The sequence below is a fragment of the Exiguobacterium sp. UBA1053 genome (assembly GCF_002316465.1).
Classification (GTDB): Bacteria; Bacillota; Bacilli; order Exiguobacteriales; family Exiguobacteriaceae; genus Exiguobacterium_A; species Exiguobacterium_A abrahamii.
Genome location: NZ_DCDO01000005.1, coordinates 115,343 through 172,574 on the forward strand (window position 1 = coordinate 115,343; position 57,232 = coordinate 172,574).

Consider the following 57,232-nt stretch of genomic DNA (forward strand, 5'->3'; position numbering starts at 1 on the left):
CTCTAGATTGATGCCTTTAATAATGGGAATTAGATTATCACCTTGACGATATACCTTGTTTATATCCTTTAAATTAATCATGATAGTTTAATTCCACACTTTCAGAAAAACCTTTCAATGGTTTGTCAATTATTTTTTGTCCCATAGTAACTCCATTCAGTATTTCAACCCATTTTCCTTCAGAACTCCCTATGTCGACTTTTTTTCTTTTCGCCTTATTGTCGCTTTCAAGAATATACACAAATGCTTGATTATTTTCTTTCAATATAGAGGATTCAGGGATTGTAATGATTTTCCGTTCATCAACGGTGACAATCAAAGAGACGTGATAACCAGGAGATAATCCCTTTTGTTCTTTCAATTTCGCTCTGAATACATAATGAGACATATTAGGAGAAACGTCTGGAATGGTTTCTATTGACGACTCGTCCGCATCAACTGGATACTCCTCTACTTCAATTATTTCCCCTGTCCATTTTCCTTTTGAATTAGCCTTAGCTGTAACGGTAAAATCTTGTCCTGCTTGAATCTGAGGTTTTTGAAGTTCTGTCAAACTTCCTTCTATTTCATAAGGCTCGTCCGAAATAATCTGAAGGAACGGTTTAGGTGAGACATCATTTAAAGTATTTTCTTCTAAACCTCTTGAGTTTTTCGTATCAATGCTTTTTATTTTTCCTGAAATGTCACTATAGACTATCATCTTTTGTTTTTTATTAAGTGCCGTTTCTAATTGCATCTCTGTTTTTTTTTGTTCAAGAACAAGTGACTCTTGTGAAATCGCTTGTTCTTCAATTTGTTCCGAAATTGTATTAAGTGCTTTTTTATTCATTTTTTCTCTTTTAGCATTTTCGAACTCTTTATATAAAAAATTTGTTTTCCGCTGGTTTTGTGTGCTTTTTAAACTAATCATTTTTAAATCTAAGTTCAATTGTTGGATTTCATTATCGACTTCTTTACTATCATATGAAAAAAGTTGAGTTCCTTTATTTACTTCTTGATCTTTTTTCACAAAAAACTCCATAATTTCCCCTTTTTCATTGCTAGGATAATAGTTTACTAAATTTTTAGAAACCACTTTCCCAGGAATAAGGACTGTGTCTTTAGTTTTCATTTTCACAACATCTACTATGTCACTCTTATTAATTTCTACTTCATTTTTTTTATCATGATTTTTCAACAAAAATAAGTTAAATACAATAAAACTAATGAGCATTATCACACATGTGTATATTATCCATTTATTTAAAATAATTTTTTTTATTTTTAAATTCAACATATTTCCTCCTCGAATCGAAGTTGAGTTATTTATAAAAGTGCAAAAAATTAGACGGATTTAAATTAAATCCGCCTAATTCAAATTCTTTTTCAAGACTTATTTTTAGCAGTAGATAATACACCATCCGCAGTAAACTTTATAAATGCACCAATACAAATAGCTAACAGTACTGCGCCTACTTTTGTCTCATATACATTTGTAAAGAATAATACAACCGATAAAACGATAGCTACAATAGCAGCCACATAATACTTATTCAAAACCATCTTCTCCCTTCAATGTACCTTCAATGTACCTTCAATGTACCTTCACTAGATTTTGATCTTTGATTTCATAGATATGGTCACTTAACTGCACTCGAAATTCTTCGATATGAGTTACAAATATTATACTATTTTTTTCCGTTAAAAAATTAGTTAATATGTCGTAGGCCTTTTGCTGAGAAGATTTATCAAGAGCAGTAAAAGGTTCATCTAGTAAGAGTAAATTTATTTCCCTACTAATCATCGCAATTAAAAATAATTTATACTTCATTCCTAAAGAATAAGTCTGTACCTGATTCTTCAGGACCGCTGTACTTAATTCAAAAAGTTTGCAGTAAGTGTTCACTTGAGTGATATATTGTTTCTTATTTTTGATTCCCCATAGTGAAGCAATGTAATTGATATTCTCCCAACCAGTTAGCAAATCAAACAACGGTGGATTGTTCGGGATGAATGCAGCTTTTTTTTTGAATTCCTTCTGACTGATTACTTCATCAGCTAAACTCACCTCCGTATTTTGATCAGTAAGTATATAGTTCAACAATGTAGTTTTTCCCGATCCGTTCGCTCCGACTATACAATAAGCTTTTCCTTTTTGAATAGATATTCTAGTCGGTTTCAATAATTCGATATCATCAAATCTTATATTGGGAATTTGGATTTCATACATTAGAGCTCGATCCCCTTAACAAGTTGAAAAACATTCGCAGCTAATGCGATAATAAAAGTCATTGTCAAAAGAATTTTAGAGAATTTGGAACTAAGACCTACGGTTTTAGTAAATCCAAAATGCATAATTAAACAAACTAATGCCACACCAATTAAAGAGAACATCGTGAAAAAAGCGTTCGGTATCACATCTCTAAAGTTAAGAATCAATAAGAAATTCAATATTTGAAAGATAAAGAGAATCAATGTACTCGATAGAACAACAGAATACATCTTTTTGATTGACAAATCCGATTTATTAAACAAACTAATTAATGACCAGAACATCGTAAATATAAAAGATACTATTAGCATGAATGGCGTTAAGACTACACAAAATAAAGCAAACATCATAAACCACTCTTTTAGTTCTGCTGAATCCTGTAGATTAAAAATAATCGTGGACACTAGTGCATTGAATAAAATCATTATGGCAATGTTAAACAAAATTAATTTTTTCTTTGAATTAAATAGAAAGATATTATCAGAGTTTTTTACAGTTTCGTTCATTATACTCTCTCCTTAAAATGTGCTAAAATTTCCTTCGATTATCGAAGCTAGACTACATAGTAAAAATGCAGTAATTAGTATCGTAGTTACCTCTAAAAATGACTTACCGAATCGTATTGGATTTTTCTTTTGTCTAACTAAGACTAATAGTGGATAACAAGTAATCGCGGAAACTAAGAGAATCGATAACGTCTCGAATACAGCATGTGGTAAAAAGCCTGAAATGATTGGTTTAATACCTACACTATTGTATACAGTAAATAACGTTTCTCCAACAATCATCCCATTGAAAAAAACAACGAAAAGAGAGTATACAGATCCAGTCAAGGTTCCAACGACCAACATACTGAACAACACAAAAATGTTATTTTTAAATACCTGAAGTGTTTGTAATTCTTTAGGATTAAACTCTGTTACTTGATCTCCTGCAGATATAACCCCGCTTAAGAAGCCCATCATAAACAACATCAATTGTATTCCTATCAATAAAATCCAAAAACGTATTGTATGAGAACTTTTCATAATTACATCCTTATATTTTTAGAATCAAATTTCTTAATGTTTTCTTTTGCATGCTTCGCGAAAAACAGTAAATATGAAGTTGTTCCCAAGAGATAGAAAGCTAAATAAAAATAAAATAGAAATCCTAATATGTCTTCCGGAATACGAATAAAAAGCATTCCATATAACAAATACAAAAGTGGTAAAACTAGTATTCTTCGCGGTATCGCCTGTATTTTTTCAATTATCTCCTCTTCTTCTGTATTTCCAATGTCTACATAAGAGGCATAATCAGTTTTGATCAAAAATGAACTAGCCCACATTTGAACAATCGGTACCATAACAAACGTAATAGCTAAAAGAAAAAGTCCAAAGATGTACACTACGTTATACGATATTAGAATAATGTTAATCAAAAGTAATAAAAAAGCTGGTATTATTAGTAAACAGTACATTAATAGAATTTTACTCTTATATATCGCATAAGTTCCTATTCCTGAGTATCTAAATAGTAAAACTTTCTCTTTATTGGCACCTAATAAAAATAATTGAGGATTCTCCGTCCTTAGTTCAAAACAGTGGTTAAACAAAATCAATAACAACAATGCTGTGAACAGTAAATAACTCAGATTTCCACTTGTAGATGTAATAAAAATATTAAAAAATAAGCCCATAAAAAATATTGATTCATACGTAAAAATTGTTAATTGAAAAAAATTAGGTGAAACTAAAAATCTTTCTCTTTCTAGTAATTTTATCTCAAAGCTTAGTAGTTCGTTTTTAAAAAATTTCCTATTGATATACTCATAAAACAATGAAGCATAGTGCAGAAAATCATATTTGGTCTCTATAGAGAACGACAATCTATTAACACTCGTTGTTCCCTTAACTATCAATGCGCATAAATTAACAGCTAGTAACAAAAATGTTAAGTATAAAGATGATAACGAAAATATACCGAGTTGATCAATTAGCGAGAAAAATTTATTGATGGCACCAAATAATGGATTAATAAATGAATCTAACAAATCCATAGTCACCTTTTTAGCGTAAACATCATCTATAAATGTTTTCGTAGTGGCAATTTGGCTTCTGATTATGTAAAAAGGGTGTTTTAATATATCCACCAATTTATATCCGATAGTAAAATAAACAATTGAAAACGTGATATAAAACATTAAACGAACTATTCCGATTGGTTTATTAATTTTGTTTACGAAATACAATGTCGTTACTTTATTAACAGCCATGAAAATTGCTGTTAAAAGTAAGATCAGATTGAAAGAAACTAACACTCCAAAAAACGCTCCAAAAATGTTGAAACTAGTGATAATAAACATAGATAAAATGCTAATGTTTCCAAACAATGACCAAATCATCATAGAAATCATATTTATATTGTATACGTTCCTCGTCGACAACGGACTGTATACATATATGCTTGATTTGAGTACAGCTGCCTCTTTATAAGATGATATTGCTTTTAGTAAAGTAGAAACCATTAAGAAAATAGCAAGTGAATATAAAAACTTGTGTGAATGATTATTCACAGCAAAGCCTATCGAGAAATAAAAGACTACTCCGGTCAATACTTTAATTAAGATATTGATTAAAATCCAGCATACATTCGAAATATTCTTAGTGACTGAAAATCTATTTAGTATAGACGAATATTGAGTAATATACCTTAATTTAAACTCTATGAAAAACAAACTTAAAATATTCAAAATATACTCCTTTTTCTATAGAAAATATAAAAAGAGACTGAAAAATAAACAGTCTCTTCTTATATTTTACAAAAAAATAAATTTAGTATGCGATTGCAGCTTTCTTACCTTTTTCTTTAACCAAATCAGTTAAGTACTTTTTAACACCAGCTGAACCAGCTGCTGCAATAAGAGAAGCACCACCAGTTCCAATAGAACCGATCAAGGCTACTAAAGTAACTCCCCAAGAGATAACATCAAGCCATCTTAAAACTTGAGTAGCTACTACTACTGATAAATTGAACTCTTTAACAAGGTTCATTTCAGGAAGCATACCAAGTAAGAAAGCGTAAGAAGCTAATAAAATCATTCCTGCTGTGAGAAGTACCCCGAAGCTAACTGCTCGTTTATTTACTGAATATGTCATATTTTTCACCTCCTTCTGGAAATAATAATATTATAAAAAAAAACCATTTTCAACATAAAATAACAAATTTAATTTTATTTTTCTTTTTTTACATAAAAAAAATAAAATTATATTTCACTTTTTTATTATAAATAAATTGTTAAAAATTTAAATAATTATTCATATTATTCTTTAATTATAAAAAATGCATTGAAAATGCCTTTGTATATATTTAAAATTAATTTTTTATAGTAATTTCTTTTAATACCATTATATCTCTTAAACAGTAAATTTATATTTTTAGAGATTATTTACACTGAGGAGAAAAAAATCGACTTATAAAATCTTAATTGCTATCTATCATCGCTAAAACATATGATGTAGCGCATTTTATACACGCAAAAAATAAATACTAGTATAAAATTCATCTTATTTACAAAAAGAACCCTTGAATTTAGACTGACCTAGCAATATAAGACACATATAAAACACCTTGATTAGGCTGCCAGTACACCGTATTTTTTCGGTATCAGGTAGCCTAATTTTTTGGAGATTCATTCTTCGTTATAATAGTTTAAGTAATTAATAACGCGTTCAGAGACCTCATGGTCTCTTAGCTAGTTAAATTTGACGTACTGGACTCTTCGGATTTTAAATTAGAGTGGAATGATTCGATAACTGTGTTGTCCCAAGAGTTTCCTCTACGAGACATGCTACTTGTTATGTGATTTCTCTTAACGAATTCTTGAAAGGCATATAACGTATAGATACTGCCTTGATCCGAATGAAGGATGATCCCTTCGGGATAGTTTCGATTCTTAAGCGCTATATTCAACGTCTCGATCACAAGAGGCGTTTGTTGATGCTCGTATAACTTGTAGGCAATGATTTAGTTATTGAATAAGTCCATGATAATTGAAAGATATTTCGTCGTATTGCCATATTGGATATCCGTCACCAACTTCTGACTCGGTTTACTTGCTGTGAAGTCACGTTTGATAAGATCCGGTGCCATTATAATGCGCTCACCTTGAGACTTCCACCTTCGTTTCGGCTTGATCCGACATTGGAGATGGTGTTTCTGTATGATTTTCTGTACGGTATTCCGATTGGCTTTCAATTGATAGATTTGTTGTAATAATGCTTTTATTTTTAGATGCATATTTTGATACTTCATCTGTTTACTTAGTCCAATGATGGCTTTTTCGAGCACCGAGGGTGCTTTCGCAGATTTTTTAATCAACGGTAATAGTTTGCTCTTTGTACACTCCAAGCGCTAAGAATGGCGGTGATTGTATACTTCCCCTGAAGAAACTTTACAATTTTTATGACTACTTCTTTCTCAACTCTATTTCGATCTCCATGTACTTTTTTAAGATCTCGTTTTCCATCTCCTGATGAGACATTTGTCGTTCTTTCTTGTCATCTTCATTCGCAGAATCTGAACCATGTCCATAGGTATATTGTTTTCCAATCGGCTGATCAAATCGATAATGTTTGTCAGAGCGATACCATCTCATCCATGTTTTGATTTGAGATTCATTAAGGTGTTTTATATTGTCTCAAAAATTTAGGTTAGCCCAATTAAAAAATTAAACCTACGTGACTTCATATACAATATTACCTTTTAATATTATCTCAGTTAATAAAAAAGTAATATATAAATCAAAATTAAAAGAAATATTGATTATAACAAAGTGATTCCGACATTGTGTCGGAATCACTTTGTATACCTAAATAAATATAAAAGTATACTTAAACTATTCATCATGTAAATTTTATTTAATTAATTCTAAATTTTCCCTCTAATTATAAAGTCAGTCTATATTGTATAGTTTATATTACCCAGTTTCCGTCACGCATGACTGATTCACGCGTTCCGTCTGCAAGTTCTCCTTCAATCGATAGATCCGCTGATCCAATCATGAAGTCGACATGCGTCATCGAGTCGTTCGCGCCTTGTGCTTCTAGTTCTTCTGCTGAAAGGCTTGGACCATTTTCGAGACACGTCGAGTATGCACGACCAATCGCTAAGTGGCATGAAGCATTTTCATCGAACAATGTATTATAGAATAGAATACCCGAGTCAGAAATCGGCGAGCGGTGTGGTACGAGCGCAACTTCTCCGAGATAACGTGCACCTTCATCAAGTGAAATCAAGTCATCTAATGCTTCTTGACCCTGTTTTGCTTCCGCTTTAACGATTTTTCCGTTCTCGAACCAGAGTGTGAACTCATCAATCAAGTTCCCACTATAGCTAAGTGGTTTTGTGCTTGAGACGTGTCCGTTGACTCCTGTCTTTTTCGGCAATGTGAACACTTCTTCTGTCGGCAGATTCGCGATGAAATCAACACCATCTGCATTCGGACCACCGCCACCTAACCAAACATGACGTTCTGGTAATTCGATTGATAATTCTGTTCCTGGAGCTGTGTAGTGCAATGTTTTGTATTTCTTCTCTGTCAGGAATTTTGCTTTTGAACGCAGATTATGATCGTGATCCGCCCATGCAGCGACCGGATCCGCTTGATCGGCACGTGTTGCTTTCAAAATAGCTGACCAGAGCTCTTCAACGGCATTCTCTGAATCAGGGAATACTTTCTTCGCCCAGCTTTCAGAAGGTGCTGCTACGACACACCAGCTGACATTGTCACTCATGACGAACTTCCGCCAATTAGCAAGAGCGACACCGGCTGCTTTATTCGCACGTGCGATTCGGCTCGAGTCCACGCCATTCAATAAATCTGGATCTTCACTGACGACCGATAAGAACGCTGTCTTTTCTTCTGCCAGTTGGTCGTAACGTGCTTTTAACCAATCCGGGAACGTATCAAACGACTCTTCCGGTGCATCGAAATAACGGATTTTCGTCATCTCATCATCTGACCATTGTACATACACTTGCGTAGCTCCTACTTCGTAGGCGACACGCGTGATTTCACGAACGAGCGGCAAATTTTCGATTCCTGCACGCACCTCGAGTTGTTGTCCTGGTTGTAGATTAATTCCCGTACGCACGGCTAAAGACGCGTATTGTTGTAATTCTGCTTGTGTCGGCATTATGTAATCCCCTTTCTTGTATCTTTATTTTCACGAAATAGTTGCAATTTTGCAAGAAATAAGGCGAAACTAGAAAGAGAAGAGAAGGAGGCATCACCATGGAATTCACACCCGGCGATTTTAAATCGGCTTATACGTATTTTCACCGACAGGCACTCGACCTCGTTGGTGATGAAAAAGCACAGCAAGAATTGTTAGTTCGAGCAGAAATCGGACTTGCGCACTTGACGCAAGATATCGCGTCTACAGAAAGCTCGGACATCGAACGCGAGGCAGAACTCGTCCTTTATTTTCAATTAAAACAACTGCTTGAAATGCTTCGTGCTCTCTATCAGAAAAAATTCGAAATGCATGCGGAGCAGGAACAATTGTTATTGACGGCCGTTCTGTACTTCACGTCTCCTGTTGACGCCTTACCGGACGATAACGTCCTCGGGCTCTTCGATGACGCACAGATCGTCGAAACGATTTATGAAGAACTGGCTGCAGACGTCGATCGCTTTCAACATATGGAATAAAAATAGGCAGCTGTCGCAACAGCTGCCCTTTTTTATGCGTTTTGCTTCGAAGCGATATGAACAGGTGTCGTGGATTGACGTGATTCATCTACCTCTAGTTTTTCTTTATTCAACCACGTATAGATCATTCCCATGAAGACAGCTCCACCAATGATGTTTCCAGCTAGAGCGGGTAACAGGTTATGCATCGCTCCTGCAAATGTGATCGTATCCGGGTGTGGCACGACTAACGCAATGGAGAACAATGCCATATTGGCGATGACGTGATCAAATCCAGATGCGAAGAATACTGCGACGAGTACCATCATCATCATGATTTGCGCTAATTCATTCTTCATATTTTTCGGAATGAAAATCGCTAAACAGACCATCCAGTTACAGAAGATAGCTCGTGTGAAGATTTCCCACGTCGTATGGTGGATCTTCGTCTCTGAGACAGAAAATAACCAGTTGTTCATACCAAGCTCTTGTATGATTCCTGTTTGGGAAAAGAGTAGCGCAAACGCTAATCCTCCAAGTCCATTTCCGATTAGACAGATCAACCAGACCTTCATCGTATCCATCTTCGTCGTATAGCCACGCATCGTCGCCGTCGTGAAATACATCGTATTTCCTGTGAACAGCTCTGCCCCACCGTAAACGATCAGGACAAGCGCCACTCCGAAAGTCAGTCCACCGACAAGTGTCGCAACAGGTGACTCCGCCATATATAGACCGTTAATTGCTTTTAAGGTAAAAATAATTGCAAATCCAATGAAAATCCCTGCTAGCATGGCACGAACTAAGTACTCGAGAGGACGCATTTGTAGCATGCGCGTCGACTTGATTGCTTTATTCCGTAATCCTTCTAATGCTTCTACCTCGTTCATCGTAGAAACCTCTCTTTCTTTTGTTCAACACTTCACAATGTTTGTTCATTTATTATCATACTTCCATCTTAAAAGATGTTCAAGTATTGAATAGACCTGTTTTATCGTTTTTATAAAAGAACGAGATGTAAACGATATCATTGTGTCGAGATTGTGAAAAATGCCTTTTCTTGCTTTATACAACTAATTAGTTTGGATTTGCAGTCGTGATGCGAAGCGTTCAAAGAAAGTATTTCGTCTTGATGCATTGAGTACATAACCATCAATGACAACACGATTAAAGCGTCTAGAAGATGAAGTAGCTCGTTCGATATCGGTCGGAGTGTAGGCGTCGAATGTTTTCCGGTCCATCGTAAAATCTGCACCTGAATACGGATCCGTGTAGTGAATTTCAAGGTCGGTTAAATCAGGAATCGTTGAAAATAAAACAAGCGTATGATGCATCAGAACTTTAGATAACCGAGCCTTTAAAAAATCCTGATTCACTTGTAGTGTTCCGGTGTCGGTACCAATCCAAGCTTGTCGCTCTTTTCCTGTCACTTCATAGGCAAGACGTAACGATTCTCCTTCGACATCTACCTGTTTTAATTCTGATGAGAACGGAAGTTGTTCGGCTAATTGACGAACCGCTACCGTATTCATCATCGAGGCACCCACTTGTCTCGCTACAAGATCACCATCATGCCAAATGGATGATTGATTTTTTTCATTGGGTTGTTCAAAAAGACGAATTCCGACCAGTACTCCTAAACAGATACAACCAAGAATCCATAGCATTTTCTTCATTTTCATCACCTTCCTAAAAAAACGTACCCTTTTTCATCTTTTTTCATAAGAAGGGTTGAAATTTTATGCATATGAGCGTACTCTTGCAGGCAGATACTCACAGAAGGAGGAGCATGAGGTCACTCATCATATTGCCATGACTACAACACACCCACAGAAAAAGAGAGTTGAAAAAATCAGTTTCTTAATCATTGGTACGTTGCTGTATTCCCTTTACATCAGCCTACTACTATCCCCAAATGATATCGGATCAGGCGGTATCATGGGAATCACGCTCATTATTCAAGAGCTCTTCCACACGCCAATCGGATTAACGCAATTGCTCTTAAACATTCCCCTCTTCCTTTTAGGTTTCCGTTTCCTACGCAAACGATTCATGTTCTTATCTGGAATTATTGTCATTGTTTCTTCCTTTTTAATTGACTGGATCCCGACTCAAATCGTTCCGGAATCTCTAAACGATCCGCTCGTCGCTTCCATCTTTGCTGGTCTAGTCTCTGGTCTTGCAATGGCATTGATCTTCTTCGGTGGTGCTTCAACTGGAGGGCTTGATATTCTTGGAAAGTTTTTCTTTGCTCGTTTTCATAACTGGCCACTTCCTCGTATATTTCTGATGCAAGATCTTGTCATTTACATCCTTGTATGGTGGGTATTCGATCTTAAACACGTTATGTATGCTCTCATCATGAGCTTTGTTCGCGCCAAAGCCCTTCAGACGGTTTACAGTTTCTATTCTGCTTCTAAGCAATGTATCATCATTTGTGAGAAAGCAGATGAAATCAATGAAGTCATTACAAAAGAACTCGGTCGTGGTGTCACGATTCTCGATGCACGTGGAGGATACTCCAACCGAACGAAAAAAATGGTCTATGTCGTCGTTCAAAATAACGAAATCGTCCGTTTGCAAGAAATCGTCTCTTCTGTCGAGCCGAATGCATTCGTTACATTTTCGGAAATCCATACTGTTTTCGGCAATTACAAGGAACATTCGTATTCGTTTTAACACCAAGCGCAGCTTAGCTGTGCTTTTTTCATCTTCTTAGAACAGCTTCTCGTATTGCATCATCTTTCCTGCTTTTTTATTAGTATTATTCAGTTTTTCAGTCATTATCCCTATTCAAAAAATAGACAGGCTTCACTTTTTTTACGATAGTAGTTAAGCTTATGACATGTCTTTTATTTAAAGGAATGATTGCATGCACTCTCTTTGGCGTCAGCGTATTCTGCTGATTTTCTTGATCAGCTTATTCGCCTCTATCCCGATCATCTATGCTTTATCCGGTTATCGGACGATTGCAACGATGACCGAGCAAATGAAGGATCATGATATACCGTTAATCAATCAGGTAGATCAGTTGGTCGAACACAATCGAGATCGTGCCAATGCGGTTCGTGGTCTCTTATTGTATGAAGATAATCGTTATATCGAACAATATTACTTTTCAACGTCTAAAATCCATGATTTGCGCAATAGTCTGAACCAATCGTCGACTACTCCAGGGACGATTAAGGATCTCCTTCGCCGCAACAATGTCTGGGAGTCCGAGATTGAACGCGTGTTTGTCGTCTATGAACGTCAAAGTCCAACAGCCGCAAAACGTCTTGCTAGACAATCGACTCAGACGACTCAAACGATTCTCGAAGACTTATCCCGTGTGAAAGATGATTTGTATAAAACGCTTCAAGCCAAATTACAACAATCAGATACTTTAATCGCTACATATAAATGGATGTGTCTCGCTCTCTCCATCCTGTCCTTTTTATTGATTAGTGCCACGGTCTTTTTCTTCCACCACTTCGCTCCAAAAGGATTAGAACAATCGTCTTTAGAATAAACGAAAAGCGCAGCTAAAGCTGCGCTTTTCGTTTATTCTAAAGACTCATTCAGGCATCGCTTTTCCCTCTTGTACATGTTCCATCGCCATATGTACAAGCGATGACACATGATGGTCATCCAAGGAATAATAGACGACTTTACCGTCTTTTCGAAACTTGACGAGTCCTTGTTTCAACAAAGATCGAAGATGATGCGACGCTGTCGCGATCGAACAGTCGACAGAAGCCGAGACATCACAAACGCATAGTTCTTCTTCGATCGTCAGCGCATAAACGATTCGCAGTCGTGTCGCATCCGAAAGAATCTTAAATAGCTTTCCGATTTCAAGCGTCGGAATCGTATCAACGATATGTCCGATTTCAGACGCACGTTGTTCATCAATCGCAATCGTTTCACAACGGGGAATGTCCATGTCCGTCACCTCGTTTCTATCTATATTGCACCATGAGAAACGGGACATTGCAAGTTCAGCGCATTCGTCTGCGAATGAGCCAAAACACGAACCATCCTCCTACGTAATCTCCAATATCCCAGACAATTCGATTTTGATCGACAGCGCGTACGCCGATGTCAATGATTTTCGTGCTTTCTAATCGGTTCGTATAACGTTGACGAAGCCGAGTCGGAATCGGTAGACGAAGAAGTGCCCGGTAATAAATATCTAAATGAGTATGTCCCCAAATTTCCGTCGCAATCGAGCTCGTTTTAATATACAACGGACGTTTGTAGCGTCTTTCATACTTTTCTTTCAATAAAAGGGCCATCTCATAAGATATACGATTAGGATGTGGAAATAAGACTTTTCCTAGATGGTAGATCCCCTGATTATCGACTCGAATGATTTGTGGTTCTAACCGATATCGAATCCAATAGCCGCGAAAACGGATCGTCTGCCATTTCAATACAATCACCTCTGAACGGATTATACCCTGTTCTGAAGTGATTGATGCCATTCACGCACAGCATCTGTCATTTGCTGCGCAGCGAGTTGCCGATCTTCTTTAGCAAAAATTTCTGAGATGACGGCATACCCTTCTAGCGGGATGGGCAGAGAGGAGACATTCGTTGCTGTGATTCCACCAATACCGATTAAAGGTAATCGTACGGCTTCCCGAATCGCCTGAAGCATCGTGTGCGACATAGAATCAGCATCCGCTTTGGATGACGTCGCAAATAGAGAACCCACGCCTAAATAAGATGCTCCGTCTCGTTCTGCTTCAATCGCTTGTGCAACAGTGGCTACCGACACACCAATCACAGCATCTGGTAAAAGGCGACGTGCTGCGGTTAAAGGAATGTCTTCTTGTCCGATATGCAAACCAGCTCCGACGAGTAATGCGATATCGATCCGGTCATTGATGATCAAAGGAATGTCGTAGCGATCCGTGAGTGCTTTCAACCGAACTGCCTGATCGTAGAATTCCTTTCCTTGTGCGGTTTTTTCCCGTAGTTGCACGATCGTCGCACCACCTAAAACAGCTTCCTCAACGACCATCTCGATCGCGACGCCAGGATGGTACCGACGATCCGTCACTGCATAGATGGAGTAATCAATTGACACGTTCTGTCACCTCCACCAGGTCTTGCTCCGTCATGAGGCTGATTGCATTGAACAACTCTCGTTTAAAATCACCAAGACCTTGCGCGGAGGCTGCTTGTTCTCCTGCTTTTCCCATGACGAATGTTCCGTGAACAGCCGCCTCAAATGCCGTATATCCTGCACCGAGGAAGCTCGCAATCAATGAAGCCGTCATACAGCCCGTACCTGTGATGTCCCCTAGACGAGATGTTCCTACATGTAATTCCATTTCGCGCGTTCCATCCGTGATATAGTCGATCGGACCTGTCACGACGAGGACAGCTTGGTGTTTGCGAGCGAATGCACGAATGCTTTCTCGGTCCATAATGGCATCTCCCGCAGCATCGACTCCCTTAGTTCGCCCATCCTCCCCAAGTAACGTCTTGATTTCAGAAGCATTTCCTTTAATGACCGTACACCCGAGATCAATAAGTTCTTTAGAAAAGGCAGTACGTAATGTCGTTGCTCCTGCTCCAACTGGATCAAGAACGATCGGGACATTCAAACGTCCCGCTTCACGGGCTGCAAGTCGTTGAGCTGCTTGCATGTCTGCATCGATCGTACCAATGTTTAAGACGAGGGCTTGCGCGAGTCTAACCATCTCTTCTACTTCGCGAATATCTTCCGCCATGACGGGTGATGCTCCAACAGCGAGTGTGACGTTCGCACAGTCGTTGATCGTCACCGTGTTCGTCAGATGGTGAATGAGTGGTTTGTGTTCAAGAATGGTCGTAAACATGTGTATCCCTCCAAAGTGAATGAAAATGATGTGTCGGTCCAATACCTTGTCCGAGGGCAAATCCATGACGAATTGCCTCCGTGACATAGCTCTTTGCCTGTCTTACGCTATCTGTTAAATCTTCTCCAAGCGCCATCCGCGCCGCAATCGCCGCAGATAAGGTACAACCAGTTCCATGAGTATGTTGATTGTCTAACCGTTCCGATGTGAAGCGGTGTTCCACTTCCCCATCAAACAACAAATCCGTCGCAGCTCCTGAGAGATGTCCACCTTTTAGTAATACTACCCCTGTCTGTGTAGCCAATTGATGCATCGCCAATCGCATTTCCTCTAGATTGGTCACTGATCGTCCTGTTAAACGCTCCGCTTCCGGTAAATTCGGTGTGACGAGTGTCGCAAGTGGTAGAAGTTCTGAAATCAATGCTTGTTCAGCCTCCGTCCTCAATAGGGCATGACCACCTTTAGCGACCATGACGGGATCTAATATGATCGGAACTGTCTGTTTGCGGAGATGTGTAGCAATGACACGAATCGTCTGCGCATTCGAGACCATTCCGATTTTGATCGCATCGACACGAATGTCTGAAAAAATCGACGTTAACTGGGCATCTACGATTTCTGGGGATAACTCTTCCACCGCTTGAACACCCAACGTATTTTGCGCCGTGACGGCTGTCAGGACGCTCATTCCATAAACGCCTAAAGCTGAAAATGTTTTTAAATCTGCTTGAATCCCAGCTCCACCACCGGAGTCGGATCCTGCAATCGTCAGTACGTGTTTCATGTTCTTTTCACCTTCCCATCGAGCAATGTAAGGGAGTCGTGACCGACAAAAAAAGCGTCGACCGCTGTAAAAAAGCAGTCGACGCTATACGAAAGCGTTATACACGCATTCCGGTATCCGTTCGGCTCAACTTTCCTACGCTGGTATTATCCAGTTCAGGTAATAGGGTCGAAAACAGATTGGTTTTCCTCTCAGCCGGATTCCTCCAGCTCCCCTAGTTGCTCAAGTATTCGTTTCGCCTTAACTGTAGCATAGAGAAGAAAAAAAAACGAGCCGAAGCCCGTTTTGATTACAGATATGCCAATGGATTGACTGCATTCAGAGGAGAAGAAGCACTGTATTGATAGCCTCCGACATGTAGTTCGAAATGCAAGTGTGGTCCTGTTGAATTCCCTGTACTACCAAGTGTTCCGACTTGCTGACCTTGAGAGACCGTTTGTCCTGCACGAACCGATAATGAACTCATATGTGCGTAGACAGTCGTGTACACTTGTCCATCGAGGAAGTGAGAGATCATGACATGATTACCGTAAGGTCCACCACCTGATGCTGTAATGACCGTTCCAGCTGCTGCAGCGACGATTGGAGACCCGACCGAACCACTGAAATCAACACCGTTGTGGAACGTATAACCATTCGCGCCGCTTGCTGGTCCGAATCCTTGCGACACTCCACCAGAAGATGGTCGAACGAATTTCCCTCCACTCGAAACAACGGGCGGGGCAACAGAATCAGTTGATTCCGAACTCTTACCTGCTTGTTTTGCTGCTTGAGCATTCGCTTTAGCGGCTTTTTCGGCTGCCGCTTTCTCCGCTGCTGCTTTTTCAGCCGCTGCTTTAGCGGCTGCCTTCGCTGCCGCAATTGCACGTTCTTGCGCTTCGAGAGTTGCTTGAAGTTCTTTTGCGTCTAATAGTTCTGTCGTAAACTTCGTCTTCCCTTTTCGTAATTTCTTCAGTGTAGCACTACGTTCTTTCATTTGAAGCTTTAACGCTTTCTTTTGTTCAATCAATACTTTCTTTTCTTGCATTTGCTCCGCTTTTTTCTCAACGAGCGCTTGTTTTGCTTCTGCTAATTTTTGTTGCGTTGCGATGTAGTCCGAAATCATTTTATCGTCTTGCTCAGCGATTTTTTTCCCCGCCATGACACGGCTGAATAAATCACCTAAATCCTTCGATCCGAAAATGACTTCTTCCCATTTAATCGAGTTTCCATCGTTCTCTTGGAAGACTCGCAAACGATCACCGAGTAGTTCTTCCTGTTTCTGTAACATTTCTTCGTAACGGACGATGTCAGCCTTTAACTCATCGATTCGAACGTTCAACTGTTCAATTTGTTTATTTTTTTCGGAGACTTGGAAAATCTTTTCGTTGATTGCTGCGTCAATTTGATTGATTTGACGTTGCTCTTTTGAGATTTTAGCTTCTTGTTTTTTGATCGCTTTTTCAAGTTTACGTTGTTCAGCAGCATTTTCAGCCTTTTTTTCTTTAATAGTCGCTGCTGCGATCGGTTGTGTTCCTGTTATAAGTAATGCTCCTAAAACAATGGTAGAAATTAGTTTTTTTAGCATATATCGTTTTCCTCACTTATGTTTTTTCATATTTTATTATAGTATTCAAGTTTCTCTCATATCTGAAATAGATTATAGCACCGTAATCGTTTCAAAAAAATTTCATTTACATTTCAAATGAAAACGGTTTTTTGTAATATATGATTTATTTTTTGAAAATGACAAAAAAAGAACCGTTGCATATGCAACGATTCTTTACGATTAAAACATCGACATTGGATTAACTGAGTTAGCTGGACCTGTTGCACTGTAGCTGTATCCACCAACGTGAATTTCGAAGTGTAAGTGTGGACCTGTTGAGTTTCCTGTGCTACCACGTGTTCCGATTTGTTGACCTTGGCTGACGCGTTGACCTGCACTAGCGTTCAATGAACTCATATGTGCATAGACTGTCGTATATGTCTTCCCGTTCAATTGGTGAGCAATCATGATGTGATTTCCGTAAGGTCCGCCACCTGATGCTGTAATGACTGTACCAGTTGCAGCTGCCACGATTGGCGTGCCAACTGGACCACCGAAGTCAATCCCGTTATGGAACGTATAACCATTTTCTCCGCCTGCAGAACCATACCCTTGTGTCACAGCACCAGCAGTTGGATGAATGAAGAGTCCGCCTGATGATGGTGACGGTTTAGGTGTCGCTGGAGCTGACGGCGCTGGAGCTGGCGCAGTTGGTGCTGGTGTAGATGGTTTTGGTGCCGATTGTTTCGTCGAACCAGAAGGTTTCGCTGACTGCGCTGCCTTCTCTTGTGCTGCTTGCTGAGCTGCCGCTTCTTTAGCGGCTTGCTCTTCTGCTTCTTTTTGAGCTGCTGCTTGCGCTGCTTCAGCTTCTGCTCGTGCTTTTGCTTCACGTGCAGCTTGAGCTTGACGTTCTTTTTCGATTCGCGCTTCACGTTCACGCGCTGCTTTTTCAGCTGCAATCGCTTTTTCTTGAGCGATCAAAATTTGCTGGACTTCTTTTGCATCCATCAATTGTGTTTCGAACTTTTCTTTTTTCTTACGTAGTTCTTTTAAGCGTTTGTTCCGCTCTTTTAATTGTGATTCAAGGTCCGCTTGTTGACGTTTTAATTCTTTTTTCTCAACGACCAACTGCGCTTTCTTTTCTTTTACTTTTTGCTGCGCATCCGCTAATTGCTTTTGCGTATTCTGGTAATCCGTGATCATTTTATCATCTTGTTTTGAAATGGATTTCCCTGCCATGACACGGCTTACGAGATCACCAACGTTTTTAGCGCCAAAGATGACTTCTTCCCATTTAATTGAGTTTCCATCATTCTCTTGCATGACACGAAGACGATCACCAAGTAGTTTTTCTTGGCGTTTTAGTTTCGCTTTATATTTCTCGATTTCTTTTCCAAGTTCAACGATTTCACGTTCTGTTGCTTTGATTTGACGATCCTTTGTTTCGACAGCAAAGATTTTTTCGTTCAACGCTTCGTCTAGTCGATTGACTTCTTGTTGTGTTTTAGAGATTTTTTGACCTTCTTGATTAACAGAAGACTCTAAGTTTTTTTGCTTTTTAGCATTGTCTTGTTGCTGTTGTTCGTTCTTGGCTTTCTGTTCACTTAAATCGTCAGCTGCTGCAAAATGAGGTGCTGATGAAAGAACCAGTGCGGAAACGATGAGCGACGCGAACGTTTTTTTCATGTAGTATTCCCTCTTTTTCTGTAGTGTATGTTTTATGATTTATCGTAGAGTATTTAAGTTAAATTTAAATTCTGTAATAGTTTTTCTTTTTTATAAGAACGTTTTTGATTATAGCATTCATTCCTCTTCCATAATATTTCAGTGATATTTCATTTTAAATAAATCTTTCCTCTTCTATGTAATAGAAACATTTGGAAGGTAACTCATCGTTGCAACTTTGGAGTGTTTTTGGGAAACTGAAGCGAACAGAAGGAGGATATCATATGAAATTAGACCACACTGGAATTGCCGTTCGCGACATGCAGGAAGCCATTTCATTTTATACAAACGTACTTGGAGGAATCTTAACAAAAGAGTACTCGAATCCTGCGCCTGGTGTCGCTTCCAATATTGCGGTCATCGAGTTCGATGATGCGCACATCGAGTTGTTGACGCCAACAAGTCCGGATAGTCCGATCGCTCGTTTTTTGAAACAACGCGGGAAAGGTGTCCACCACATTGCTTATCGTGTAGAGAATTTAGATCAAGCGATTGAAGAAGCAAAACAACAAGGATTAACATTTTTAGAAGATACGTATCGAACGACGCCGTTCGGACGACGATTGATTTATATGAATCCTCGGCATTCACACGGCGTCATTACAGAACTCTGTGATTATCCAGAGAATCCCTAAAAAAATCAGCACTGCGATAGCGCAGTGCTGATTTTTCGTTTCATGGTATTAGCCGAGTTTAGCTACGATTTCCCGATTGAATGCAGGAATATCATCTGGTTGACGACTTGAGACGAAATTATCGTCAACGACGACTTCTTCATCTGCAAAGTCCACACCAGCATTTTCTAAATCAATTCGAATTGATTTATAACCTGTCATTTTTCTTCCTTTGACGATTTTTGCATTAATCATCAATTGTGGTCCATGGCAGATCGAGAAAATCGGTTTTTTCGACATATCGAATTCTTCGACGAATGAGACGAAACGCTCGTCTTCTCGAAGTAAATCTGGTGAAAATCCGCCTGGAATCAGGAGAGCATCGTAGTCTGCTGCTGAAGTCTCATCAATCGAGAGATCAACATTTACTTTTGCCTCTTCCTGTTTGCCGACGAGTTCTACACCTTTTTTAGCACCAATGACCGTGATCTCGTGCCCTGCTTCTTTTAATGCATCAACCGGTCCTGTGAATTCTACATCTTCAAAATGATCGGCGAGTACAACGGCTACTTTTTTAGACATGTGATTCATCCCCCAAGTTGTTTGATTTAAATCGGATCTTCTCCGCGATCTCGTGGAGAGACCGTATCATCTGGCATTTCGTCTTTTCCTTTTAGGATTTCCTTTTGTTGCTCCTCTGTCAGTTTTCGTTCTTTATCCGACAGACGATCCCGTTCATCTTCAAACTCTTCATTTGGACGATCGGTTTCTTTCGGTGCCATGGAAAACCCTCCTTATGATTCGTCGATTATGCTTATAGTGAATCGACGACTTTAACAGAAAGATCGACATCAATGTTGCCACGTGTCGCTTTCGAGTACGGGCAGAAATTGTGTGTCTTCTCTAGTAAATCTTCGGCTTCTTCTTGCGATACGCCAACGACCTCGACGACGAGTTTCGCTGCAATTTTTACACCGTTATCCGCTTCGTCCTGTAAGAGGCTGACTTCTGAATTCGTCCGCGTCTCGACTCGTTTTTTTGCTTGGCGCGCCATTAAATTATAGGCACCATCAAAACAAGCGGCATATCCTGCTGCGAATAACTGTTCCGGGTTTGATGTCGGAATGTCTTCTTTGCCTTTTGTTCCTGGCATGACTAAATCGAGATTGATGACGTTATCGTCTGAAGCGACTTTCCCGTCGCGACCACCGACTGCAGATGCACGTGAAGTAAGAATGACGTTTGACATGATAGAAAACCCCTTTTCCTGTTGAATTAAAAAATGCTTTTTTTGCCACATAGACAGTAATACCCGTCACTGAGGGAGATAAACACAAGAGGTGTCTATCACCTTAGCTAATCATTTTTTAGTAGACAAAAAAAGACGATGAACTCAAAGTCCATCGTCTTGCACATTCTATTTCTTATCCAATCTCTTCTGTTGCAGTTTCTTCTTGATCAGGCAATTGAAGATAAATCGATTTCACTTGATGATTATCGACTTCCATGACTTTGATCGTGTATTCCTGATAGCGGAATTCTTGACCACTCGACACTTCCGTATCCTGTGCCATGACCCAGCCACCAATCGTATCAATGTCTTCTTCTTCGATTCCTAAGCTAAAGCGTTCATTCAGGTCATCAATCAAGACACGTCCTGAGATGCGGTATAATCGCTCATGAATTTGTTCGATATCTGCTTTCTCATCCTTATCGAATTCATCTCGGATTTCTCCGACGATTTCTTCCAATATGTCTTCCATCGTGATGACACCAGCCGTACCACCATATTCATCGATGACGAGTGCCATCGGTGTACGTTCCACCTGCATTTTCAGCATGGCATCTTGAAGCGGCGAATATTCGGATACAATCGGCAAGTTGTGGATGTAATAGCTTAATGATTTTCCTTTGTTCGCCATATGATCCGTAAATAATTGTTTCGCATTGATGAAGCCAAGGATTTTATCCTTATCTCCTTCTTCCGCTACTGGGTAACGTGTGAACTGATACTCTTCAACGAGGCGAATGATGTCCTCCATCGATGCATCGTTCGAAATCGTGATTAAGTCCGTCCGCGGTAACATGATGTCTTTCGCGATCCGCTCATCGAACGAGAAGATGTTCTGCATGTAGGAAAGCTCAGTCTGGTTGATTTCTCCACTCTTATAACTCTGTGTCATGATGATTTTAATCTCTTCTTCAGAATGAACTTCTTCGTGTCCCGCTGGCTCGACGCCAAACAATCGAAGAATGATTCGTGCTGAACCGTTCAATGTCCAGATGAAAGGTTTCATGATTTTACCGAACCAATATAGTGGTGGCGCGAGTAGCATCGTGATGGCTTCCGTTTTTTGAATCGCCAAAGACTTTGGAGCAAGCTCTCCAAGTACGACATGAAGAAACGTTACAATCGAGAATGCAAGAACGAACGAAATGATCGTCGAGACGGAGTTCGGAATATCAATTTCTTCGAACAACATACCGAGAATCGCACCTACCGTTGATTCTCCTAACCATCCGAGACCAAGCGCTGTCACGGTAATTCCAAGTTGACAGGCCGATAAATAATAATCCAAATTCTCAAGTAGCCTCTTCGCCACTTTCGCAGTCTTGCTTCCTTCTGTAATCAACTGATCGATTCGAGACATTCGCATTTTGACGACCGAAAATTCGGCAGCTACAAAAAAAGCTGTTAAGACGATGAGTAGTGCAATGACGAGTAGTCGAATGATGATCGTCGTCGTGTCGAATGTCTCCATTGAGTGTGTACTGTCCAATCGTTTCCCCGAAAAAAGGGGATTCACCTCCATTAATATAAAGCCAGATGCCGAGGCATCTGGTGGTTTACAGCAAAAAGAAGCTTCAAACTTTCAAAGCTTCCCTACTTTTTCATATTCATACTATAACGGAACTTTCATAAAATGTGTACTTGAAGACATCATTTCAATTCATCAGACGACATAGAGAATAAAGATCACGATCATGAGTAACATCGCGATTCCCTTTAACAATGCACTTGATAAGATACCAAGGACTGTTCCGATCCCGACTGAAACCGAGGTTTGCCATGTCTTTTTACTAATGATTTTTTCCGTCAAGATGGCAAAGACGAACGGGAAAATTAATAATCCGATTCCTGGCAAAATAAATGGTCCCGCAATCAATCCGACTGTCGTCGCAATCTTAGCTGCTTGTGAGCCTCCCCGTCGATCGACGGTGTAGGCGCTAACGAGATAATCGAGTGTGAATAAGAGAATGATGAATATCGCTTGAATCACCCAAAAACTAATCGATAATTCAGAGAACCCGAATCCGAATCCATAAATCAAAAAGCCCACTACTAAAATCGGTGCACTTGGGATGATCGGATAAACGAGACCTGCAAAAGCGACTAGAAAACAGACGACGATCAGACTCCATAACAAGATTGTCACTTTCTATCCCTCCCTTCTTTTGATTCTCTTGCCCTTATTACGATGAAGGGGAGACAAAAGTTTCATTCAACGCCCGATGGATTTGATTTTTTAAAAAATCTCGATCCCAGTCGTTCATTGTTTCAAAACGCACTTCCGAACAGATATATGGAATGAACCGTTGAATCGTTTCATAGTGAGCAGGTAAGGATTGCCGCTTCATTGTTCCAAGCGATTCGAGCATCGTCGCGAGAACCGAAATATCCTCTGCTCCATAATGTCGTAGTTGATAAAACGTCGTGTACAACAATTGTTGGTAAGTTTCCCGGACGATGACGTGCTGCTTGTCCTCGCCAACAACCAGCACACCATCTGGTATTACGGCATACTGTCGCATTAAGTCACCAATGATCCGAATCGCATGTCTTGCTGTATTTGGATCATTGATCCCTGGAGAAATAGCACGTAAAGCAACTTCACTTAATTTTTCAAGAACGAATGCAAAATCCTGTTCTGAAGATTTCGTCGGCCCAATCAAGATACTTTCATTGATATCCCGGCAAGTTGCCCGTCCGATGGCTTCTCCCTCTGTTACGAATGAGCCGACCGTTCGATCAATATACACGCGGTCTTTCTGATCAAAAGCATCATAATCGACTGCTTGAATATATCCGGTTCGCGTTGCCTGAATAAGATGTGGATAATTTGTCGTCATCTTTCTTTCAGTAATCTTCTGTTCTCCTGATTCTAGATGTTCGATTTGACGTTTTAACAATTCGTTCCCTTCTTCGTGTAATCGATCAAGTAATGTCGTCACGCGAATCGACTGACTAACGATATGAATGAATGCTACAAAAGCGGCAATCGAAATCAATACGACTATTACGGCCACAGCAGAAGAAACGATGCTCATTTTCAAAGCAGGTCGAAGGAAAAAAAGCATCGTGATAGAATAACTGACAGCACCAATGAAGATACCAAAAATATGTTGCACTTGTCGGTTTTCAATAAAATTAGGTAATGTGCGCGGTGAAAATTGTGAAGAATACGTTGTTAGGACGACCAAAATGGTTGAGAAAGTGAATGTCATCATAGCGAGCAGTCCTGTGAAGACTGAGCTATGAATCGCTTGTGCTAAATCAAGTGTTGTCTTCCAAGTGACGGGAAACCACTTCGATACATAAGAATCGATCCAAATAACGATCCCGGTCAGTCCTATACCGATGAGCCCATAAAGTAGTGGCCACCACCAATTGATTTCTCGAGACAGGACTTTCAGCTTCTTCAAAATAAAATCCCTCCTTTTTATAGCACTATATTGATTGTTTTCCTGATTCAGAGCTCTTTAAAACCAGCATTCCTTATCTGATTTTGAGCAATAAATTTGGTCGAAGTGCACGGATGTGTTTTACTTCTTTTCATAACGTGAATAACTTAATTGTTATGAAAACGAATGGGAGATGAAATGATATGGCTCAACAAAACGAAGCAACATTGCATACAGATTTCACGAAGATTTATATTGACGGTCAGTGGCGCACAGGCGCAAGTGACAGCAACATGACGAACACGAATCCTTTTACGGGTGAAGAACTCTTCACGATCTCTGCAGCGAATCAACAAGATTTAGATGACGCATATGAAGCGGCTCAAGTCGCTCAAAAAGACTGGGCAAAAGTTCCTGCCTTAAAACGTCAAGGTCTCATCGAAAACTTCTTGAAAGTCTTGTACGAGGAGAAAGAAACGATTATCGAATGGTTGATTAAAGAGTCCGGAAGTACACGCATCAAAGCGGAAGGTGAATTCCTTGCTTCTGTCTTGATCGTCAAGGAAGCTGCGACATTCCCACTTCGGATGCACGGTGAAATTCGTCCATCGGTTGTACCAGGCAAGGAAAACCGGATTTACCGTAAAGCACTTGGCGTCATCGGTGTCATCAGTCCATGGAACTTCCCGTTCCACTTAGCTGTGCGGTCGATCGCTACTGCCATTGCTATCGGGAACGCAGTCGTTGTTAAACCAGCTACGGACACACCTGTTTCAGGCGGATTGATTTTTGCTAGTCTATTTGAAAAAGCTGGATTGCCAAAAGGTGTCTTGAATGTCATCGTCGGTCGCGGTTCAGAAATCGGTGATGCTATCGTCGAACATCCTGTACCACGCTTGATTTCATTCACAGGATCAACTGAAGTTGGTCGTCATATCGGTGAACTTGCTGGTAAACACCTGAAGAAAACAGCGCTTGAACTTGGCGGAAACAACGTCTTCGTCGTACTTGATGATGCTGATCTCGATCGTGCGGTCGAATCTGCTGTCTACAGTAAGTTCTATCACCAAGGTCAAATTTGTATGTCGACGAACCGAATTCTCGTCGCTTCTTCGATTCATGATGAATTCGTCGAAAAATACGTCGCTCGTGTAAAAGAGCTACAATACGGTGATCCATCACATGATCGGACACAAGTCGGACCGCTCATCAACCAATCACAAGTTGAACGGATTCTTGAAGATCTCGAGAAAACAAAAGCTGCGGGTGCAACCGTTCGTGTCGGCGGCGAAGCAAAAGATAACGTCATCGCACCTACTGTCGTGACTGGTGTTACGAATGATATGCCACTCGCTAAAAATGAAATCTTCGGACCGGTCGCTGTCATCATCCCGTTCGATACGGATGAAGAGGCACTCGAAATCGCAAACTCACTTCCATACGGATTGAGTGGTGCTGTCCATGGTTCTTCTATCGAACGCGCGACTGCTTTTGCACTTGAAGTCGAGACAGGTATGATTCACATCAACGACCAATCAGTCAATGATGAGCCGCATATGCCATTTGGTGGTGAAAAAGATTCAGGGCTCGGTCGCTTTAACGGCGAGTGGGTACTTGAAGAATTCTCGACTGTCCAATGGTTGTCTGTCATGCACGATCGTCGTCAATACAAACCATTCTTTGAGTAATATATGAGTAGGGTTTTCCCCCTACTCTACATAATTTTGTTAAGGAGTGATTTCACATGCCGTTATTACGATTCGACGTCATTGAAGGACGTTCAGAAGAAGAGTTAAAAACGTTACTCGACACCGCACACGATGCGATGGTCGAAGCATTTGATGTGCCGGAGCGCGATCGTTATCAAATCGTGCACACGCATAAAGCGCATGAGATGGTCATTCAAGATACAGGTCTCGGGTTTGAACGGAGTAAAGATATCGTCCTCATCAGTGTGACGAGTAAAACGCGGACGGAAGAGAAAAAACAACGTCTCTACCAATTACTCGCCGAACGCTTACAAGCAAACTGCGGACTCGCACCGACTGATTTGATGGTTTCAATCGTCGAAAATGATGCGGCCGACTGGAGCTTCGGTCTTGGCGAAGCACAGTTTTTAACGGGCAAACTTTGATGGTCTGTAAGTAGAATAAAAAGGGAAGTATGTTATCGGTAATGTCCGGTAACATACTTCCCTTTTTTGTTCTTACTTCATTAAACAAGAGAGAACCTTCATATGACTTACTCCTTCGTTTCTTCCGCCTTCTCCCGTGGATTTTCCCGTTGCAGCGGTGCTTTCCAACTAAATTGATCGGGTTCTGGAACGAAGTCAAGACCACCTGGGTGGAACGGTTGGCACCGTAACAATCGACGCGTCGTCAAATAACTACCTTTTACCGCACCATGACGTTCTATCGCCTCCATACCGTAATGGGAGCACGTTGGATAGAATCGACATGTAGCTGGTTTCATGGGAGAGATGACTTTTTGATAAAAACGAATTCCTCCCATTAAGACACGCTTCATACTGTCCCTTCTTTCATCTTTTTTTCTAGTGTAACGCATCTGGTCATCATTTTCAGATGTTCTGCCTTATACTAAAAGCAGATTTAAAAGAAGGATGTGTTGAGATGAAGGCATTAACTTTCCACGAATTCGGAGGTTCTGATGTATTACGCTTCGAAGACGTACCAACGCCAACAATTACTGAACAGGAAGTTCTGATTGAAATGAAAGCGATCGGTCTGAATTTTGCAGACATCTATCGCCGAAAAGGAAACTATCATTTAGAAGGTGAGCCTCCCTATATTTTAGGTTACGAAGGTTCAGGCATCATCACTGCGGTCGGTACAGCTGTTTCAACGTTCCACGTAGGTCAACGAGTTGCTTTTGCGGACGTTCCGCTTGCGAATGCTGAGTACGTCGCAGCACCCGTCGATAAATTGATTCCGCTTCCTAACGATATCTCATACGAAACAGCAGCTTCTGTCTTATTACAAGGGTTAACAGCGCATTATTTAACTCGAGATAGCTATCATGTCCAACCGGGAGATGTCGTCTTAGTGCATGCAGCTGCCGGTGGCGTTGGTCAGTTGTTGACACAGCTCATTCGTTTACTTGGAGCAACTCCGATTGGATTGACGTCTTCTCCTGAGAAAGCACAGATCGCTAAAACTGCGGGCTGTGAATCTGTCTATTTATATTCTGAGAACTGGGTCGAGCATGTGCTCGCGCAAACTTCTGGTAAAGGGGTTGATGTGGTCTACGAATCTATTGGTTCTACCTTAATGGATAGTTTCCATGTGACAAAAGTCCATGGAACGGTTGTCTTCTATGGTATGGCAGGCGGCGATCCCGTATCTGTCGACCCTCGCTTCTTGATGGATACATCCAAAACATTGACGGGTGGTGACCTTTGGAACGTATTAACATCTTCTGAAGAACGAATCCGTAGATCCGGTGAATTATTTGATTGGATTCTATCCAATCATCTCACCCTGTCTTCTCCTACAACATTCAGATTATCTGATGGCAAAGCAGCACATGACTTTTTAGAAAGTCGACGCAGTACAGGAAAACTACTTTTGCTTCCTTAACTCGTTTTTTCCAAGACGGCTCCCTGCGAGTCGTCTTTTTTATGTGAAATTAGAATTATCGATTGATTTTTTTTAATGAAGAGAGTAAAGTAAATCTCATCAAAACCTAAAACTCAAATAAGTTTTGAGTTTTAGAAAGGGGATTTGTATTTATGTTTCGCTCAGAATGGAAGAAATTGAAGAGTCCGATGATGATTGTCGTCATTCTCGCCCTCATCCTCGTACCATTTCTCTACAACTCCATCTTCTTATCTGCATTCTGGGACCCATACGGTCAAACAGAAGATATTAAGGTCGCTATCGTCAACGAAGACAAGGCGACGAAGTTTAAAGGAGAGAAAGTCGACATCGGGGATCAATTCGTCGACAAACTCAAAAAAAATGATGATTTTGATTGGCAGTTCTTATCTAAGGACAAAGCCGAAAAAGAACTACGTGACGGCAAAATCTATATGACGGTCGTCATTCCGAAGAACTTCTCTAAAAATGCAACGACACTACTCGATGATCATCCGAAGAAGATTGAGTTGGAGTATTACTTGAATCCAGCCAAAAACTACTCGGGGACACAAATTTCGAGTACGGCTGCAAAACAATTAAACGAAAAGATCCGAAAATCCGTGACGAAACAATATAGTAGTGCGATCTTCGGTGCGTTAAAGAAAATCGCAAACGGTATGGAAAAGGCATCGGACGGTTCTTCTAAACTAGAAGATGGCAACCACAAAACAGCGGATGGTGCGAAAACACTGGCAACGAACCTTGGAAAACTTGCGGATGGCAGTCTGACACTGTCCGAAAAACTCGGGGAAGCAAATCAAGGTTCTAAAAAACTCAGTGATGGCGTCACGACACTTGACGAAAAGACTGCCCTCTTCGCCCAAAAAACGGGTGAGTTGTCTTCTGGGTTGAACACGCTAGACGAAAATGGTGGCAAATTACAAGCCGGTGCTGCACAACTCGAAGACGGAGCAACGAAACTCAGTGGTGGCTCGACACAAGTCCGTCAAGGAGCAGAGCAATTGGCTGCAGGTACGGCCCAGCTTAATGAAAAAATCCCTCAATTGACGGATGGATTAAATCAATTGGATGAAAAAGCACAAGCTGCCAACGCCTTTTTAACACAACTCAATCAAGATGCTGAAAAAGCGAAACAAGATTTACGAGCGCGTCGTGAAGCACTTGAAGCAAACGTCGCACAACTAAAAGAAGTCATTTCTGCTTCTGAACAGTTATCGGATGAAGAAAAACAAACATTGCTCGGTTCTATTGGTTCATTAGAAGAAAATATTCAAAACCTTGCTGCCCAAGAAGGTGCAATTGATCAGAGTCTTGCTCAAGCAACAGAAGCAACGAAGAAAATCGGTCAACTCGCTGCAGGTGGTCAACAAGTCGAATCAGCTGTATCACAACTGAACGCCGGTCAATTGAAACTCGTTGACGGTGCGAAACAAGTCGAATCTGGCGCACAACAATTAGCAAGCGGTCAACAAACATTCAATGAAAAACTTGGTCAATACACTGCTGGTGTGCATAAAGCTGCAACAGGTGGCGCACAACTGGCTGACGGGGCTAATCAGCTTTCAGATGGCACACATCAACTCCAAACAGGTGCTAGCGCGTTAAATAACGGGTTAGGACAATTGGCTTCTGGTTCAACTACGATTACGGACGGAATCGGCAAAACGACCGATGGGGCTTCGAAAATCGCGGATGCCAATACTAAACTTGAAGATGGGGCTAAAACATTGAAGGATGAGCTCAGCAAAGGGGCTAAAGACGCAACCGTCAAGCCGACGAAAGAGCGGGATAATATGCTGGCAGAACCCGTCGTCTTAAAAGAACATGACTATTCGACGGTCAACAACTACGGTTCTGGTTTATCAGCTTACATCCTTAGTATCGCCTTGTTCGCAGGTGCCTTGATGTTCTCGTCTGTCTATCAGATTCGTCCAGAACATGGCGAAAGTCTGACATGGCGCTTCCTTGTCGGTAAATTATCACTCATCTTACCGATTGGAGCCTTACAAGGTGTCGCAGCGGCCACAGCCATCGTCTATGTCCTCGATGCTGATGTCGCGAGTGTTCCTGCGCTCTATGGATTTGCTGCCTTAACAGGGATGACGTTCATTACGATTCTGTTCACGCTCGCGATGCTACTCGGTCGCGTCGGACAGTTCCTTGCCTTCCTACTACTCCTATTACAAATCGGTGGTAGTGGTGGTACGTTCCCAGTCGAGATGACGCCAAGCTTCTTCCAAGCCATCCATACGTTCTTACCAATGACGTATTCAGTCGGCGGATTCCGCGAAGCGCTTGGACTTGGTGTGACAGACGCCCTCATCTCAAACAGTCAAGTCCTTGCGACTATCTTAGTCGTCGCATTGATCATCAGCTTCGTTGGAGGGCTCGGAGCCAAGCGGATTTTACTCTCAACGAAAGTGAGACGAAAACAACATGACACAGTCTGATAAAGAAACACTGATACTAGACTCAGCGATGGCTTGCTTTTCTGAACTTGGTTATAAAGGTACGACGATCGAGCGTGTCGCCCGACGCGCTCACGTCGGAAAACCGACTGTCTATCAACTGTTTGAAAGTAAACTCAACCTGTTCGAATCGCTCGTAACACGTGTGCTGCAAGAAATGAAAGAAGAAGCAGAACGCGCTTACGGCGAACATGCGACGGTAGAAGAAAATAAACAAGCAATGATCGACGCTATCGTCTATCATCAGCAACAACATTTGTTCATTCTTCAAATCATCGAAGAAACACGTAATCTTAAATTACAAGAAATGCAAGAACTACGGACACGGATCGAACGGCATGTCGTCGAATATCTTAAAACGCTACTCGAGACTCGCCTTGGACAAGATGATCGTGACGTACCAGTCGATGTCACCGCCTTTCTGATTTTCCGGACGTACATTGCGTTAATTGCCGAATGGCCATTGATTGCTCGACCGTTGGAATTAGATACGATTCGTCGTGCCATGCTACGCATTTTATGAATCAAAAAACCGCCGATCAGCTGATTGGCGGTTTTTCATATTCTCGATTTTTTTCTAAATTCCGTGCCGTTTGACTAGAAGTAACTGTTTTCTCATCTTTCAAAGTGCCAAACAACCAGTCCCCCATCGGATTTGATACACCAAACCAATAGTGTTCATTTTTGAAATGATGTAATAGATGCGTCTTTTTCATCCATTTTCCAAAGCGTGTTCTCGGTTTCAGCGGAACGTGTGCCACGTAATGTTTCCATTCATACACAAGCAAAATGACGATCAATCCACTCGCGGCTGCAGCTGTCGAAACGACAGATTGCGTCAGAAGATAGGTCAGAGCCGCAAAGAAACCAAGATTCGGCAAGGAATACCAGACCGGTAAAAACAACAGATGCAGTTCATTCGGATGCGCATGATGATCGTAATGAAGTCGCTTCAACAACTTTCGTCCAAGCATATTTTTAGGCGGTGGTAAATGGAACAAAAAACGATGCGTCAGGTATTCACTGAAACTAAAGACGATCAGTCCAAGACAAAAGAACAGTAAAATCGACCAATGAAACGGCTGAGCAATGGTATAACTACTTATTCCAATCAGTAGTACGAGCATGATCAAAATATCCGGAAATAGAAAAAAACGGCGATAGATGTCTGACATAGATGCCCTCTCCTTTCTTTTTTCGTTACAGCGTCTAATCGTACGTTCATCGATTCGTCATGTTTTTTACTTCAAGTCGTGTAATCATTCTCACTCTTTCCCTTATACTAAATAGGGAATGGAGTGATGATCGCTTTGAGTTTATCGACCGGAATCATCTTCGTGTTACTCGCCTATACACTCATGTCGCTCTACGACATGTGGCAGGTATATCGGACTACTAGCAAGCTTTGGATGTTTGTATTATTTCTTGCAACATTGATCAGTCTCATCGTTGCCTTTTTTGTGGCCCCTGTCCTTGCGCTATTCTTTTACTGGTCACACCATCCATTGAAACGAAACATCGGTATCGTGTTATTGATTGTCGTGTGCCTCATCTCAATTACGACGAAGCTATCTGCTTAATCGACTTCCTTCATGAACTACTCATGAAGGTTTTTTCATGTCCTACTACCGAAGAAGAGACGGCGCATCAACTCACGTTCCGGCATCTCCGTCGTATTGAGGACGTCTAAAAATGGTCGATCATCATATGGAAGCTTCAGGATTTCTGAACGGACTTGATCCTTCTCCCAATCGATAATTGCTACTGGAGCAATAGCTGTTTCCTGACATCCAAGTGCACCTGGATTAATAAAGAGCGTTTGCTCTGTCTCGACTTGTTGCGATGGATGATGATGACCGAATCCAATGATCCGCGCCTCACTTCCAGCAAACAGGACGGATAAGTTTTCTTTCGTTCCATCCACCGCTTGCTTTAACGGCTCTTCACCAATCTTCTTCGTCTGGTCGGCATAAGCATAGTGCGTCAGGTGCATCGTTTGTTCCTGATGCATGATATTTAAGACACGCGGTAATCGTTCCAAATACTTTTGATTTTCTTGCGTCAACGTATCCGCAATCCATTGGTGGTGCTCTTTAGCATGGCGGTAACTATCGGGATAGTTCTCCCCATGGATTAAAGCAAGGACACATTCATCATGATTCCCAGAAATCGTTTGAATATCAAGTCGTTGCTTCAATAGATCAATGACTTCATTATGCTCTGGTCCAATGCCGACAAGATCACCGAGACAATAGACGGCATCGATATCTGGTTGTTGATCAAGATAGGACAATACCGCACGTAATGCTGATGCATTGCCATGAATATCTGTAAAAAGCATCACTTTCATGTAAACGCCTCCATTGTTGTTAAATTAGGATTTCCCGATGATACCGTGAATTCCTGTCAGATTTCAGGAAAAAATAAATTGTCAGAAAATATTGATTATTATTCAAGAGCGTGTTAGGCTTAGAAAAATTCACAGAGAGGGGCACGATCGAATGATTCCGACGCAACAGCCATTTAACCAAGTTGGACGACTGATTATTCTATGCATGAGGGACTGAAAACTTTTCCGATGATGAAACGGAAATGATTTTTGGGCCCTTCTTTCGATGCATCGAATGAGGCGCCCGCACAGAATGAGTGGCGCCTATCCCAAAAACGGATAGGCTTTTTTCATGGCAAAAAATAGAGATAGATAGAGAGGATGACAACGTTGAAAGAATATGCGATGGATCGAATGGTAAAAGTATCAGCTGGAATGGCAAATGCCGTTCTTGTAACACTCGGTGTCGGACTCCTGATTGAGACGCTCGGAAATCTTCTACATATCCAAATGCTACTGACGATTGGTGGTGTCGCAAAAGTACTACTCGCCCCTGCGCTTGGTGCCGGTATTGCCTTTCAGCTCGGAGGAAACACACTTGTCCTGTTCAGCGCAATGATCGCAGCGACGATTGGTGGTGCCGCTCTTCAATCGACTGCTTCTGGACTCGTTCTTGTACCCGGTCAGCCAATCAGTGCGTTACTCGCAGCTGCTGTCGCTGTATACGTCGGAAAACGCATGACTGGAAAAACGAAATTTGACATGATGGTCATCCCGATGAGTGCTGTCCTTGCTGGCGGCGTGACTGGAATCGGTGCTGCTGCCGTCACGACACCACTCCTTACAAAATTCAGTGCCATGATCACGGCTTCAGTCGAGTCTTCTCCTATTGCTACATCTCTTGTCATTGCACTCATCTTTAGTGTCTTATTGATGTCTCCTGCTTCGTCCGCTGCACTGGCTATCGCTTTGCAACTTGATCCTGTAGCAAGTGCCGCTGCGCTCATTGGCTGTTCCGCTCAATTCGTCGGCTTTACGTTGATGGCATATCGTCAGACGGATCCAGGTGGTTTGATTGCTTCATTCTTTGTAACACCTAAAGTACAATTCCCGAATATCGTTAAAAATCCACGTCTTGTCGTTGCACCGTTTCTCGCAGCGATGATTTCAGCTCCTGTCGCGACGCTTCTTCTCTCTTTGAAAGTACCGTACGAACTCGCAGGACTTGGATTAAATTCGATGATTGCCCCACTCAATATCTTCGTCAACCAAGGTCCTCAGGCGTTCCTCGTCTTCTTCTTGACTGGTGTCGTTCTACCTGGCGTCTTGACGCTCGTCTTCTATCGATTGACGACCGTCGCAGGGTGGACGAAGCGCGGCGATCTTCATCTCGAAATTCAATAAAACAATTTACCTCCCTTCCAACTATTCCTGATTGATTTCGGGAATAGTTTTTTTAACGCAAAAAAAAATCGTTCCTTCAAAAAGGAACGATTTCGGTATGATTCTGACTGGGCTCGAACCAGCGACCTCTACCCTGTCAAGGTAGCGCTCTCCCAGCTGAGCTACAGAATCATGCTGTGTTGTTACTGGGTATGTTTTTATTATAGCAGCATATCGAAAAGTGTAAAGCCTTTTTAACAAAAAAAATTTATCTTTTTTCAAAAAGATCTTTTTAAATAAAAACAGTTTTAAAGTTGCGGGTTCTATGAGTGTCCTCTACTATGTAAATAAGCACATATAAAAAGAAAGGAGCGTTCATATGAACTTTTTAACCCGATTTAGTTTGAAGAACTCGGTTGCTGTCTTCATCATTGCAATCCTATTGATTTTAGGAGGCGTGTATTCCTTCTCACAATTAAAAGTCGATCAGTTCCCGGAAATCGAGTTTCCTCAGATTTCAATCGAAGCGGTTTACCCTGGTGCATCACCTGACGATGTCGATAAACAAGTCGTCTCAAAGCTTGAAACTTCCCTTAAGGGAATTGAAGGGGCTACCAAGCTAACGAGTTCTTCTTATGAAAGTATCGGTATCTTAAACATCGAATTCCCATTCGATACTGATATGGATAAGGTGGAACAACAAATCGATGCTGCAATCCAAGATGCGAATCTACCGGAGGAAGCAACGACGAAATTGAATCGTTTGTCATTTGGTTCATTCCCGATCTATAACATCTCTTTCTTTAGTAAGGATGGTAAAGACATCGAAAAAATCCTAAAGGAAGATATCGAACCTGAACTTAATAAGATTCCAGGAATCAACAGCGTTTCGGTTGGTGGCTATAAGGATGATCTCGTTCAAATCACCGTCGATAAGGAGAAAGCGACGGAAGCGGGTCTCTCGCTCTCGAGCATCAAGGAACAAATCAATGGAAAGTATGTCTCGTTCCCATCTGGTCAGCTATCAGAAAACGATTCGAAAATTCCGATTCGCGTTGAGGAAAAACTAGAAAATCTAGATAAACTAAAAAATCTACAATTGACACCTGCTGCAGGTGCGACTAGTTCATCAAGTAACGGTCAAACAGGTGGTTCATCTGCTGGCGGTCCACCACAAGGTGCAACGCAAGGACCACCAAGTACAACAGGTGGTGCAGCTGCAGATCAGGCGTCTGAACCTGCAGAACCGATTCGCCTAGAGGATATCGCAAAAATCGAAGCCGTCTCACAACAAAGTGAAAAAACACGTTACGATTTAAAAGATTCCTTATCAATGGCGATCACGAAAAAACAAGATGCCAATACGGTCGAAATCGCAGATGAAGTCACGAAGATCCTCAATAAATATGACGACCAAGTCGACTATACGATTGGGATTGATTCAGCGAAGGATATCGAGGAGTCCGTTGCGACACTCGTCAAAGAAGGATTACTTGGTGCCCTCTTCGCATCACTCGCTGTACTCTTATTCTTGCGGAACATCCGCGCGACGATCATCGCCATCGTCTCGATTCCATTGTCATTACTCATCGCCGCTATCTTCTTGAACTGGCAAGATATCTCCCTGAACATCATGACACTTGGTGGGATGGCTGTTGCAGTCGGTCGTGTCGTCGATGATAGTATTGTTGTCATCGAGAACATCTTCCGGCGCGTCCGAAAATCCGAATCCGGTATGACGGATGAGATCATCGAACAATCGACAAAAGAGATTCTAAAAGCAATCACGTCATCGACGCTGACGACCGTCGTCGTCTTCCTGCCGATCGGATTTGTCGGTGGGATTACTGGTAAGTTCTTCTTACCGTTCGCTTTGACGATTATTTTCTCATTACTTGCTTCACTACTCGTTGCGATCACGATCGTACCGATTCTCGCGAAATTTGCCTTCAAAAAGGTACCAGCAGAAGAAAAAGAAGGTGCTCTCCAACGTTGGTATGGCAAGCTGATTGAAAAATCACTCTCGCACAAGGCGATCATCTTGGTCGTATCGTTCATCCTTCTCGGTGGTTCCCTAGCGATCGTACCGCGTCTCGGCTTTACGTTCATTCCGAACGAAGCATCGAAGACCTTGACGGCATCGCTTGAACTTCCGGCTGCCACATCACTTGAAAAAACAAGTGACGTCTCGTTTGAGATGGAAAAAATGTTTGATAAAGAAAAAGCCATTGCTGACGTGACGACTTCTGTCGGAGCGCGTGACTTCACGACAGGCTTACGTCTCGATAATAAAGCAAGTTACTTCTTGAATCTAAAAGACGGTGTAAACGTCGAAAAAACGATCAAGTCACTTGAAACACAGATGGAAGACATCGCTCAAGATGAAAACGTCGATGTCAAAATCAGTGTGGCTGAACTATCAACAGGTGGTCCTCCGTCGAATAACAACGTCGATGTCGACTTGTTCTCGAACGACCTCGAAGCCCTTCAAGAGGCGGCAAAACTCGTCGAGGATAACATGTCGAAAAATAATGATTTGAAATATATCACGAACAACTTCAGCGAAAAACAAAAGCAGTATCTCGTAGAAATCGATCCTGAGAAAGCAAGTGATCGCGGACTATCTGGTTTCCAGATTCTCGGTACCGTTAACGATCAAACGAAGCCAGTTACGGTCGGAACGCTCAATCTCGACAATAAGGATCAAGACGTACAATTATCTTATGAAGAAGGACTCGTCTCGAAAGAAGATCTCGAAGACGTCCAACTCTTCTCAGCAAACGGTCCTGTCGCATTGAAAGATGTCGCGACCGTCAATGAAGTCGAGACTTTCACATCGATTCAGAAACTCGACGGAAAAGTATATGCTCGCGTATCTGGACAAGTCAAAGGAGACGACGTTCAAAACGTATCGAATGCCGTAAAAGCTGACGTCGAAAAAATCGATTTACCAGACGGTGTCTCATTGACAAGTGGTGGCGGAAATGACGATACGGTTGAAATCTTCCAATCACTTGGAATTGCGATCGTGGTTGCAATCGGACTTGTTTACCTGACAATGTTGATTACGTTCGGAAAAGCTCGGATTCCATTCATCATCTTGTCTTCTCTGATCTTTGTTCCAATCGGTTCGCTCGTCACGCTCTTCCTTGCGAATGAACCGTTATCGGTCAGTGTCATGATCGGCTTCCTGATGTTGATCGGAATCGTCACCACGAACGCAATCGTTCTCGTCGACCGCATCGGTCAAAACGTCGGACGCGGTATGCCGATTCGCGAATCATTGATTGAAGCGGGTAAAACGCGATTACGCCCAATCCTGATGACCGCATTTGCAACAATCATGGCATTGGTACCACTCGCATTAACGACTTCTTCAGGAACACTGATTTCCAAAGGCCTTGCCTTGACGGTCATCGGTGGATTAACGACCTCTACGTTGTTGACACTTATCATCGTTCCTGTCGTCTATGAATTGTTCTTCTTCAAAAAAGCAAAAAAAGAACGTACGACTAAGTAAATGCACATGAAAGAAGCCTATCGCTTGGATCGCGATAGGCTTCTTTTCATTCTATCAGGCTTACGACTCTAACTGTTCATCCGTTCGTTCCAACGTACCATCATGTTGCGCCACTAATCCGTCGAGGACGGATGGTTCAAACTCTTCACCGATCGCGATGATTCCTGTTTGCCCAGGCGGAATGACGTCGAGTGTTCGTTTGAATGTTTCTTGGATTTCTTGATTTTCCTTCATGTCTTTCGATCCACCAATCAGCATACCCGTCATCGAACCAAGTAAGATGCCGAATGGGCCTCCTAGAATACCAACCGCCATTCCAATTAACGACCCTTTGACGGCGCGATTCGATCCACTTAGGTCTACAGCATCTTCAAACGAAAAAGCACCATTCTCATTTCGCTTGATGACGGCAATCTGTTCGAAATCGACTTGACCTCGCGCATGATATTTCTTCAATTCACTGAAGACTTGATAGGATGTCGCTTCTTCTTTGAACGTAAACGTCATGATGTGATGTTTCGCATCTTTTTTGGCCATTCGTTCCACCTCTTTCACCTGAGACGAATAACCGACTAAGCCAACATCCTCTATTTACCATGTTTTTAAGGAGTCGAAACCTTTACCGGTTTCCATGGTGCGAGGTGGAAGTACTCTTCCATTGTTAGTCCACTGACTTTTAGACGAGCGGCAAGCGTTGCTCCGACATACCGATAGTGCCAGCTCTCATACGTATACCCCGTCCAAGATTCTTTACCAGATGGATAGCGGAGATGGAAGCCGTAGCGGTGAGCATTCGCAAACAACCATTTTGCCTCTTTTGTTTTTGAAAAGCTAAACGTGGCGTATTTTGTTGAATCAGCGCCTCCGATATCAAACGCAAGACCTGTTTGATGTTCACTTTTCCCAGGTTCCGCACTGTACGTACTCGCCTTCTCATATCCATCCCGCGCAACATATTTATCAAACAACGTTTTTTGATAGGCGTAGGAGCGATATGTACTAAACGCAACGAGCGTAATTCCCTCTTTTTTAGCCGCTACACGCATTTTCTCAAACGCAGCTCTTGCTTGTTGATTCTCACCAGGAGCGTACGTCGAGCGGAGCGCTAAGTTCTTATTCGCGATGAGTGTCTTACCAATCCGCTTTCCACCGATTTGTTCATCCGTCAGTAGATACTTCGTACTCGCATAACCAATCTTCGTACCATATTGTACTTTTGACCATGTACCGACTTTCGAAAGTTCCGTCACATAGATCCCTGTCGGAATAACCGCAAGACTCGGTTGATCAATCGATGCTCCTTTACGCAAATGAAGGGATGTCTTTGCTTGCCGATAAATAGAAGTCGATGCTTCGACCGTTGGTATATACACTGATGTACAGGCCGCTGTTAATGTCAACGTCGTGATGAGTGTCGTGATGTATTTCATGAATCGTATATCTCCTTTATGCATGTTCTAATTTGCATCCATATTTTAGATTAGAATACCATTCTTTTTTTCAAACAGGGTTCTTTCGGAATGCTTGTCATGAAAATGAAGTATTTCTGAAGTTTTCTAAATGTAGCTTAAGGACGAATTACAATGGGTAAATAACGATGTATGCGTTTTCGAAACATGATTCTGATGTAGAAAGGAGTAGCGTACGTGTCACTTTGGGAATGGATTTTCAGTATTGGTAGCATCTGCTGGATTGGTGAGATGATTCGTTTTCGGAATCGCTCCGAGTCTAAGTCAGGGGCAGCAGAACAAGTGAGTTTTTATTTGATTTTCCTTGTCCTAAGCGGAACGATCGTCTGCGCTTTCCTCTTTGCGAATGAAACCGTTTCTTCTATCATGCGCATCTTTTCATGCATTTTGTTATGGTGTGGTGTTTCCTTACGTCTATGGGGAATTCTCCACTTAAAGCAACAGTTCACTCGTCATGTCGTCGTGGCGTCTGGTGATCAGCTCGTCAGTAGCGGTCCCTATCGTTTTTTACGTCACCCGTTATATAGTGGATTGTTGTTGATTACGATGAGCTTCCCCCTGTTCACCGGTCGGTTCGGACTTTTCATTCTCTCTGGACTTCTGATGTTCATTTTCTTGCTCTACCGGATTCGAATCGAGGAAGCGATGTTAACGAAAGGTTTTGGACCTGCCTATACGGTATGGGCTGCAAAACGAAAACGATTGATTCCATTCATCTACTAAAGGAGAAGTGATTCATTTGAAGAAACGCGCAATTGTCATTGGAGCAGGTCTTGCTGGTATGTCTGCCGCCATTCGTTTAGCTGGAGATGGTTATGCAGTCACAATGCTTGAAAAGAATGCAAACGTCGGAGGGAAACTGAATCAACGGAGTGGAAAGGGATTTACTTTCGATACCGGTCCTTCCATCTTAACGATGCCTTGGGTACTCGAACAACTCTTCTCAAGCGTTCATCGTAACTTGGATGATTACTTAGAAATCGAGCGCATTGAACCGCAATGGCGTACATTCTTTGAGGATGGAACAAAAATCGATGTCAAAGGTGACTTACCTGGAATGCTTGAAGAAGTCGAACAAGTCTCGTCACGGGCTGATTTCGTTGAATTGTTCCGGTACTCCAAACAAATGTACGACTTGTGCCTCGACAGTTTTTATAAATACAGTCTCGAAGATTTAAAGGACTTAAAAAAATACCATACGATGTCTGATTTATTAAAGATGGACCCGATGAATACGGTCGCGACCGGAACAAAGAAACATCTCAATGATCCGTATCTCGAACAGCTGTTCAACTATATGGTCATGTATGTTGGTTCCAACCCGTATCAAGCACCTGCTGTCTTCAATCAGATGATTTACGTTCAAATGGGACTCGGCATCTATTATGTCAAAGGTGGTATGTACCAAATCGCGCGTGCCATGAAACGGTTGCTTGATGAGCTCCGTGTCACGGTTCATCTCAACTCACCCGTTGAACAAATCGTCCTTGAAAATAAAAAAGCGGTTGGCGTCTTATCAAACGGAACGTTTCATGCAGCCGACATCGTCGTTTCAAACCTTGAGGTCATCCCGACTTACGAACGGATCGTACCGGAGAAAAAAGCCCGGAAACAGGCAAAAAAATTACAAGCGTCGTTTGCCCCTTCCGTTTCAGGTCTTGTCCTGCTGCTCGGTGTAAATCGTGAGTATCGCGGGCTAGCGCATCATAATTTCTTTTTCTCTGAAAATCCAGAGCGTGAATTCGCCCAAATGTTCAAAGAAGGTACTCCTCCTGAGGATCCGACGATTTATGTCGGAGTCTCGTCAAAATCCGACGCTTCTCAATCTCCTGAAGGGAAGGATAACTTATTCGTCTTAACGCATGTTCCACCGCTAACACTTCAAAAAGGTGAGGTCGACTGGGATGCGTACCGCGAAGTCGTTCTCGATAAACTGGAGCGGATGGGACTTCATGGACTTCGAGAATCGATCGAGTTTGAATATCGCTTTACCCCAGAAGATTTGAAGGAATTATACGGTCCAAACGGTGGATCGATTTATGGTGTCGCAGCCGATCGGAAGAAAAATGGTGGATTTAAGATTCCATCGAAGAGTGACTTGTACGAAGGACTTTATTTCGTCGGTGGTTCGACACACCCAGGCGGCGGTGTACCGATGGTCACATTGTCCGGTCAACTGACGGCTGACTTGATCCGAAAACATGAAGGTGCTGTTCCTACACCTTAAGATTTCTCCAATTACAAAAGAGACGGAAACTGATTCACGCATCAGTTCCGTCTCTTTTTTACTTTGTATTCGTCAAAAGTGGTACGACGTGAATGTCTGCCTTTTCTCCTGATTTCACATCCATTCGACATACGGCTGGCATCGGTAAGGACTTCCAAAATGCGTAATCGAATGTCGGATCAAATGTTTCTAAGAGTAGCACCATGATATTTCCATGTGTTCCAAGAACGACTGTTTCGTCAGGATGCTTCTCCACTAGTTCGTCGATGAATTGCCGAATGCGTTGCGACGCTTCGTTGTTCGTTTCGCCTCCATACGGATTTTCATTCGGATGTTGCCATACATATGTGACCGCTGCTTGAAAATCGTCAAGCTCTCCCGGTGCTAACAATCGCTCTCGTAGTTCCTCTACCTCAATGATTGGTTGTTGACGTGCCTTCGCGAGCGGTGCAATCGTCTCGATCGCCCGTTGATACGGGCTGCTGTAGAACCTGTCGATTGGAATTTCTTGAAACGTTTCAAGTAAACGTATCGCATCTGTCTGTCCTGCATCGGAAAGTGACCGCTTCCGTTCATCTGGTGAATATGTCGAGTGTGCGTGCCGTAAGAAATAGAGTGTCGTCATGTTTTGATTTTCCCCTTTATTGGTGTGTCCAGCGGTATCCGATTCCGCGAACTGTTTCGAGATGCTGTTCAATCGGAAAACCGCAAACACGTAGTTTTTCTCTTAAATGTCTGATATGCGAGTCGATCGTCCGCTCGTCTACAGACGCTTCCGCTCCCCATAATATTGTTGTCAGCTGATCCCGTGTCCAAACACGTCGTGGAGAATCTAAAAATACACCTAACAACTCAAATTCCGTTTTCGTTAACGAAATCTTTTGTTGGAGGTAACTACAACGATAGCTTTCCCGGTCATAGGATAGACCATCATACTGTTGCTGTAATAAAACTTCCATTCGCCCGATCAGTTCCCCTTCTTGAATCGGTTTTGATATGTAATCATTCGCTCCTACTTCTCGTGTCCGAATGATGTCTTCCCGCTGATTCCGAGCCGTAACCATCAAGATTGGGATGTTAGAGTGTTCTCGAATGAGACGACAACATGTCCAGCCATCCATATCCGGCATCATGACATCTAGTAAAATCAGGTCGAATACGTGCTGACGGCAGAGATCAAGAGCTTGTTGCGCAGAATCCACAAGCTGACACGTGTACCCATACGGCTGAATATACAGTTTGAGCAGTTCAAGCATTCTTGGTTCATCATCTACGATCAATACATGCGGCATTTTATTTCTCCTTCCACTGCAGTGTCACTTGTGTTCCATGTCCAAGCTGACTCTTGATGTTCAATTCTGCTCCATGTGTCTGAGCAATTGCTTCAACGATGGAGAGTCCGATTCCAGTTCCTCCATGTTTTCGAGAACGAGATGCTTCCGTTCGGTAGAGCCGTTTCGTTACATGAGGTAAAGATTCTGCAGCGATCCCTTCTCCTGTATCTTCGATTTGAATGAAAGCCCCTACTGCGTTGACACCATAACGAACGATAATTTTTCCCGACGTCGTATGTCGTCGTGCATTTTCAATGATATTCACGATCATCTGACGGAGCTGCTGAGCGTCACCCATCACTTCTAATCGCTCACCTTCTATCTCGAACGAAACATTTTCTTGTTCGATGTCTTGACGCATCAATCGTATCACTTGATGAATCAAGTCTTCGACATCGACAGGTTTTCGCTCCATCATAAAAGCATTGGCGTCAATTCGTGCTAGCCAAAACAATTGCTCAATCCATTCATTCATTTGCTGACTTTCTTCTCGAATGATCGTAATGTAGCGTTGTTGCTCATCCGGCGTCAACGTTTGGCGTTCGAGAATATCCGCGTATCCCTTTATATATGTCAATGGTGTTCGTAGTTCATGAGATACGGTTGCTAAAAATTCGGATCGTTCCCGATTCAAAAAATCGAGATCTTGTTTTAATTGCTGAATCGAACGCGCCAATTGTCCCAGTTCATCTTTTCGATCAATCGGCAACTCTCCACCTTCTCCATCCAATAGACGCGCTGTCGCTTTTTCCATCTGAATCAACGGACGAGAAATGAGTCGGGTCGTCCAAATGCTTGCCGCACCTGCTAATAAAAGCGCTAGCAGACCCACTTGGAGAAACTGCTGTTTCAACGGATCAAGTACGTGATCTACGATTGCTTTAGAAGCGAACATGAATACATGACCACGATGTTCCCCGTCAATGGTGATGGGACTGTCCGTCATTAAAAAGTCACGCATCGTCACGATTTTTCCTTGTTGACGGTAATCAAAATCCGTATGCTCTAACATGCTCTTCATCTCATTCGACAAAGGTCGTGACGCTTCGAGTTGTTTTCCATCTGCATCAGTGATCACCACAGTAAACGATGAATCTGCTTCCATCATGCTGACATGGCGCATCGTCGTTTGGTCATAGGAATCGACAAGGACATCACGGTGTGTATTTCCTCGGTTCAGTAAACCGTCTACTACTTCCTGCGTTCGTGTTTGAGACAACTGATAATACAATGTCCCAAACAACACACTGCCACAAATTAAAAATGCCGCAAGCACGATTCCTCCGACTGAGTATGAAATACGACGCATGACGATTCCTCCTTTTTCTCCCCACTTTTAGTATAGCTAAAAAAAACGCGATCGACGCAGGCAAACGAAACTGTCACCTCATCTGCACACGATTTGCATATACGCTGGGTATAGTAAAGAAGACTAGTGACTTCAGGAGGGTTTTATATGAAAAAATCATTGACATTAACCGCACTTGCTCTTAGTTCTACGCTTTGGCTCGGTGCATGTGGATCCGCCAATAACGATGGAAGTAATAGTGACTCACACGATATGTCTCATGGAGATATGATGCATTCGAGCGACGGAAATCTACCATCCGGTTTAAAGGAAGCCAGTGATCCGACTTATCCGAAAGGAAGCAACGTCACGTTGACGACGGATCATATGGACGGTATGGACGGAGCTAAAGCAACGATTGCGGGAGCTTACGACACCGTCGTCTATGCGATCAGTTACAAACCGACTACTGGTGGAAAGATGGTGAAAAATCATAAATGGGTCATTCAGGAAGAACTCGATCCCGTTCCAACTAAGCCACTGCAAGTTGGTGATGAAACAACTGTCAAAGCGGATCATATGAAAGGTATGGATGGAGCAAAAGCGACGATTGATGAAGTAAAGGAAACGACGGTCTATATGGTGAACTATGAACCGACGGACGGTGGAGAGATGGTGAAAAACCATAAATGGGTCACAGAGGATGAGATAAAGAAATAATAAAAAAAGCCCGCTTTTCCTATAAAGGAAAAGCGGGCTTTCGGTATGATTCTGACTGGGCTCGAACCAGCGACCTCTACCCTGTCAAGGTAGCGCTCTCCCAGCTGAGCTACAGAATCGTGTTTGCAGTACGTTATGTACTTGCTAGGACATGTATTAATATATCAAGAAACTAAAAGGCTGACAAGTCTTTTTCTGAAAAAAAATAAAAAAATTAAAATGGAGGAATTGAACCCCGCTTCCTCCATTTTGAATGACTTACAGGAAGGTCGATACTTGATCAATCGGTAAACGTAGTGCCGGACGCTTTTTCGCATCTTCAACCGCTTTTCCGACAGCAATCAACATGACCGGTACATACCGTGACTCGGTGATGAACGTTTCCGCAAAACGTTGATGATCGAATCCACCCATTGCGAGTGTTGATAATCCACGCGCTTCTGCCGCAAGCATCAATTGCATCGCAGCAAGGCTCGCATTCGACATTGCCGCATCGCGCCCATAGGCTTCACTTTGATAAGCGCCTTCTACCTGTGCCTTGATCGAATCAAATAAATCCTCTGTCATGCCACCTGCTTCTACTGCTGGACCGTACACCGGATTGTAGTTTCGATTAGCTTGAACATCACCTAAGATCGCAATGACTGCTGAAGCCGAAGTGATAGCCGGCTGATTGTATGCGATCGGTGCAAGCTGTTGCTTCGATTCTTCTGAATGGAAGACCGTGAAATGCCAGTGTTGCAAATTCCAAGCACTCGGCGCCGCTGTCGTCCATTCTAATAATTCTTCCACTTCCTGTTTTGAAAGTTTGAACGTTTCGTCGTAATGACGAACCGAACGTCTTTCTGTTAAGACACGCATTGTATCAAGTGTTGCCTGTGTCATGTGTAAATCCCCCTTATTATTATCAGATTACTTAGATATCGTAGCATGTCTCTTTTTTATTGTCCTCTATCAATACTTCAAACGAATTTATTGTTATAAAACAATAGTTGACATTAAACTTCTGTACTAATACAATAAAAACAAGAAAAAAGACCATTGCGTTTATTTTTGAAGGAGGAAAAACACATGGAACAACCCCTTTACCAAGAAGCATCTGCTGCATTCTATCGTGAGCTTCCCGTCAAAACGTGTGCCCATTGCGGAAAAGAGATGGATGAACAATGTGAATCCTATCAAACGGAATGCGATGAGTGTGCTGTAACAGAACACTAAATAATACATGAAACAATCACTTACTTAGTGGTTGTTTTTTTATTTCTTGCAAACTCTTTCTAAATAAATCGATATTTTTTAGAAAAATCGATTTTCCGTCATCTTTTTGTCATCTGTTTGTTACAAAAGAAACAGTCAGAATGTTACATTATCTGTATATGATATTTTTGACAAAAGGAGCGACAGACAACGATGGATCCATTTACCTCAAGCCATGCTAGCGAACTCGGTCCACGACCGCGTACAAAAAAAAGAAAGTTTTTCCCTCGGTTTTTCTTACTTCTCACCCTTGTTTTTCTCGGAGTTGGGGGATATGTCGCTTACCGATACGTATTTACTCCTGAACAACAATCCATTACGACAGGTAAATCCATTACTGAAGTCCCTGTCGTCAATATGGAAAAAGCACGCGTGGAAAAATGGAATGGTGTGACGAAAAAAGTCGCTTATTTAACATTCGAGGATGGTCCATCCGCATTAACACCGGACTTACTTCGAACATTGGATCAACTTCAGACTCGTGCCACTTTCTTTTATCTCGGAACACAAATAGATGCTTTTCCGCAAGAAGTCAAAGCTGCTGCTAAAGCTGGACACTATATCGGATTACACGGGGAAACACACGATTACGATACATTGTACGAAAAAGGAAAGTATGTCTCAGAGATGCAAAGTGTTCAGAAGAAAATCCATGAGTTGACGAAGCTAACACCATATTTGACACGACCACCTTATGGCTCTGATCCAGGCATCACGAAAAAAATGGCATCTGCCATTCATTCAGCAGACTTCCGCGTGTGGGACTGGTCAATCGATTCAATGGACTGGTATTACAAAGATAGTGCAAAAGAAGTAGCGAATACGGTCATTCGGCGAGCAGAGCGTCCGTTTGAAATCATTCTCTTACATGAACAACCACAAGCCATCAAAGCACTTCCATCCATTGTTGCCGGACTTCAGAAAAAAGGCTATCAATTCGCGATTTATGATGAAGATTTCCATATTCCGTACAACTTCGCGCAACACTCGAATTTATAAGGAGTTACTATCCAGATGAAAAAAACATTCGTAGCAGTACTGTTCCTGTCGAGCTTTGGACTCGCTGCCTGTTCCAACGATTCACCAGCCTCTCTTCATGAACAGCTAGAGCAACAAGTGAAAGGTGAAGAGAAAGCATTCACGCTAGCTGATCAACGTGCTCGTAAGGATGAAATTTCAGTTAATACGTACCAAGCCGTTCTTGATGCAGGTGCTGAAGAAATCAAACGCTCTCAAAATGAACGAGAGGAATTAGAATCCTTAAATGACGAACGGCTTGCTTTATTGAAACAAGAAGAAACGTTACGTAAGGAAACGTACGCTGCACTCGATCTTGAAGAATTGAAGGATGCTGTCAACAAACTTGATGGTAAAGCAAAAACAGAAGGAACCGCCCTCGTGACAATCATCAAGGAACGCGAGCAGACATTTCAAACGTTCTCGAAAACGTATCGACAAGCGATGGACGCTGAAAAGAAAGTGCTTTCACGCTTGACGAAAAAACCGGATTTCGTTAAGATTGATGAGTCAACAGCGGATTTAAATCGTTTAACACGGAAAGCTACCGCGTCATTAAAGAAGTGGAATGCGCTGACCGTTCAGTATAATCAAACGAAAACCCGGCTGTATCGTTTGCTCGACACATCAACTCAATAAATCACACAGGTTGCAACCAAACCCTGTCCAAAAAACCTGGACAAGGCCCTGTTGCAACCTTTTTTGTGTGGTTTTTATTAAAAATGGAGGGAATTTATTCATGCATCGTTCAAAAGCAACCTTATTCGTTCTGATTGGCGCTATCAGTTATGGTGTCCTCTCAACGATCGTCAAACTCGCTTATGCCGCTGGATTTAACTCAGCAGCCGTTTCAGGTAGTCAATTTTTCTTCGGGTGGCTCATGATTTTCGGACTTGCCTTATTTACGAAAAATCTTCGTCTCGATCTCAAGACAGCTGGTCTGCTCATGCTGATCGGTATCTCAAGTGGTACAACCGGTTATCTTTACTATCAAAGTCTTCAAACCGTATCCGCGTCCGTTGCGATCATTCTCTTATTCCAATTCACTTGGATTGGTGTCATCATCGATGCGCTCGCATTCAGACGTTTACCCAGTCGTGCGCACTTTCTGTCCGCGATTCTACTAATTGGCGGAGCCATTCTTGCGAGTGCCGCTTACTCGAGTCCACTCGATTTACGTGGAACATTATTCGGTCTTGGAGCAGCTGTCAGCTTCTCAATTTTCTTACTCGCTAGTGGACGCATCGCCAATCATTTACCCGTCATCAAGAAAAGTTTTTATATGATGACAGGTGGTCTTGCTTTCGTCATGACCATGTATCCACCGACGACATTCTTGTCTTCTGCAAACTTCGAAAATGGACTTCTGTTATACGCGATTCCGCTCGGTCTGTTCGCATTGATTTTACCACCGCTCTTATTTGCTGCAGGCGCCCCTCATCTGTCTCCAGCAAGCGTTTCTTTGCTCGGAGCGGCTGAACTACCGACAGCAGTCATCTGTTCCGTCTTAATTTTAGGAGAACATCTGATGAGTTCCCAATGGATTGGGATCGTCATCATCTTGATCGGAATCTTTTATCCAATCTATCGCTCAAGCAAAACAGCACCTGTTGCGAACGTACAACAAAACGACCTTTCCTGAGTTCAGGAAAGGTCGTTTTTTCTTTACTTCTGTCGCTTCATCGCATCCGCAACGAATTCGACGTCTGTTCCAATGATGATTTGCACGCTGGTCGCGCCCATCTTCATGACACCTTTTGCTCCAGCCGCTTTAATCGCCGCTTCGTCAATGATGCTTGGATCTTTGACTTGAAGACGTAAACGTGTCGCACAGTTATCAATCGACGTGACATTTTCTGTTCCTTTCAATCCGGCAAAAATTTGAGCTGCTTGTTGCTCATATTTATCGTCTGAATCTGTCAGAACGACTCCCGTGTCTGTGACGAGCGATTCATCTTCACGACCTGGTGTCTTCAGATCAAATTTCGTGATCATGAAGTAGAACAGGAAGTAGTAGACGACCGCGAACGCGAGACCAACCGGGATGAGAAGTAATGGTTTTGTGGCAATACCGAAGTTCAAGGCATAATCAATGAAACCAGCCGAGAAGGAGAAGCCATGTAAAATACCTAGTAAGTTAACAATGGCCATCGATAGACCTGTTAAAACTGCATGAATGACATATAAAACAGGTGATAAGAACATGAACGAGAACTCGATTGGTTCCGTGATACCTGTCAAGAAGGACGTCAGTCCAAGACCAATCATCGCTCCAGCAACTGCTTTTCGATTTTCCTTACGCGCAGCCATGACAATCGCAAAAGCTGCAGCCGGTAAGGCGAACATCATGATTGGGAAGAAGCCCGCTTGATAAATCCCAGCTGTCGGATCTCCAGCGAAGAAGCGCGCGATGTCACCGTTCGCGACCGTACCATCTGCTTTTTCATATGAACCGAAGACGAACCAGAAAATATTATTTAAGACGTGGTGTAAGCCGACAGGAATCAAGAGACGGTTAAAGAATCCAAACAGAGCAGCGCCTCCTGCACCAAGGCCAACCATCCATTCACCAGCACCGTTGATGCCTTGCTCGATGAACGGCCAGACATAACCAAAGATGAAAGCAAGTACAAGCATGACCGCTGATGTAATGATTGGAACGAAACGACGACCACCAAAGAATGCTAACCAATCCGGTAACTTAATATTATAGAACCGATTGTATAGAAGTCCTGCGACGATACCCGCGATGATTCCACCGAATACCGCCATATTAACGGTCGAACCGAGTGTCGCCTGATTCGCGATCGAACCAAGTGTCGCTCCGTCGACCTTGGTCGAGGAATCATTGACGATCGCAGCGATCGCATCATACTTCGCCTGAATCTGTGCGCTGGAATAATCCTTGTTCATCGAGTCGACGCCATTCTTTAAGACGAGATACCCGATGGCCCCGGCAAGACCCGCTGCCCCACTCGCATCGATTGATAGACCAATCGCGACACCAATGGCAAAAATCAGTGGAAGGTTATCAAAAATAGCCCCTCCTGCTGCTACCATCAACGGAATATCAAGCATATCCGACGAACCTAACCGGAGCACGATACCCGCAGCCGGTAATACTGCGATTGGTAGCATCAAGGCTTTACCAATTCGTTGTAGAAACTGCAACATACCTTTCACCCTTTCCTGAATAAAACGATAATGACAGAACAATGTAAACGCTTTTACGTTTTTAATTATTCCATATAAATATCTAAATGACTAGACCTTTATACAAATTATTCATTATCTTTTTTTATTGATATAAAAATTCATTATAGCAGACACTAAAAACCGGACTAGAGTCATTCTCCAGTCCGGTTTTTCTATTTAATTTCAACGGTCTTAGCGGCGATTTGTATCTTCAAAATTTTGTTGGACGTTACCGACTGTTTTCTTCGCCTCGCCTTTTACTTGATCTTTTTTACCTTCGCGTTCTGTTGATTTATCGCCTGTTGCTTTCCCGAGCGCTTCTTTCGCTTTACCTGCTACTTTATCGACAAGACCATCTACTTTTTTATTGAGACCACTGTTGTTTGACATAACCATTACCCCCATTTAAAAGTTTTTTTTGCGATAGTTGTCTGTTCCCTTGTCTCTGATTTTCAAACGTTTCCTGTATCAAAACCAACACTTACCTAAACAAAAACAACAGTGAACGTCCTGTTCACTGTTGTTTAATCTAAAGCTATTCTTTTTATTGGGCGACGGAAACGCCTAATACTTGTTCAATCCGTTCGAACGCCCAATCCAACTCTTCTTTTGTAATGACGAGCGGTGGTGCAAAGCGAATGACTGTCTCGTGCGTTTCTTTACAGAGTAAGCCTTTTTCTTTCAACGCTTCGCAATATGGTCGCGCTGCTTCTGTGAGTTCAATACCAATGAACAATCCACGACCACGTACTTCTTTAATCATCGGGTTGTTGATTTGTTTTAATTTTTCCATGAAATACGTACCGAGTTCGAGTGAACGTTCCGGTAACTTTTCGTCTTCTAATACTTCAAGTGAAGCAATCGAGACGGCACAAGCGAGCGGATTGCCACCAAACGTCGAGCCGTGTGAACCTGGATTGAAGACGGAAAGGACATCTTTATTCGCAGCAACACATGAGATTGGGAATACACCACCACCCAGTGCTTTACCAAGAATGTACATGTCTGGTGTTACCTCGTCCCAATCAGAAGCAAACCATTTACCGGAACGACCGAGTCCAGATTGAATCTCATCCGATACGAGCAAAACATTCTGCGCACGACAGACTTCTTGCGCGTCCTTCAAGAAACCATCATAAGGAATTAAAATGCCCGCTTCGCCTTGAATCGGTTCCAAGATGAATGCCGCTGTATTTTCAGTGATTGCCTGCTTTAATGCCTCAAGATCGCCATATGGAATCGTCTTGATTCCAGGAAGAAGCGGTCCAAATCCCCGTTGGTATTCTGCTTCCGTCGACATCGAGACTGCTGTCATCGTCCGACCATGGAAGTTTCCTTCACAAACGATGATTTCAGCATCACCTGGAATTTGCTTGACTTCATATGCCCAGCGTCGTGCTGCTTTTACTGCTGTCTCGACAGCTTCCGCACCTGTATTCATTGGCAATACCATGTCTTTACCCGTCAATTGTGCTACTTTTTCATAGAAAAAGCCCAGTTGATCATTGTGGAAAGCACGTGACGTCAATGTAATCTTGTCTGCCTGACGTTTTAGAGCGTCGATGATCTTTGGATGACGATGTCCCTGGTTAACGGCTGAATAGGCACTTAGCATATCCATATAGCGACGTCCTTCAGGATCCGTAACGAAGACACCCTCAGCCTCTGAGATGACGATCGGGAGTGGATGGTAGTTATGTGCTCCGAACTGTTCTGTCTGTTGAATGATTTTCTCTGTTTGATTCATCGAGATTCCCCCTTATAGCTCTTTAGAAAACGCTTTCAAAATCATTATAGCAGATTTTCTTGTATAATCTTCATCTAAAAAATGTATAACCTAGAGGATTACGATGCGTAAGAATTGAATATATTGGGAAAAGACAAGACAAGTGAACCGTCATCTCTTTTCATTATAAAGGAGCGTGCGCACGTAATGGACCGTTCGACCATTGATTCCTATGAAGTCGTCATTCAAGAATTCCCTTTACCCGCTTTCATATTGAATACTGACTTGACCATCCGCTCTTGGAATGAGCTAGCCGCACAGCAATGGGGCTGGACACAACAGGAAATCGTTGGCCAGATCGTCCCACTTCTCGAACGGGAAGACATAGCATTCAGCCAACAGATTTGGCATGCCTTCTTGGAGCGCCGTCAATCTGTCCAATTACCGAATGCCTCCTTGTTGCATAAGACGGGCACTTCTGTAACGTCAACACTTCTTTTATCTCCTTTACTTGATGATACAGGAACCGTTATTGCCGCCTTTGTTTGCTGTTTACCTTCAGCTGAGCAACAAACGAACATGAAACCACTCTTCCAAGGGTTGATGGATTTACGTCATGCATTCGATCAGATTGCTTCTGTCGCCGTCTTCGATGCACGAGGAACGATCACGTACGTGAATGATCAACTCATCGATGTGACAGGATATTGCTCTGAGATGCTTCTCAACCAGCCTTGGTCACTCATTTTAGATAAATCCAGTTCCGTCGTTTCGGAGATTCGTGCACAACTTCGTGAACGAAAAGCCTGGTCTGGTCGCCTTAGCCTCACTTCGCAAACTGGCGAACGAAAACATCTACAAGCGACGCTCATTCCAATCTATGATGCGAACGGTGTTCGCTTCCAACATTTGTTCATCGGGAACGACATCACGGAAACAACAGCACTTGAAGAAAAACTTGATTTTTTAGTGCACCATCACGAGATGACACACCTATTGAATAAACGTGGATTTTTACGCGAAGGTGAAGCCTTATTCCGCTCTGCTGCGTCGCATGATCCGATTGCACTCATTTTGTTCGATATCGACCGTTTTAAAGTTATCAACGATTCGTTTGGAACACATGTCGGTGATCAACTACTTCAAGCAATGGCAACACGCCTTTTACAACACACGACAGGCATACTCGCTTTTCATCCGACGAGTGATCTATTCGGTGTCTTACTACCTGCGCCTTCGAGCAATCTCCTCTTCCAATATGCTCGGAAATTACAACAAGCACTGCAACGGCCTTATTATATCAATGGTCACTCATTGATTGTTTCTTGTACATTCGGAATCACTGTCTATCCATCCGAAGCCAAAACACTTGAAGATTTATATCGCCGGTCGGAAACAGCTCTGTATGCGGGAAAATCGATTGGTACTGGAACGATTCAGTATTTAACGCACGAGATGGATACACAATTCACACGGAAAATCCAACTCGAGCGCTCCCTTTTCACAGCACTCGAAGATCAATCCCTCTATCTTGCTTATCAACCAATCATTGAACTTCAGACACAAGCCGTTAAAGGCTTCGAAGCTTTATTACGCTGGAATCACACGGCGCTCGGGAGTATTCCACCAGATGAGTTCATCCCACTCGCTGAGGAAGCTTCACTAATCACACCAATTAATAACTGGGTCATCATTGAAGCTTGTGAACAGCTCGCGAAGTGGCAACAGACAATTGACCCTAAACTGACGATGGCAATCAATATCTCACCGCATCAGTTCCAAAGCGACTCCTTCATTCGTACATTACAACACATCGTAACAGAACGATTAGTATCGCCATCTTCGATTACTTTGGAGATGACGGAAAACATCGCGATTCTCCAGACGCAACGAACAGTCGAACGCATGCACCTCATCAAGTCGCTCGGCTTCCGTTTATCGATCGATGATTTCGGTACCGGTTATTCTTCTTTGCAGTATCTCAGTGCTTTTCCAATCGACGAATTAAAAATTGATAAAGTATTCATTGATGGTCTGGCGACAAATGACCACGCCTTGCTCGATTCCATCATTCAACTTGGTCACAATCTAGAGTTGAATCTTGTCGCTGAAGGTGTTGAGACAGAACACGCGTTAAATTATCTAAAAACGACATCGTGTCAGCACATGCAAGGATTCATCTTCTCTGAACCTCTATCCGTACAGGATGTCGAAAAAAGATTCTTAACACCTTAGTCAAAAAAGAAGTCACGGTGGATGAAAACCACCGTGACTTCTTTTTCATAGCGTTTCTTACAATTGAATTTCCCCGACGACCATTCCGTAAACGGCTACTCCTGCTAATACAACAAGGACCATGCTGGCAATCCACTCATAACGTGACATGCCCGTCCGTTGCTGTTCTCGCTCTGCTAACGCATACGCGAGAATCCCTGGAGCATAGACTAATGCCGCAATGACGATGTACCAGATGCCCGACGCATAAACGAGCCAAATTGAATACGCAGATGCGATGATGGAGAAAAGCAACATTTTCTGATTGCGCTCTTCTCGCGATGTCCGAATGCTATACAACGCTGATAATAAATATGGTAATAACGCACAAATCCCAGCGATACTCGATAGGACAAGATAGGTTTGTGCTGAGAAGAGCGCGATTCCTGCAACGACTTGTGTCGCGATTTGTGTAATCAACAGCGCGCCGACTGGAGCACCTTTCCTATTCGTTTTTGCGAATGCTTTCGGAAATGCACCGTCTTTCGCAACGAGATACGAAATTTCTGATGCGAGAATCGTCCATCCGAGAAGTGCGCCAGATAGTGAGATAATCAAACCGATCATGATGATCGTCGCACCGACCGGTCCAATCGCCGCCTCTAGTACATACGCCATCGTTGGTTCTTTTAATCCAGCTAGTTTTTCTTGACTAAGCACTCCGAGTGATAGGACGGAAATCAAAATGTAGATGACTAATACTCCAACAAGTCCCGTCACTGTCGCTTTCCCGACATCACTTCGATTTTTAGCACGACTTGATAAAACGACCGCTCCTTCAATTCCAACGAACGCCCAAAGTGTGACGAGCATCGTTCCTTTTACTTGATCGAAGATCGAACCGAGTTCTGTTCCCTCTCCCCAAATATCCAAATTAAACGTTTTGATATTAAAGGCTATTCCTACTAGAAGAATGAAAATTAAGATCGGGACGAGCTTTGCGATCGTTGTAATCAAATTGACGAGTGTCGCTTCCTTGATACCGCTCGAAACGAGCCAGAACAATCCCCAAATGACGACTACACTCATAAAGAGAAGGAATATTCGATTTTCTGCTGCGAAAATCGGGAAGAAATAACTAATCGCATTAAACACGAGCGTGATATTCGCAACCGTTCCAATCCACGCCGATACCCAGTATCCCCAAGCACTGTTAAAACCGACGAAACGTCCGAACCCTTCACGCGCATAGGCATAGATACCGCCTTCGAGCTCTGGTTTACTATTTGCGAGATGCTGGAATACTAACGCGAGCATGATCATCCCAATCCCCGTGATACTCCATCCGATGAGGATAGGTCCTGCACTTGCACTTTGGGCCATTGCACCAGGAAGGTTAAAAGCTCCTCCACCGACCATGGAACCGATGACCATTGCAGCGAGAGCAAAGAACCCGATTTTTTGTTGATTCATGATGAGACACTTCCTTTTTCGTATATCTATTACATCTTACGTATATTCATTCGAAAGACACAAAAGTCATTATAACAAATCACCTTTTAAAGTAAAGAAAGGATTTGAGACGAATGAACTGGATCCATGTATTTCAGCTTGAAGACCTTCTAAAACTCCTATTAGCCGCTACACTTGGAATTTTCATCGGATTCGAGCGTGAAATCAAAAATAAACCGGTTGGGATACGCACTAGCCTCGTAATTACCCTGATCAGTTGTCTGTTAACCATCGTTTCCATCAAATCGGTCTTACTCTACCATGACATGGCGACGAATGTTCAGATGGATCCGATGCGTCTCGTCGCCCAAATCATTACTGGAATTGGTTTTATCGGCGCTGGTGTCATCTTACGTCGACCGCATGATATCGTCAGCGGGCTGACGACTGCCGCGATTATCTGGAGTGCGAGCGGAATTGGGATCGCTATCGGTGCAGGTTTCATCTGGGAATCGATTTTTCTAGTCCTCTTTCTCTTTTTCTTATTGGAAGGCTTAACTCGGATAATGAGTCGTATCAACAATAGTCGGTTCGAAGCAAATGTCCTCGTCGCGCATCTGTTACTTCCTTCTGGACTTGATCCAACAGACATCGTTCTTGCTCTTGAGCGTAAAGGTGTACGTATTACGAATATGCGTTTACGTGGTGATCCCGTTCGATTGACGTTACGAATGTATTCCCCGCATGCGTTAACCTTATTCCTACTTTATGACTATTTGAAATCGCTTGGAATTGAGGAGATAGACCTTGATCAGTAAGAATTATCTGAAAATTTATGTTGCATTTTTAATCACTTTCACTTAAATTAACAATATGTTCACATTTTTCTGAAATATTTAACACTAACTCTCGGGGGGTCATCGTTCCATGAATAAACCATCGAAAATCGCTTTTGCTGGACTTTCCAGTATCGCGCTTCTTGCTGTCGCTGCATGCGGGCAAGGAAATGACGAAAACACAAGCGGATCAGATTCGAAAAACAAAAAAAAGGAAGTCACACTCGTTTCGACGACGGATGTACCTCAGCTAGATCCGACGAAAACGACGGACTCGACTTCCATCATCGTCACGAACAACGTCTTCGAAGGGCTGTATCGTCTTGATGGTGATAACAAACCAACACCTGGAATCGCAGAAAGCGTTGAAGTGTCGAACGATAAAAAAACATACACGTTCAAACTGCGTAAAGATGCGAAGTGGTCAGATGGATCGGCCGTCACAGCAGATGATTTCATCTATGCTTGGAAACGTGCACTCAATCCAGAGACAGCAGCAGAATACGCGTACATTCTACAAGATTTAAAAAATGCCAACAAAATCATGGCTGGAGACGCTGAACTTGATGAACTGGGCGTCAAGAAAGTCGACGATCAGACACTTGAAGTCCAACTTGAAGCTCCAGCACCTTACTTCCTTGGTTTGACGAGTTTCCCGACGTACTTACCATTAAAACAATCATTCGTCGAAGATAAAGGCGATAAGTTCGCGACAAGTGTTGATACAATGGTCTTCAACGGACCTTTCGTCCTCGATAAATGGCAAGCGAATGCTGGTTGGACATACAAGAAAAATCCAGATTACTGGGATAAAGCGAATGTTAAGATGGACAAAATCGATGTCAAGGTCGTCAAAGAAATCTCAACTGGTGTCAACCTTTTCGAAGCGAAAGAAGTCGATTTTGCACCAATTACGTCTGAATTCGTTTCGCAGTACGAAAAATCAGATGATTACAAGACGCGTCCAGATGCTCGGATCAACTTCCTTCGCTTTAACCAAAAGAATAAAGCGTTGAAAAACAAAAACATTCGAAAAGCGCTCGCGCTTGGTTTTGAAAAACAAGGGATTACAGATGTCATCCTAAATG

At 42.3% G+C, this 57,232-nt stretch carries 60 protein-coding genes, 2 tRNA genes, 1 pseudogene and 1 riboswitch (2 of these 64 cut by a window edge); of the genes and pseudogenes, 22 read left to right on the forward strand and 41 right to left on the reverse strand.

Features of this window, described 5'->3' with window-relative positions; all coding sequences use genetic code 11:
• The 11 genes and pseudogenes from B3G15_RS04700 to B3G15_RS04740 all read right to left on the reverse strand — a co-directional run.
• Positions 1-81: the beginning of an ABC transporter ATP-binding protein gene (locus B3G15_RS04700; RefSeq protein WP_290716369.1), read on the reverse strand. It extends 600 nt beyond the left edge of the window; only the first 81 of its 681 coding nucleotides appear in the window; the start codon lies at positions 79-81; the stop codon falls past the left edge of the window.
• Complete coding sequence (locus tag B3G15_RS04705) at positions 74-1,276, reverse strand: efflux RND transporter periplasmic adaptor subunit (protein WP_290716372.1); 1,203 nt, start codon at positions 1,274-1,276, stop codon at positions 74-76. Before B3G15_RS04705 ends, B3G15_RS04700 begins: the two co-directional genes overlap by 8 nt.
• A gap of 89 nt (positions 1,277-1,365) precedes the next feature.
• Positions 1,366-1,536, reverse strand: a complete 171-nt coding sequence (locus B3G15_RS04710) for a hypothetical protein (RefSeq protein ID WP_290716375.1) — start codon at positions 1,534-1,536, stop codon at positions 1,366-1,368.
• Between the two features lie 37 nt (positions 1,537-1,573).
• Positions 1,574-2,209 (reverse strand): ATP-binding cassette domain-containing protein, encoded by a 636-nt coding sequence (locus B3G15_RS04715; protein ID WP_290716378.1) that lies wholly within the window; start codon positions 2,207-2,209, stop codon positions 1,574-1,576.
• Positions 2,210-2,769: 560 nt separating this feature from the next.
• Positions 2,770-3,225: a stage II sporulation protein M gene (locus tag B3G15_RS04720; protein WP_290716381.1), complete on the reverse strand. Its 456-nt coding sequence runs from the start codon at positions 3,223-3,225 to the stop codon at positions 2,770-2,772.
• A 56-nt stretch (positions 3,226-3,281) separates the two neighbouring features.
• On the reverse strand, positions 3,282-4,508 hold the full coding sequence (locus tag B3G15_RS04725; protein ID WP_290716385.1) for a hypothetical protein: 1,227 nt from the start codon (positions 4,506-4,508) through the stop codon (positions 3,282-3,284).
• Between the two features lie 559 nt (positions 4,509-5,067).
• Positions 5,068-5,391, reverse strand: coding sequence for an uberolysin/carnocyclin family circular bacteriocin (locus B3G15_RS04730; RefSeq protein WP_290716389.1), 324 nt, complete (start codon positions 5,389-5,391; stop codon positions 5,068-5,070).
• Between the two features lie 592 nt (positions 5,392-5,983).
• Positions 5,984-6,259: a DDE-type integrase/transposase/recombinase gene (locus B3G15_RS15975; protein ID WP_414651113.1), complete on the reverse strand. Its 276-nt coding sequence runs from the start codon at positions 6,257-6,259 to the stop codon at positions 5,984-5,986.
• The gene (locus B3G15_RS04735; RefSeq protein WP_290716392.1) at positions 6,260-6,385 is read right to left on the reverse strand and encodes a hypothetical protein; all 126 of its coding nucleotides are present in this window, start codon (positions 6,383-6,385) and stop codon (positions 6,260-6,262) included.
• A 429-nt stretch (positions 6,386-6,814) separates the two neighbouring features.
• Positions 6,815-6,914, reverse strand: a pseudogene (locus tag B3G15_RS15980) (transposase); the annotation flags it as partial.
• 292 nt (positions 6,915-7,206) lie between these two features.
• Complete coding sequence (locus B3G15_RS04740) at positions 7,207-8,430, reverse strand: aminopeptidase (protein WP_290716395.1); 1,224 nt, start codon at positions 8,428-8,430, stop codon at positions 7,207-7,209.
• Between the two features lie 98 nt (positions 8,431-8,528).
• Between B3G15_RS04740 and B3G15_RS04745 the strand changes: the two genes are divergently transcribed.
• Positions 8,529-8,948: a YkvA family protein gene (locus tag B3G15_RS04745; protein WP_023467198.1), complete on the forward strand. Its 420-nt coding sequence runs from the start codon at positions 8,529-8,531 to the stop codon at positions 8,946-8,948.
• 32 nt (positions 8,949-8,980) lie between these two features.
• On the opposite strand, the gene B3G15_RS04750 is transcribed toward B3G15_RS04745, so the two are convergent.
• Complete coding sequence (locus tag B3G15_RS04750; protein ID WP_023467197.1) at positions 8,981-9,817, reverse strand: formate/nitrite transporter family protein; 837 nt, start codon at positions 9,815-9,817, stop codon at positions 8,981-8,983.
• A 183-nt stretch (positions 9,818-10,000) separates the two neighbouring features.
• Positions 10,001-10,603 (reverse strand): hypothetical protein, encoded by a 603-nt coding sequence (locus B3G15_RS04755; protein WP_290716413.1) that lies wholly within the window; start codon positions 10,601-10,603, stop codon positions 10,001-10,003.
• Between the two features lie 136 nt (positions 10,604-10,739).
• On the opposite strand from B3G15_RS04755, the gene B3G15_RS04760 reads away from it, so the two are divergent.
• Together B3G15_RS04760 and B3G15_RS04765 are read left to right on the forward strand one after the other, a co-directional pair.
• Positions 10,740-11,606 carry a YitT family protein gene (locus B3G15_RS04760; RefSeq protein ID WP_290716416.1) on the forward strand — a complete coding sequence of 289 codons (867 nt, stop codon included), beginning with the start codon at positions 10,740-10,742 and terminating at the stop codon, positions 11,604-11,606.
• 193 nt (positions 11,607-11,799) lie between these two features.
• A complete protein-coding gene (locus B3G15_RS04765) occupies positions 11,800-12,438 on the forward strand; it encodes a CHASE3 domain-containing protein (RefSeq protein ID WP_290716419.1) in 639 nt (212 codons plus the stop codon).
• A 45-nt stretch (positions 12,439-12,483) separates the two neighbouring features.
• On the opposite strand, the gene B3G15_RS04770 is transcribed toward B3G15_RS04765, so the two are convergent.
• The 7 genes from B3G15_RS04770 to B3G15_RS04800 all read right to left on the reverse strand — a co-directional run bounded on the left by B3G15_RS04770 (position 12,484) and on the right by B3G15_RS04800 (position 18,756).
• Complete coding sequence (locus B3G15_RS04770) at positions 12,484-12,852, reverse strand: ArsR/SmtB family transcription factor (protein WP_050678101.1); 369 nt, start codon at positions 12,850-12,852, stop codon at positions 12,484-12,486.
• A gap of 55 nt (positions 12,853-12,907) precedes the next feature.
• Positions 12,908-13,192, reverse strand: a complete 285-nt coding sequence (locus B3G15_RS04775; protein WP_231884728.1) for a hypothetical protein — start codon at positions 13,190-13,192, stop codon at positions 12,908-12,910.
• A gap of 170 nt (positions 13,193-13,362) precedes the next feature.
• Complete coding sequence (thiE, locus tag B3G15_RS04780; RefSeq protein ID WP_223041351.1) at positions 13,363-14,001, reverse strand: thiamine phosphate synthase; 639 nt, start codon at positions 13,999-14,001, stop codon at positions 13,363-13,365.
• The gene (thiM, locus tag B3G15_RS04785; RefSeq protein WP_290716432.1) at positions 13,991-14,758 is read right to left on the reverse strand and encodes a hydroxyethylthiazole kinase; all 768 of its coding nucleotides are present in this window, start codon (positions 14,756-14,758) and stop codon (positions 13,991-13,993) included. Before thiM ends, thiE begins: the two co-directional genes overlap by 11 nt.
• Positions 14,739-15,542: a bifunctional hydroxymethylpyrimidine kinase/phosphomethylpyrimidine kinase gene (gene thiD, locus B3G15_RS04790; protein WP_290716435.1), complete on the reverse strand. Its 804-nt coding sequence runs from the start codon at positions 15,540-15,542 to the stop codon at positions 14,739-14,741. Before thiD ends, thiM begins: the two co-directional genes overlap by 20 nt.
• A gap of 115 nt (positions 15,543-15,657) precedes the next feature.
• Positions 15,658-15,768: riboswitch (TPP riboswitch) on the reverse strand.
• Positions 15,769-15,831: 63 nt separating this feature from the next.
• Complete coding sequence (locus B3G15_RS04795) at positions 15,832-17,109, reverse strand: murein hydrolase activator EnvC family protein (RefSeq protein ID WP_195865892.1); 1,278 nt, start codon at positions 17,107-17,109, stop codon at positions 15,832-15,834.
• A gap of 201 nt (positions 17,110-17,310) precedes the next feature.
• A complete protein-coding gene (locus tag B3G15_RS04800) occupies positions 17,311-18,756 on the reverse strand; it encodes a murein hydrolase activator EnvC family protein (RefSeq protein WP_290716442.1) in 1,446 nt (481 codons plus the stop codon).
• Between the two features lie 263 nt (positions 18,757-19,019).
• Here B3G15_RS04800 and B3G15_RS04805 point away from each other — a divergent pair, with 263 nt between their 5' ends.
• The gene (locus B3G15_RS04805; RefSeq protein ID WP_223041347.1) at positions 19,020-19,430 is read left to right on the forward strand and encodes a VOC family protein; all 411 of its coding nucleotides are present in this window, start codon (positions 19,020-19,022) and stop codon (positions 19,428-19,430) included.
• Between the two features lie 48 nt (positions 19,431-19,478).
• Here B3G15_RS04805 and B3G15_RS04810 read toward each other — a convergent pair whose 3' ends face one another.
• From B3G15_RS04810 to B3G15_RS04835, 6 genes are all read right to left on the reverse strand, one after another.
• On the reverse strand, positions 19,479-19,991 hold the full coding sequence (locus tag B3G15_RS04810) for a type 1 glutamine amidotransferase domain-containing protein (protein WP_290716447.1): 513 nt from the start codon (positions 19,989-19,991) through the stop codon (positions 19,479-19,481).
• A gap of 26 nt (positions 19,992-20,017) precedes the next feature.
• Complete coding sequence (locus B3G15_RS04815) at positions 20,018-20,191, reverse strand: hypothetical protein (protein ID WP_023467179.1); 174 nt, start codon at positions 20,189-20,191, stop codon at positions 20,018-20,020.
• Between the two features lie 32 nt (positions 20,192-20,223).
• Complete coding sequence (locus B3G15_RS04820) at positions 20,224-20,658, reverse strand: organic hydroperoxide resistance protein (RefSeq protein ID WP_023467178.1); 435 nt, start codon at positions 20,656-20,658, stop codon at positions 20,224-20,226.
• Positions 20,659-20,833: 175 nt separating this feature from the next.
• Positions 20,834-22,171 carry a hemolysin family protein gene (locus tag B3G15_RS04825; RefSeq protein WP_290716454.1) on the reverse strand — a complete coding sequence of 446 codons (1,338 nt, stop codon included), beginning with the start codon at positions 22,169-22,171 and terminating at the stop codon, positions 20,834-20,836.
• A gap of 192 nt (positions 22,172-22,363) precedes the next feature.
• Positions 22,364-22,846 carry a DUF456 domain-containing protein gene (locus B3G15_RS04830; RefSeq protein ID WP_023467174.1) on the reverse strand — a complete coding sequence of 161 codons (483 nt, stop codon included), beginning with the start codon at positions 22,844-22,846 and terminating at the stop codon, positions 22,364-22,366.
• Positions 22,847-22,883: 37 nt separating this feature from the next.
• Positions 22,884-24,113, reverse strand: coding sequence for a DUF2254 domain-containing protein (locus B3G15_RS04835; protein ID WP_214858927.1), 1,230 nt, complete (start codon positions 24,111-24,113; stop codon positions 22,884-22,886).
• A gap of 182 nt (positions 24,114-24,295) precedes the next feature.
• Between B3G15_RS04835 and B3G15_RS04840 the strand changes: the two genes are divergently transcribed.
• Positions 24,296-25,780, forward strand: a complete 1,485-nt coding sequence (locus B3G15_RS04840; protein ID WP_023467170.1) for an aldehyde dehydrogenase family protein — start codon at positions 24,296-24,298, stop codon at positions 25,778-25,780.
• A gap of 56 nt (positions 25,781-25,836) precedes the next feature.
• Entirely contained in the window at positions 25,837-26,226 is a 390-nt protein-coding gene (locus B3G15_RS04845; RefSeq protein ID WP_029340806.1) for a tautomerase family protein, read from the forward strand.
• A gap of 107 nt (positions 26,227-26,333) precedes the next feature.
• Here B3G15_RS04845 and yidD read toward each other — a convergent pair whose 3' ends face one another.
• Positions 26,334-26,618: a membrane protein insertion efficiency factor YidD gene (gene yidD, locus B3G15_RS04850; RefSeq protein ID WP_023467166.1), complete on the reverse strand. Its 285-nt coding sequence runs from the start codon at positions 26,616-26,618 to the stop codon at positions 26,334-26,336.
• 104 nt (positions 26,619-26,722) lie between these two features.
• Here yidD and B3G15_RS04855 point away from each other — a divergent pair, with 104 nt between their 5' ends.
• The 3 genes from B3G15_RS04855 (at position 26,723) to B3G15_RS04865 (ending at position 30,700) form a co-directional block, all read left to right on the forward strand.
• On the forward strand, positions 26,723-27,688 hold the full coding sequence (locus tag B3G15_RS04855) for a quinone oxidoreductase family protein (RefSeq protein WP_290716467.1): 966 nt from the start codon (positions 26,723-26,725) through the stop codon (positions 27,686-27,688).
• Positions 27,689-27,840: 152 nt separating this feature from the next.
• Entirely contained in the window at positions 27,841-30,159 is a 2,319-nt protein-coding gene (locus tag B3G15_RS04860; RefSeq protein WP_290716470.1) for a YhgE/Pip domain-containing protein, read from the forward strand.
• Positions 30,146-30,700, forward strand: a complete 555-nt coding sequence (locus B3G15_RS04865) for a TetR/AcrR family transcriptional regulator (RefSeq protein WP_290716474.1) — start codon at positions 30,146-30,148, stop codon at positions 30,698-30,700. The genes B3G15_RS04860 and B3G15_RS04865 overlap by 14 nt, the downstream gene beginning before the upstream one ends.
• A gap of 16 nt (positions 30,701-30,716) precedes the next feature.
• Here the strand turns inward: B3G15_RS04865 and B3G15_RS04870 are convergent, their stop codons facing one another.
• Complete coding sequence (locus B3G15_RS04870) at positions 30,717-31,352, reverse strand: sterol desaturase family protein (protein ID WP_290716477.1); 636 nt, start codon at positions 31,350-31,352, stop codon at positions 30,717-30,719.
• A gap of 126 nt (positions 31,353-31,478) precedes the next feature.
• On the opposite strand from B3G15_RS04870, the gene B3G15_RS04875 reads away from it, so the two are divergent.
• Entirely contained in the window at positions 31,479-31,757 is a 279-nt protein-coding gene (locus B3G15_RS04875) for a hypothetical protein (RefSeq protein WP_290716480.1), read from the forward strand.
• 35 nt (positions 31,758-31,792) lie between these two features.
• On the opposite strand, the gene B3G15_RS04880 is transcribed toward B3G15_RS04875, so the two are convergent.
• Complete coding sequence (locus tag B3G15_RS04880) at positions 31,793-32,527, reverse strand: metallophosphoesterase family protein (protein ID WP_290716483.1); 735 nt, start codon at positions 32,525-32,527, stop codon at positions 31,793-31,795.
• Between the two features lie 360 nt (positions 32,528-32,887).
• Between B3G15_RS04880 and B3G15_RS04885 the strand changes: the two genes are divergently transcribed.
• Positions 32,888-33,910: a PTS transporter subunit IIC gene (locus B3G15_RS04885; protein WP_029340800.1), complete on the forward strand. Its 1,023-nt coding sequence runs from the start codon at positions 32,888-32,890 to the stop codon at positions 33,908-33,910.
• Positions 33,911-34,008: 98 nt separating this feature from the next.
• On the opposite strand, the gene B3G15_RS04890 is transcribed toward B3G15_RS04885, so the two are convergent.
• Positions 34,009-34,081 (reverse strand) — tRNA-Val (locus tag B3G15_RS04890).
• A 187-nt stretch (positions 34,082-34,268) separates the two neighbouring features.
• On the opposite strand from B3G15_RS04890, the gene B3G15_RS04895 reads away from it, so the two are divergent.
• Positions 34,269-37,409 (forward strand): efflux RND transporter permease subunit, encoded by a 3,141-nt coding sequence (locus tag B3G15_RS04895; RefSeq protein WP_290716488.1) that lies wholly within the window; start codon positions 34,269-34,271, stop codon positions 37,407-37,409.
• A 60-nt stretch (positions 37,410-37,469) separates the two neighbouring features.
• Here B3G15_RS04895 and B3G15_RS04900 read toward each other — a convergent pair whose 3' ends face one another.
• Both B3G15_RS04900 and B3G15_RS04905 read right to left on the reverse strand, forming a co-directional pair.
• Complete coding sequence (locus B3G15_RS04900; RefSeq protein ID WP_290716491.1) at positions 37,470-37,946, reverse strand: hypothetical protein; 477 nt, start codon at positions 37,944-37,946, stop codon at positions 37,470-37,472.
• A 65-nt stretch (positions 37,947-38,011) separates the two neighbouring features.
• Entirely contained in the window at positions 38,012-38,839 is an 828-nt protein-coding gene (locus B3G15_RS04905; RefSeq protein ID WP_290716494.1) for a M15 family metallopeptidase, read from the reverse strand.
• A gap of 216 nt (positions 38,840-39,055) precedes the next feature.
• Here B3G15_RS04905 and B3G15_RS04910 point away from each other — a divergent pair, with 216 nt between their 5' ends.
• Together B3G15_RS04910 and B3G15_RS04915 are read left to right on the forward strand one after the other, a co-directional pair.
• Entirely contained in the window at positions 39,056-39,601 is a 546-nt protein-coding gene (locus tag B3G15_RS04910; RefSeq protein ID WP_290716497.1) for a methyltransferase family protein, read from the forward strand.
• A 16-nt stretch (positions 39,602-39,617) separates the two neighbouring features.
• Positions 39,618-41,105, forward strand: a complete 1,488-nt coding sequence (locus B3G15_RS04915; RefSeq protein WP_290716500.1) for a phytoene desaturase family protein — start codon at positions 39,618-39,620, stop codon at positions 41,103-41,105.
• 58 nt (positions 41,106-41,163) lie between these two features.
• Here B3G15_RS04915 and B3G15_RS04920 read toward each other — a convergent pair whose 3' ends face one another.
• The 3 genes from B3G15_RS04920 to B3G15_RS04930 are packed head-to-tail and all read right to left on the reverse strand — an operon-like array spanning position 41,164 to position 43,748.
• Positions 41,164-41,730 carry a histidine phosphatase family protein gene (locus tag B3G15_RS04920; protein WP_290716504.1) on the reverse strand — a complete coding sequence of 189 codons (567 nt, stop codon included), beginning with the start codon at positions 41,728-41,730 and terminating at the stop codon, positions 41,164-41,166.
• Positions 41,731-41,746: 16 nt separating this feature from the next.
• The gene (locus B3G15_RS04925; protein WP_050678082.1) at positions 41,747-42,397 is read right to left on the reverse strand and encodes a response regulator transcription factor; all 651 of its coding nucleotides are present in this window, start codon (positions 42,395-42,397) and stop codon (positions 41,747-41,749) included.
• Position 42,398: 1 nt separating this feature from the next.
• Positions 42,399-43,748: a HAMP domain-containing sensor histidine kinase gene (locus B3G15_RS04930; RefSeq protein WP_290716509.1), complete on the reverse strand. Its 1,350-nt coding sequence runs from the start codon at positions 43,746-43,748 to the stop codon at positions 42,399-42,401.
• A gap of 147 nt (positions 43,749-43,895) precedes the next feature.
• Between B3G15_RS04930 and B3G15_RS04935 the strand changes: the two genes are divergently transcribed.
• A complete protein-coding gene (locus B3G15_RS04935) occupies positions 43,896-44,447 on the forward strand; it encodes a YdhK family protein (protein ID WP_290716512.1) in 552 nt (183 codons plus the stop codon).
• A 46-nt stretch (positions 44,448-44,493) separates the two neighbouring features.
• Here B3G15_RS04935 and B3G15_RS04940 read toward each other — a convergent pair.
• Positions 44,494-44,566, reverse strand: a tRNA-Val gene (locus B3G15_RS04940).
• A gap of 139 nt (positions 44,567-44,705) precedes the next feature.
• The gene (locus B3G15_RS04945; RefSeq protein WP_214858938.1) at positions 44,706-45,332 is read right to left on the reverse strand and encodes a nitroreductase family protein; all 627 of its coding nucleotides are present in this window, start codon (positions 45,330-45,332) and stop codon (positions 44,706-44,708) included.
• A gap of 186 nt (positions 45,333-45,518) precedes the next feature.
• Between B3G15_RS04945 and yhfH the strand changes: the two genes are divergently transcribed.
• The 4 genes from yhfH (at position 45,519) to B3G15_RS04965 (ending at position 48,363) form a co-directional block, all read left to right on the forward strand.
• Positions 45,519-45,665 (forward strand): protein YhfH, encoded by a 147-nt coding sequence (gene yhfH / locus B3G15_RS04950; protein WP_064505459.1) that lies wholly within the window; start codon positions 45,519-45,521, stop codon positions 45,663-45,665.
• Between the two features lie 411 nt (positions 45,666-46,076).
• On the forward strand, positions 46,077-46,703 hold the full coding sequence (locus tag B3G15_RS04955; RefSeq protein WP_290716522.1) for a polysaccharide deacetylase family protein: 627 nt from the start codon (positions 46,077-46,079) through the stop codon (positions 46,701-46,703).
• 15 nt (positions 46,704-46,718) lie between these two features.
• Positions 46,719-47,360 (forward strand): YkyA family protein, encoded by a 642-nt coding sequence (locus B3G15_RS04960; RefSeq protein WP_290716525.1) that lies wholly within the window; start codon positions 46,719-46,721, stop codon positions 47,358-47,360.
• Between the two features lie 100 nt (positions 47,361-47,460).
• Positions 47,461-48,363, forward strand: a complete 903-nt coding sequence (locus B3G15_RS04965) for an EamA family transporter (RefSeq protein WP_050678077.1) — start codon at positions 47,461-47,463, stop codon at positions 48,361-48,363.
• A gap of 23 nt (positions 48,364-48,386) precedes the next feature.
• Here the strand turns inward: B3G15_RS04965 and nagE are convergent, their stop codons facing one another.
• The 3 genes from nagE to B3G15_RS04980 form a co-directional block, all read right to left on the reverse strand.
• A complete protein-coding gene (gene nagE / locus B3G15_RS04970; RefSeq protein ID WP_290716529.1) occupies positions 48,387-49,895 on the reverse strand; it encodes an N-acetylglucosamine-specific PTS transporter subunit IIBC in 1,509 nt (502 codons plus the stop codon).
• Between the two features lie 213 nt (positions 49,896-50,108).
• Complete coding sequence (locus B3G15_RS04975) at positions 50,109-50,306, reverse strand: CsbD family protein (protein ID WP_023467139.1); 198 nt, start codon at positions 50,304-50,306, stop codon at positions 50,109-50,111.
• A gap of 154 nt (positions 50,307-50,460) precedes the next feature.
• Entirely contained in the window at positions 50,461-51,663 is a 1,203-nt protein-coding gene (locus tag B3G15_RS04980) for an ornithine--oxo-acid transaminase (RefSeq protein ID WP_290716532.1), read from the reverse strand.
• A 186-nt stretch (positions 51,664-51,849) separates the two neighbouring features.
• Between B3G15_RS04980 and B3G15_RS04985 the strand changes: the two genes are divergently transcribed.
• Positions 51,850-53,877 carry a putative bifunctional diguanylate cyclase/phosphodiesterase gene (locus B3G15_RS04985; protein ID WP_290716533.1) on the forward strand — a complete coding sequence of 676 codons (2,028 nt, stop codon included), beginning with the start codon at positions 51,850-51,852 and terminating at the stop codon, positions 53,875-53,877.
• 57 nt (positions 53,878-53,934) lie between these two features.
• Here B3G15_RS04985 and B3G15_RS04990 read toward each other — a convergent pair whose 3' ends face one another.
• The gene (locus B3G15_RS04990; protein ID WP_290716699.1) at positions 53,935-55,332 is read right to left on the reverse strand and encodes a basic amino acid/polyamine antiporter; all 1,398 of its coding nucleotides are present in this window, start codon (positions 55,330-55,332) and stop codon (positions 53,935-53,937) included.
• A 110-nt stretch (positions 55,333-55,442) separates the two neighbouring features.
• Between B3G15_RS04990 and B3G15_RS04995 the strand changes: the two genes are divergently transcribed.
• Positions 55,443-56,126: an MgtC/SapB family protein gene (locus tag B3G15_RS04995; RefSeq protein ID WP_050678073.1), complete on the forward strand. Its 684-nt coding sequence runs from the start codon at positions 55,443-55,445 to the stop codon at positions 56,124-56,126.
• Between the two features lie 109 nt (positions 56,127-56,235).
• A protein-coding gene (locus B3G15_RS05000; protein ID WP_290716538.1) for a peptide ABC transporter substrate-binding protein crosses the window boundary here: on the forward strand, positions 56,236-57,232 show its 5' portion. The gene runs 638 nt beyond the window's last position; only the first 997 of its 1,635 coding nucleotides appear in the window; it begins with the start codon at positions 56,236-56,238; its stop codon lies off the right edge, out of view.

Excerpts from the sequence above, each read along its gene's own strand:
- B3G15_RS04755 (WP_290716413.1), bottom strand. The coding sequence starts at position 10,603 with ATGAAGAAAATGCTATGGATTCTTGGTTGTATCTGTTTAGGAGTACTG.
- B3G15_RS04735 (WP_290716392.1), bottom strand. The coding sequence starts at position 6,385 with ATGGCACCGGATCTTATCAAACGTGACTTCACAGCAAGTAAACCGAGT.
- B3G15_RS04920 (WP_290716504.1), bottom strand. The coding sequence starts at position 41,730 with ATGACGACACTCTATTTCTTACGGCACGCACACTCGACATATTCACCA.
- B3G15_RS04945 (WP_214858938.1), bottom strand. The coding sequence starts at position 45,332 with ATGACACAGGCAACACTTGATACAATGCGTGTCTTAACAGAAAGACGT.
- B3G15_RS04925 (WP_050678082.1), bottom strand. The coding sequence starts at position 42,397 with ATGCCGCATGTATTGATCGTAGATGATGAACCAAGAATGCTTGAACTG.
- B3G15_RS04765 (WP_290716419.1), top strand. The coding sequence starts at position 11,800 with ATGCACTCTCTTTGGCGTCAGCGTATTCTGCTGATTTTCTTGATCAGC.
- B3G15_RS04820 (WP_023467178.1), bottom strand. The coding sequence starts at position 20,658 with ATGTCAAACGTCATTCTTACTTCACGTGCATCTGCAGTCGGTGGTCGC.
- B3G15_RS04810 (WP_290716447.1), bottom strand. The coding sequence starts at position 19,991 with ATGTCTAAAAAAGTAGCCGTTGTACTCGCCGATCATTTTGAAGATGTA.
- yhfH (WP_064505459.1), top strand. The coding sequence starts at position 45,519 with ATGGAACAACCCCTTTACCAAGAAGCATCTGCTGCATTCTATCGTGAG.
- B3G15_RS04930 (WP_290716509.1), bottom strand. The coding sequence starts at position 43,748 with ATGCGTCGTATTTCATACTCAGTCGGAGGAATCGTGCTTGCGGCATTT.
- B3G15_RS04740 (WP_290716395.1), bottom strand. The coding sequence starts at position 8,430 with ATGCCGACACAAGCAGAATTACAACAATACGCGTCTTTAGCCGTGCGT.
- B3G15_RS04715 (WP_290716378.1), bottom strand. The coding sequence starts at position 2,209 with ATGTATGAAATCCAAATTCCCAATATAAGATTTGATGATATCGAATTA.
- B3G15_RS04870 (WP_290716477.1), bottom strand. The coding sequence starts at position 31,352 with ATGTCAGACATCTATCGCCGTTTTTTTCTATTTCCGGATATTTTGATC.
- B3G15_RS04795 (WP_195865892.1), bottom strand. The coding sequence starts at position 17,109 with ATGCTAAAAAAACTAATTTCTACCATTGTTTTAGGAGCATTACTTATA.
- B3G15_RS04885 (WP_029340800.1), top strand. The coding sequence starts at position 32,888 with ATGACAACGTTGAAAGAATATGCGATGGATCGAATGGTAAAAGTATCA.
- B3G15_RS04980 (WP_290716532.1), bottom strand. The coding sequence starts at position 51,663 with ATGAATCAAACAGAGAAAATCATTCAACAGACAGAACAGTTCGGAGCA.
- nagE (WP_290716529.1), bottom strand. The coding sequence starts at position 49,895 with ATGTTGCAGTTTCTACAACGAATTGGTAAAGCCTTGATGCTACCAATC.
- B3G15_RS04725 (WP_290716385.1), bottom strand. The coding sequence starts at position 4,508 with ATGGCTGTTAATAAAGTAACGACATTGTATTTCGTAAACAAAATTAAT.
- B3G15_RS04800 (WP_290716442.1), bottom strand. The coding sequence starts at position 18,756 with ATGAAAAAAACGTTCGCGTCGCTCATCGTTTCCGCACTGGTTCTTTCA.
- B3G15_RS04745 (WP_023467198.1), top strand. The coding sequence starts at position 8,529 with ATGGAATTCACACCCGGCGATTTTAAATCGGCTTATACGTATTTTCAC.
- B3G15_RS04705 (WP_290716372.1), bottom strand. The coding sequence starts at position 1,276 with ATGTTGAATTTAAAAATAAAAAAAATTATTTTAAATAAATGGATAATA.
- B3G15_RS04880 (WP_290716483.1), bottom strand. The coding sequence starts at position 32,527 with ATGAAAGTGATGCTTTTTACAGATATTCATGGCAATGCATCAGCATTA.
- B3G15_RS04730 (WP_290716389.1), bottom strand. The coding sequence starts at position 5,391 with ATGACATATTCAGTAAATAAACGAGCAGTTAGCTTCGGGGTACTTCTC.
- B3G15_RS04905 (WP_290716494.1), bottom strand. The coding sequence starts at position 38,839 with ATGAAATACATCACGACACTCATCACGACGTTGACATTAACAGCGGCC.
- B3G15_RS04895 (WP_290716488.1), top strand. The coding sequence starts at position 34,269 with ATGAACTTTTTAACCCGATTTAGTTTGAAGAACTCGGTTGCTGTCTTC.
- B3G15_RS04805 (WP_223041347.1), top strand. The coding sequence starts at position 19,020 with ATGAAATTAGACCACACTGGAATTGCCGTTCGCGACATGCAGGAAGCC.
- B3G15_RS04900 (WP_290716491.1), bottom strand. The coding sequence starts at position 37,946 with ATGGCCAAAAAAGATGCGAAACATCACATCATGACGTTTACGTTCAAA.
- B3G15_RS04825 (WP_290716454.1), bottom strand. The coding sequence starts at position 22,171 with ATGGAGACATTCGACACGACGACGATCATCATTCGACTACTCGTCATT.
- B3G15_RS04845 (WP_029340806.1), top strand. The coding sequence starts at position 25,837 with ATGCCGTTATTACGATTCGACGTCATTGAAGGACGTTCAGAAGAAGAG.
- B3G15_RS04770 (WP_050678101.1), bottom strand. The coding sequence starts at position 12,852 with ATGGACATTCCCCGTTGTGAAACGATTGCGATTGATGAACAACGTGCG.
- B3G15_RS04815 (WP_023467179.1), bottom strand. The coding sequence starts at position 20,191 with ATGGCACCGAAAGAAACCGATCGTCCAAATGAAGAGTTTGAAGATGAA.
- B3G15_RS04935 (WP_290716512.1), top strand. The coding sequence starts at position 43,896 with ATGAAAAAATCATTGACATTAACCGCACTTGCTCTTAGTTCTACGCTT.
- yidD (WP_023467166.1), bottom strand. The coding sequence starts at position 26,618 with ATGAAGCGTGTCTTAATGGGAGGAATTCGTTTTTATCAAAAAGTCATC.
- B3G15_RS04875 (WP_290716480.1), top strand. The coding sequence starts at position 31,479 with ATGATCGCTTTGAGTTTATCGACCGGAATCATCTTCGTGTTACTCGCC.
- B3G15_RS04720 (WP_290716381.1), bottom strand. The coding sequence starts at position 3,225 with ATGTTGTTTATGATGGGCTTCTTAAGCGGGGTTATATCTGCAGGAGAT.
- thiM (WP_290716432.1), bottom strand. The coding sequence starts at position 14,758 with ATGTTTACGACCATTCTTGAACACAAACCACTCATTCACCATCTGACG.
- B3G15_RS04750 (WP_023467197.1), bottom strand. The coding sequence starts at position 9,817 with ATGAACGAGGTAGAAGCATTAGAAGGATTACGGAATAAAGCAATCAAG.
- B3G15_RS04760 (WP_290716416.1), top strand. The coding sequence starts at position 10,740 with ATGACTACAACACACCCACAGAAAAAGAGAGTTGAAAAAATCAGTTTC.
- B3G15_RS04860 (WP_290716470.1), top strand. The coding sequence starts at position 27,841 with ATGTTTCGCTCAGAATGGAAGAAATTGAAGAGTCCGATGATGATTGTC.
- B3G15_RS04855 (WP_290716467.1), top strand. The coding sequence starts at position 26,723 with ATGAAGGCATTAACTTTCCACGAATTCGGAGGTTCTGATGTATTACGC.
- B3G15_RS04975 (WP_023467139.1), bottom strand. The coding sequence starts at position 50,306 with ATGTCAAACAACAGTGGTCTCAATAAAAAAGTAGATGGTCTTGTCGAT.
- B3G15_RS04965 (WP_050678077.1), top strand. The coding sequence starts at position 47,461 with ATGCATCGTTCAAAAGCAACCTTATTCGTTCTGATTGGCGCTATCAGT.
- B3G15_RS04960 (WP_290716525.1), top strand. The coding sequence starts at position 46,719 with ATGAAAAAAACATTCGTAGCAGTACTGTTCCTGTCGAGCTTTGGACTC.
- B3G15_RS04865 (WP_290716474.1), top strand. The coding sequence starts at position 30,146 with ATGACACAGTCTGATAAAGAAACACTGATACTAGACTCAGCGATGGCT.
- thiD (WP_290716435.1), bottom strand. The coding sequence starts at position 15,542 with ATGAAACACGTACTGACGATTGCAGGATCCGACTCCGGTGGTGGAGCT.
- B3G15_RS04840 (WP_023467170.1), top strand. The coding sequence starts at position 24,296 with ATGGCTCAACAAAACGAAGCAACATTGCATACAGATTTCACGAAGATT.
- B3G15_RS04995 (WP_050678073.1), top strand. The coding sequence starts at position 55,443 with ATGAACTGGATCCATGTATTTCAGCTTGAAGACCTTCTAAAACTCCTA.
- B3G15_RS04985 (WP_290716533.1), top strand. The coding sequence starts at position 51,850 with ATGGACCGTTCGACCATTGATTCCTATGAAGTCGTCATTCAAGAATTC.